At 61.1% G+C, this 57671-nt stretch carries 53 protein-coding genes and 1 tRNA gene (1 of these 54 cut by a window edge); 22 read left to right on the forward strand and 32 right to left on the reverse strand.

Annotation, left to right across the window (positions count from 1 at the left end; all coding sequences use genetic code 11):
• A protein-coding gene (gene rluD, locus NFI08_RS02400; RefSeq protein ID WP_349586912.1) for a 23S rRNA pseudouridine(1911/1915/1917) synthase RluD crosses the window boundary here: on the reverse strand, positions 1 to 87 show its start. Its footprint begins 873 nt before the window's first position; only the first 87 of its 960 coding nucleotides appear in the window; the start codon lies at positions 85 to 87; its stop codon lies off the left edge, out of view.
• A 165-nt stretch (positions 88 to 252) separates the two neighbouring features.
• Here rluD and NFI08_RS02405 point away from each other — a divergent pair, with 165 nt between their 5' ends.
• Positions 253 to 1071, forward strand: a complete 819-nt coding sequence (locus NFI08_RS02405) for an outer membrane protein assembly factor BamD (protein WP_045994250.1) — start codon at positions 253 to 255, stop codon at positions 1069 to 1071.
• Positions 1072 to 1319: 248 nt separating this feature from the next.
• Here the strand turns inward: NFI08_RS02405 and NFI08_RS02410 are convergent, their stop codons facing one another.
• The 3 genes from NFI08_RS02410 to NFI08_RS02420 form a co-directional block, all read right to left on the reverse strand.
• A complete protein-coding gene (locus tag NFI08_RS02410; RefSeq protein ID WP_108133538.1) occupies positions 1320 to 3086 on the reverse strand; it encodes a purine-cytosine permease family protein in 1767 nt (588 codons plus the stop codon).
• Between the two features lie 97 nt (positions 3087 to 3183).
• On the reverse strand, positions 3184 to 4509 hold the full coding sequence (locus NFI08_RS02415) for an ABC transporter substrate-binding protein (protein ID WP_349586917.1): 1326 nt from the start codon (positions 4507 to 4509) through the stop codon (positions 3184 to 3186).
• 572 nt (positions 4510 to 5081) lie between these two features.
• A complete protein-coding gene (locus tag NFI08_RS02420) occupies positions 5082 to 6713 on the reverse strand; it encodes an NAD+ synthase (protein ID WP_108449267.1) in 1632 nt (543 codons plus the stop codon).
• Positions 6714 to 6811: 98 nt separating this feature from the next.
• Between NFI08_RS02420 and NFI08_RS02425 the strand changes: the two genes are divergently transcribed.
• The 3 genes from NFI08_RS02425 to NFI08_RS02435 all read left to right on the forward strand — a co-directional run bounded on the left by NFI08_RS02425 (position 6812) and on the right by NFI08_RS02435 (position 12324).
• A complete protein-coding gene (locus NFI08_RS02425; protein ID WP_108133534.1) occupies positions 6812 to 7108 on the forward strand; it encodes a PP0621 family protein in 297 nt (98 codons plus the stop codon).
• 363 nt (positions 7109 to 7471) lie between these two features.
• The gene (locus NFI08_RS02430; protein ID WP_349586921.1) at positions 7472 to 11377 is read left to right on the forward strand and encodes a T6SS effector BTH_I2691 family protein; all 3906 of its coding nucleotides are present in this window, start codon (positions 7472 to 7474) and stop codon (positions 11375 to 11377) included.
• Between the two features lie 2 nt (positions 11378 to 11379).
• Positions 11380 to 12324: a tetratricopeptide repeat protein gene (locus NFI08_RS02435; RefSeq protein ID WP_349586924.1), complete on the forward strand. Its 945-nt coding sequence runs from the start codon at positions 11380 to 11382 to the stop codon at positions 12322 to 12324.
• Between the two features lie 177 nt (positions 12325 to 12501).
• Here NFI08_RS02435 and NFI08_RS02440 read toward each other — a convergent pair whose 3' ends face one another.
• Positions 12502 to 12729 (reverse strand): hypothetical protein, encoded by a 228-nt coding sequence (locus NFI08_RS02440; RefSeq protein WP_349586927.1) that lies wholly within the window; start codon positions 12727 to 12729, stop codon positions 12502 to 12504.
• 33 nt (positions 12730 to 12762) lie between these two features.
• On the opposite strand from NFI08_RS02440, the gene NFI08_RS02445 reads away from it, so the two are divergent.
• From NFI08_RS02445 to NFI08_RS02475, 7 genes are all read left to right on the forward strand, one after another.
• Positions 12763 to 13020, forward strand: a complete 258-nt coding sequence (locus NFI08_RS02445; RefSeq protein ID WP_349586930.1) for a hypothetical protein — start codon at positions 12763 to 12765, stop codon at positions 13018 to 13020.
• Positions 13021 to 13086: 66 nt separating this feature from the next.
• Entirely contained in the window at positions 13087 to 14073 is a 987-nt protein-coding gene (locus tag NFI08_RS02450) for an IS481 family transposase (protein WP_349586933.1), read from the forward strand.
• 92 nt (positions 14074 to 14165) lie between these two features.
• A complete protein-coding gene (locus NFI08_RS02455) occupies positions 14166 to 14762 on the forward strand; it encodes a tetratricopeptide repeat protein (RefSeq protein ID WP_349588746.1) in 597 nt (198 codons plus the stop codon).
• A gap of 238 nt (positions 14763 to 15000) precedes the next feature.
• The gene (locus NFI08_RS02460; protein ID WP_108450241.1) at positions 15001 to 15495 is read left to right on the forward strand and encodes a hypothetical protein; all 495 of its coding nucleotides are present in this window, start codon (positions 15001 to 15003) and stop codon (positions 15493 to 15495) included.
• Between the two features lie 2 nt (positions 15496 to 15497).
• The gene (locus NFI08_RS02465; RefSeq protein ID WP_349586936.1) at positions 15498 to 16445 is read left to right on the forward strand and encodes a tetratricopeptide repeat protein; all 948 of its coding nucleotides are present in this window, start codon (positions 15498 to 15500) and stop codon (positions 16443 to 16445) included.
• A gap of 230 nt (positions 16446 to 16675) precedes the next feature.
• Positions 16676 to 17170 (forward strand): hypothetical protein, encoded by a 495-nt coding sequence (locus tag NFI08_RS02470; RefSeq protein WP_108449265.1) that lies wholly within the window; start codon positions 16676 to 16678, stop codon positions 17168 to 17170.
• 2 nt (positions 17171 to 17172) lie between these two features.
• Positions 17173 to 18120, forward strand: a complete 948-nt coding sequence (locus NFI08_RS02475) for a tetratricopeptide repeat protein (RefSeq protein WP_108449264.1) — start codon at positions 17173 to 17175, stop codon at positions 18118 to 18120.
• Positions 18121 to 18206: 86 nt separating this feature from the next.
• Here the strand turns inward: NFI08_RS02475 and thiO are convergent, their stop codons facing one another.
• Positions 18207 to 19316, reverse strand: a complete 1110-nt coding sequence (gene thiO, locus NFI08_RS02480; RefSeq protein WP_108449263.1) for a glycine oxidase ThiO — start codon at positions 19314 to 19316, stop codon at positions 18207 to 18209.
• A gap of 87 nt (positions 19317 to 19403) precedes the next feature.
• Here thiO and NFI08_RS02485 point away from each other — a divergent pair, with 87 nt between their 5' ends.
• Complete coding sequence (locus NFI08_RS02485; protein ID WP_108449262.1) at positions 19404 to 20006, forward strand: GspH/FimT family pseudopilin; 603 nt, start codon at positions 19404 to 19406, stop codon at positions 20004 to 20006.
• A 16-nt stretch (positions 20007 to 20022) separates the two neighbouring features.
• On the opposite strand, the gene NFI08_RS02490 is transcribed toward NFI08_RS02485, so the two are convergent.
• From NFI08_RS02490 to rplU, 17 genes are all read right to left on the reverse strand, one after another.
• On the reverse strand, positions 20023 to 21045 hold the full coding sequence (locus tag NFI08_RS02490) for a pilus assembly PilX family protein (RefSeq protein WP_108449261.1): 1023 nt from the start codon (positions 21043 to 21045) through the stop codon (positions 20023 to 20025).
• A complete protein-coding gene (locus tag NFI08_RS02495; RefSeq protein WP_108449260.1) occupies positions 21042 to 21524 on the reverse strand; it encodes a PilW family protein in 483 nt (160 codons plus the stop codon). The genes NFI08_RS02490 and NFI08_RS02495 overlap by 4 nt, the downstream gene beginning before the upstream one ends.
• Positions 21521 to 21940 carry a type IV pilus modification protein PilV gene (pilV, locus tag NFI08_RS02500; RefSeq protein ID WP_108449259.1) on the reverse strand — a complete coding sequence of 140 codons (420 nt, stop codon included), beginning with the start codon at positions 21938 to 21940 and terminating at the stop codon, positions 21521 to 21523. The genes NFI08_RS02495 and pilV overlap by 4 nt, the downstream gene beginning before the upstream one ends.
• Entirely contained in the window at positions 21937 to 22446 is a 510-nt protein-coding gene (locus NFI08_RS02505; protein WP_108449287.1) for a GspH/FimT family pseudopilin, read from the reverse strand. Before NFI08_RS02505 ends, pilV begins: the two co-directional genes overlap by 4 nt.
• Positions 22433 to 22807, reverse strand: a complete 375-nt coding sequence (locus NFI08_RS02510; RefSeq protein ID WP_162816485.1) for a type IV pilin protein — start codon at positions 22805 to 22807, stop codon at positions 22433 to 22435. Before NFI08_RS02510 ends, NFI08_RS02505 begins: the two co-directional genes overlap by 14 nt.
• Before the next feature lie 339 nt (positions 22808 to 23146).
• Positions 23147 to 24100 carry a 4-hydroxy-3-methylbut-2-enyl diphosphate reductase gene (gene ispH / locus NFI08_RS02515; RefSeq protein WP_185696479.1) on the reverse strand — a complete coding sequence of 318 codons (954 nt, stop codon included), beginning with the start codon at positions 24098 to 24100 and terminating at the stop codon, positions 23147 to 23149.
• Positions 24101 to 24213: 113 nt separating this feature from the next.
• Positions 24214 to 24660 (reverse strand): FKBP-type peptidyl-prolyl cis-trans isomerase, encoded by a 447-nt coding sequence (gene fkpB, locus NFI08_RS02520; RefSeq protein ID WP_045994447.1) that lies wholly within the window; start codon positions 24658 to 24660, stop codon positions 24214 to 24216.
• A 62-nt stretch (positions 24661 to 24722) separates the two neighbouring features.
• Positions 24723 to 25229: a signal peptidase II gene (gene lspA / locus NFI08_RS02525; protein WP_231498700.1), complete on the reverse strand. Its 507-nt coding sequence runs from the start codon at positions 25227 to 25229 to the stop codon at positions 24723 to 24725.
• A gap of 37 nt (positions 25230 to 25266) precedes the next feature.
• On the reverse strand, positions 25267 to 28113 hold the full coding sequence (ileS, locus tag NFI08_RS02530) for an isoleucine--tRNA ligase (RefSeq protein ID WP_205254697.1): 2847 nt from the start codon (positions 28111 to 28113) through the stop codon (positions 25267 to 25269).
• A 10-nt stretch (positions 28114 to 28123) separates the two neighbouring features.
• A complete protein-coding gene (ribF, locus tag NFI08_RS02535; protein WP_349586950.1) occupies positions 28124 to 29176 on the reverse strand; it encodes a bifunctional riboflavin kinase/FAD synthetase in 1053 nt (350 codons plus the stop codon).
• A 117-nt stretch (positions 29177 to 29293) separates the two neighbouring features.
• Entirely contained in the window at positions 29294 to 30817 is a 1524-nt protein-coding gene (gene murJ, locus NFI08_RS02540) for a murein biosynthesis integral membrane protein MurJ (RefSeq protein WP_108449285.1), read from the reverse strand.
• A 346-nt stretch (positions 30818 to 31163) separates the two neighbouring features.
• Positions 31164 to 31430, reverse strand: coding sequence for a 30S ribosomal protein S20 (gene rpsT, locus NFI08_RS02545; protein ID WP_045994444.1), 267 nt, complete (start codon positions 31428 to 31430; stop codon positions 31164 to 31166).
• 344 nt (positions 31431 to 31774) lie between these two features.
• Complete coding sequence (locus tag NFI08_RS02550) at positions 31775 to 32548, reverse strand: SDR family NAD(P)-dependent oxidoreductase (protein ID WP_045994443.1); 774 nt, start codon at positions 32546 to 32548, stop codon at positions 31775 to 31777.
• 207 nt (positions 32549 to 32755) lie between these two features.
• Positions 32756 to 33898: a glutamate 5-kinase gene (gene proB, locus NFI08_RS02555; RefSeq protein WP_349586955.1), complete on the reverse strand. Its 1143-nt coding sequence runs from the start codon at positions 33896 to 33898 to the stop codon at positions 32756 to 32758.
• Between the two features lie 59 nt (positions 33899 to 33957).
• The gene (cgtA, locus tag NFI08_RS02560) at positions 33958 to 35145 is read right to left on the reverse strand and encodes an Obg family GTPase CgtA (RefSeq protein ID WP_108133520.1); all 1188 of its coding nucleotides are present in this window, start codon (positions 35143 to 35145) and stop codon (positions 33958 to 33960) included.
• A 123-nt stretch (positions 35146 to 35268) separates the two neighbouring features.
• Positions 35269 to 35526: a 50S ribosomal protein L27 gene (rpmA, locus tag NFI08_RS02565; protein ID WP_045994440.1), complete on the reverse strand. Its 258-nt coding sequence runs from the start codon at positions 35524 to 35526 to the stop codon at positions 35269 to 35271.
• 62 nt (positions 35527 to 35588) lie between these two features.
• Positions 35589 to 35900, reverse strand: coding sequence for a 50S ribosomal protein L21 (rplU, locus tag NFI08_RS02570; protein WP_045994439.1), 312 nt, complete (start codon positions 35898 to 35900; stop codon positions 35589 to 35591).
• A gap of 287 nt (positions 35901 to 36187) precedes the next feature.
• On the opposite strand from rplU, the gene ispB reads away from it, so the two are divergent.
• The 3 genes from ispB (at position 36188) to NFI08_RS02585 (ending at position 38224) form a co-directional block, all read left to right on the forward strand.
• Positions 36188 to 37186 (forward strand): octaprenyl diphosphate synthase, encoded by a 999-nt coding sequence (gene ispB, locus NFI08_RS02575; RefSeq protein ID WP_045994438.1) that lies wholly within the window; start codon positions 36188 to 36190, stop codon positions 37184 to 37186.
• A gap of 129 nt (positions 37187 to 37315) precedes the next feature.
• Positions 37316 to 37392 (forward strand) — tRNA-Pro (locus NFI08_RS02580).
• A 205-nt stretch (positions 37393 to 37597) separates the two neighbouring features.
• Complete coding sequence (locus NFI08_RS02585; RefSeq protein WP_108449249.1) at positions 37598 to 38224, forward strand: hypothetical protein; 627 nt, start codon at positions 37598 to 37600, stop codon at positions 38222 to 38224.
• A gap of 77 nt (positions 38225 to 38301) precedes the next feature.
• On the opposite strand, the gene NFI08_RS02590 is transcribed toward NFI08_RS02585, so the two are convergent.
• The 8 genes from NFI08_RS02590 to NFI08_RS02625 all read right to left on the reverse strand — a co-directional run bounded on the left by NFI08_RS02590 (position 38302) and on the right by NFI08_RS02625 (position 48882).
• On the reverse strand, positions 38302 to 39585 hold the full coding sequence (locus NFI08_RS02590) for a TRAP transporter large permease (protein ID WP_108449248.1): 1284 nt from the start codon (positions 39583 to 39585) through the stop codon (positions 38302 to 38304).
• Between the two features lies 1 nt (position 39586).
• The gene (locus NFI08_RS02595) at positions 39587 to 40081 is read right to left on the reverse strand and encodes a TRAP transporter small permease (protein ID WP_045993609.1); all 495 of its coding nucleotides are present in this window, start codon (positions 40079 to 40081) and stop codon (positions 39587 to 39589) included.
• A 92-nt stretch (positions 40082 to 40173) separates the two neighbouring features.
• Complete coding sequence (locus NFI08_RS02600; protein WP_071211131.1) at positions 40174 to 41157, reverse strand: DctP family TRAP transporter solute-binding subunit; 984 nt, start codon at positions 41155 to 41157, stop codon at positions 40174 to 40176.
• A 95-nt stretch (positions 41158 to 41252) separates the two neighbouring features.
• On the reverse strand, positions 41253 to 42212 hold the full coding sequence (locus NFI08_RS02605) for a C-terminal binding protein (protein WP_108449246.1): 960 nt from the start codon (positions 42210 to 42212) through the stop codon (positions 41253 to 41255).
• Between the two features lie 228 nt (positions 42213 to 42440).
• A complete protein-coding gene (locus NFI08_RS02610; RefSeq protein ID WP_071211132.1) occupies positions 42441 to 43226 on the reverse strand; it encodes an IclR family transcriptional regulator in 786 nt (261 codons plus the stop codon).
• A 554-nt stretch (positions 43227 to 43780) separates the two neighbouring features.
• Positions 43781 to 44944: a Fic family protein gene (locus NFI08_RS02615; protein ID WP_222517069.1), complete on the reverse strand. Its 1164-nt coding sequence runs from the start codon at positions 44942 to 44944 to the stop codon at positions 43781 to 43783.
• Between the two features lie 451 nt (positions 44945 to 45395).
• Positions 45396 to 47546: a catalase HPII gene (gene katE / locus NFI08_RS02620; RefSeq protein ID WP_349586965.1), complete on the reverse strand. Its 2151-nt coding sequence runs from the start codon at positions 47544 to 47546 to the stop codon at positions 45396 to 45398.
• A 388-nt stretch (positions 47547 to 47934) separates the two neighbouring features.
• Positions 47935 to 48882 (reverse strand): Rpn family recombination-promoting nuclease/putative transposase, encoded by a 948-nt coding sequence (locus NFI08_RS02625; RefSeq protein ID WP_240184254.1) that lies wholly within the window; start codon positions 48880 to 48882, stop codon positions 47935 to 47937.
• Between the two features lie 429 nt (positions 48883 to 49311).
• Here NFI08_RS02625 and NFI08_RS02630 point away from each other — a divergent pair, with 429 nt between their 5' ends.
• The 6 genes from NFI08_RS02630 (at position 49312) to NFI08_RS02655 (ending at position 54310) form a co-directional block, all read left to right on the forward strand.
• Complete coding sequence (locus NFI08_RS02630) at positions 49312 to 49683, forward strand: hypothetical protein (RefSeq protein WP_108449244.1); 372 nt, start codon at positions 49312 to 49314, stop codon at positions 49681 to 49683.
• 3 nt (positions 49684 to 49686) lie between these two features.
• The gene (locus NFI08_RS02635) at positions 49687 to 49908 is read left to right on the forward strand and encodes a hypothetical protein (protein WP_349586969.1); all 222 of its coding nucleotides are present in this window, start codon (positions 49687 to 49689) and stop codon (positions 49906 to 49908) included.
• Positions 49909 to 50396: 488 nt separating this feature from the next.
• On the forward strand, positions 50397 to 51212 hold the full coding sequence (locus NFI08_RS02640; protein ID WP_349586971.1) for a FadR/GntR family transcriptional regulator: 816 nt from the start codon (positions 50397 to 50399) through the stop codon (positions 51210 to 51212).
• 69 nt (positions 51213 to 51281) lie between these two features.
• The gene (gene dgoD, locus NFI08_RS02645; protein ID WP_045993632.1) at positions 51282 to 52430 is read left to right on the forward strand and encodes a galactonate dehydratase; all 1149 of its coding nucleotides are present in this window, start codon (positions 51282 to 51284) and stop codon (positions 52428 to 52430) included.
• 88 nt (positions 52431 to 52518) lie between these two features.
• Positions 52519 to 53481: an SMP-30/gluconolactonase/LRE family protein gene (locus tag NFI08_RS02650; RefSeq protein ID WP_108449240.1), complete on the forward strand. Its 963-nt coding sequence runs from the start codon at positions 52519 to 52521 to the stop codon at positions 53479 to 53481.
• Between the two features lie 85 nt (positions 53482 to 53566).
• Entirely contained in the window at positions 53567 to 54310 is a 744-nt protein-coding gene (locus NFI08_RS02655; RefSeq protein ID WP_108449239.1) for an SDR family oxidoreductase, read from the forward strand.
• Between the two features lie 17 nt (positions 54311 to 54327).
• Here NFI08_RS02655 and NFI08_RS02660 read toward each other — a convergent pair whose 3' ends face one another.
• Positions 54328 to 56580 (reverse strand): putative bifunctional diguanylate cyclase/phosphodiesterase, encoded by a 2253-nt coding sequence (locus NFI08_RS02660; RefSeq protein WP_162816478.1) that lies wholly within the window; start codon positions 56578 to 56580, stop codon positions 54328 to 54330.
• A 301-nt stretch (positions 56581 to 56881) separates the two neighbouring features.
• Between NFI08_RS02660 and NFI08_RS02665 the strand changes: the two genes are divergently transcribed.
• Complete coding sequence (locus tag NFI08_RS02665) at positions 56882 to 57631, forward strand: FadR/GntR family transcriptional regulator (protein ID WP_108133555.1); 750 nt, start codon at positions 56882 to 56884, stop codon at positions 57629 to 57631.
• Positions 57632 to 57671 lie beyond the last annotated feature (40 nt).

The raw sequence follows: 57671 nt of genomic DNA on the forward strand, positions 1-57671 counted from the left end.
GGCAAACAATTCCGCTGCGGCCTGGTCCAGGCGATAGCCTGCCATGTCGAGGGGAATGCGACTGTGGACGTCGAGGGTCTGTGACATGGTTCGGAACACTTCTCTGTGGGGATCGAAGATTGATGGCAACTCGCGCACAAAACACGTGGCCCGCAGCAGGAAGACTGCGTTTCCAGGCAAGGTGCTTTATAGTGGGCGGATCGCGGCCGATTCTACCACGGCCGACCCGGGTTGTTTGACACGAGGACCAAGATGCGCGTTTTCACTACTTCCGCCGCTCGCCTGGGCGCCCTGGTGTTGATGGGCGCGGTACTCGGCGGCTGCGCCAGCAACGACGTCGAGGAAGAGCGCTACGACGGCGCCACCGAACGCCAGCTCTACCAGGAAGGTCGCCAGGCCCTGGAGAACGGCAGCTTTACCACGGCCATGAACCGCCTGGAAGCCATCGACACCCGCTTCCCCTTCGGCGACTACGCCGAACAGGCCCAGCTCGAACTCATCTATACCTACTACGAGATGGATGACTGGGAAGCCGCCCGGGCCGCCGCCAGCCGCTTCATTCGCCTGCACCCCAACCATGCGCAGGTCGACTACGCCTACTACATGCGCGGGCTGGCCGCCTGGCAGGCCGGTCGTTTCAGCCTGGAGTCGCTCAAGGTCATCGATATCTCGGAGCGGGACCTCGGCGCTACCCGTGACGCCTACACCGACTTTACCGACCTGATCACCCGCTATCCGGACAGTCCGTACGCCCCGGACGCACAACAGCGCATCATCTACCTGCGCAACCTGCTGGCCCAGCAAGAGCTGCATGTGGCCGACTTCTACCTGCGCAAGAAGGCCTACATGGCCGCCGTGCAGCGGGGTCGCTGGGTGTTGGAGAACTACCCCCAGGCCGAGGCTACCCGCGACGCCCTGGCGGTGATGGTCGAAGGCTACCTCGGCATGGGCCTGCGTGATCGCGCCAGCGAGACACTGCAGGTGCTGATCGAGAACGACCCGGACAACGAGCGCCTCAACGGTCGTCGCTTCGAACCCAAGTACGTCGACGGCGCCCCACTGAGCGCCTGAACGACCGCAAGGCAGGCGGTGCCTTGAGGTTGCCGGCAGGCCAAAGAAAGGAGAAGGGGCCGCCCATGGGCGGCCCCTTCTTGTTGCAGCGCTTGCTGTCATTCGCTCTGCGCTTCGCTTCTTTTATCTTCGTTCAGCTCCCATCTTGACGCTCCAGGGCTGCGATCCACCATCCTTCCGCCGTCGCTGGCCTGTGGCTGCCCTTGGCGTCCACCGCAGGCCAGGCTCCGGCTATTTTCTGCTTCTACTCAACCTGTCGATGCCTGGGACGGAGTGCCCTCGGGCTCCCGACGCTTGAACTGCTTGGAGCGCTGCAGGCCCCAGTAGGCGAAGACGAAGTAGATAACCGTGCACCAGATGGTGATGTCGTAGAACAGCTCACGATTGACGTAGTACTGATACAGGTCGGGGCTTTCAAACATCACCCGCCAGGCCAGCACCGCTGGCACACCCAGTCCGACGATCCCCCACATCACCTTGATGCCCTTGGAAAGCAGTGTCTTGTCCTCCACGCCCTCGCGGTACTTTTCCGCCGCCTTGCGCCGGTGATGTTCGACCACCCGCTCGTTGAACTCCTGCTGGGCCTTTTCCTTCTCTGGATAGGCCTCACAGGCACCGGCCCTTCGCGCCAGCACCACGTAGACCAGGATCGACACAAACCAGGTCGGCAGGAACAGGTAGTAGAACGGCATCACGTCGAGGACATTGAGCCCAAAACCGAAGATCAGCGAGATACCCCAGCTGGCGATCGCCGGCCGGTTGTCGGCAAGGCCCTTGAAGTTGGCCCAGTAGCGGGTCATGCCGAGCCGCGGGAACAGCTGGTATTCGGCAAAGGCGATGCCGCCCACCGGCACCAGAATCAGGCCAGCGTAAGTCAGCAGTGGCAACATGCTGCGGTAGACGAAGGGGAAACAGCTCGCGCCCATCACCCCGAGCCCCACCAGCATGGTCACCTTCCAGCGCTTGACCTCGGGCATCAGCGCCTGGGCGGCCAGACCGGCGCGGTACAGGTTGGAATTCGCCGTGGTCCAGCCGGCCACGATCACGATCACGAAGCCGGACATTCCCAACGCGTAGAACGCCACATCGCCGGGGTCGACCACCAGGATACTGAGCTTCATGGTGGCGGCGGTGGCCGCCCCCATCAGGCCCGCCGAGATCCAGGCAACGTAGTGGCCGAACATCATGCCGGTACTGGTGGCCAGGGCGTAGCGCTTCTTGCGGGCATAGCGCAGAAGCGCCATGTCGATCAGTCCGAAGTGGGCGAAGGTATTGGCGGCCCAGGCGAAGCCAATGACCTCCCACAGCCCGATCCCCGGTTCGCCATCGGCGTTGATGCCGGTGAATACGCTGGCACTGGCGATGGCGACGAAATCCGAAAAACTCGTCAAGGTGGTAAAACCGGTCACCGACTCCGACAGCGCCGGTATCAATACCATGCCGCCGGCGGTGAACATCACCATCAGCCAGGGTGCACAGATGCTGGCGAACTCGCTCAGGGCGTTGAAGCCGAAGGCCGCGACCAGCACCACGATGGCCCCTACGGCAAAGGCGATGATGACGAAGGCCATGTCGGTGGGATAGGGCGCCACCTGAGGTGGCACATCGAAAAGCACCCGCACCGCGGTGGCAGAGACCGTGATCATGGCCGCCGAGATGGCAGCAAAGATCACCACATTGGCGCCGTTGTAGAGCTTCGCCATGACGTTGCCGGCGATGCGTTCCAGGTAGGCGAAAAGACTGAGCCGGGTGCCGACGGCGATCGGTGCGGTGATCAGGGTGAAACTCAGTATCGCCAGGGTGTTGCCGATGACCAGACCGATCAGAATGTCCCAGATGCCGGCACCGAGGCCGACGAAGGTGGCACCGATCACGAACTCGGTCGCGGCCACGTGTTCTGCGGCATACAGTCCGAGAAAGTGCTTGGCACCGTGCTGTTTATGGGGCGGAACCGGCAGCTGTTCATCGTCGACGCTGTCTAGAGATTGCTGCGGGTCAAATCCGGATGTCGCCATGGGCGCCTCCTTGTGTGTCACTCATCTCGCTTGCGGGTGAACGTCGCACCTGCGGGCTCACCCGTTCCGCCGGCTTCCTTCGAGGAGCCGATCGCCACTACTGCTGAGCAAAGCGTGCCTGCTCGGTCACCTTCTCGGTGACCCACTGAGCATCTTCGATGGCTTCCTCGGCGGAGATGTCTCCGGCCAACGCCTTGGCGAAGCGGTTACCCACCGCCGTACCGATACCCTGAAAAGCGGGGATCGCCACGTACTGAACGCCTCGATAGGGCACCGCCTGTACCGTCGGGTCATCCGGATTGGCGCTTCTCAACGATTCCAGCACCAGCTCACTGTAGGGCGCTGCCTCGCGGTAACTTGGATTGTCGTAAAGCGAAGCACGGGTCCCCGGCGGCACCTGGGACCAGCCCTCTCGCTCGGCCACCAGTTCCTGATAGCCCCTGGAGGTGGCCCAGGCGACAAAGCGCTTGGCCGCCTCGCTCTGCTCGGAACTGGTGGGAATTGCGAGCGCCCAGGCCCACAGCCAATTGCTGCGCTTGTCCAGTCCGTTATCAGGCGCCAGAGCGAACCCCACGCGATCGGCGACCTCGGAGGCCTCGGGATCGGTCACCGCGGATGCGGCCACGGTGGCATCCACCCAGATGCCGCACTTGCCCTGTTGAAACAGCGCGAGATTCTCGTTGTAGCCGTTGTCTTCCGGATTCGGCGGGCCATACTCTCCCAACAAGGTCAGATAGAGATCCAGCGCATCACGCCAGCCACCTCCCTCGAGCTGTGGCTGCCACTCTTCATCGAACCAGCGACCGCCGAAGGCGTTGGCCATGGCGGTCAACAGGGCCATGTTCTCGCCCCACCCCGGCTTGCCCCGCAGGCAGATGCCGTAGTGTTCATCGGAGCCCGAGAGCTTTTCTGCCGCCTGTGCCAGAAAGTCCCAGCTCGGCGCCCTGGGCATGCTCAGGCCCGCATCCTCGAACAGGTCCGTGCGGTACATGGTGAAGGCGGACTCCGCATAGAAGGGAGCCGCGTAGAGAACATCCTGATAGGACAGCGCCTGGCGCACGGTGGGCAGCAGATCCTCGGGCTGGTAGTCGCCAGGCATGTCGGCGATGGGTACAAGCCAGCCACGCTCCGCCCAGATGGGGGCTTCGTAGGTGCCGATGGTAACGATGTCGAAGCGCCCCCCGGAGGTGGCGATATCGGTGGTGACCTGCTGGCGCAGCGTACTCTCGTCCAACGTCACCCAGTTGAGCTGAATATCGGAATTCCCCGCGACAAAGTCCTCGCTCAGCTCTCGCATCCGCAGCATGTCCCGGTTATCCACCGTGGCAATGGTCAACTCGGCAGCCACGCCATGCTGGGCAAACACCGCCCCACCCCCTATCACCAGCGCACAAGCGGTTTTAACTCGAAAGGACGTCATCATTCGCGCTCCCTCTGCCGGCGTTATAGGTTCCTGTTCTAAAAAACCTTAGCACCATCGAGTCGCCCCAACATTGAAATGTCGCGCTTTATTTACCGGGACATTGGTCTAAACACACCCAGAAACCACTATTACAAATTAATTTAATTAGGCATATATGATTTCAAAAAACCCATGAAAAACAATGGCAAGGAATAAATCTGCGCCTATCCCCCTGAAAACAACCATACTAGTTCAGCAAGAACTGCGATATCGCCTACACCTCGCACCGCACTCTTCTTCATTACCTTTACGATGCCTATTGGCGCTTCAGTCATGAAGGCTTAAATCATCTCTTCCGACGAATATACAAAGTGACGTCGATCACCGTGTAAAAACGGCGTACGCATCAAAGCAAATACCATCTAATGGTCGCGGGGCTTTAGCGAGCGCAAGAGAAACCCCGGCCCGGGAAATCATGACCAACGACGGGAAGTGACGTCACAAACAGCGAAGGGTGAGCATAACATCGCCACCCGCCGAGCCGATCTGGCCCGACGGGTGGGGTACCGACAAGAGGAAAGAAGCAGGTCTCGTCAGAGGCCCGGTTGCCATCCATTGACGATAGGATAACGACGGTCACGGCCGAAGCCGCGCTGGGTCACGCGCACGCCTACCGGTGCCTGGCGGCGCTTGTACTCGCAGCGGTCCACCAGCTTGACCACCTTGTAGACGTCCTCGGCGCTGAAGCCAGCCTCGATGATCGCCTCGGCGCTCATGTCGCCTTCGATGTAGCGCACCAGAATGGCGTCCAGGGTGTCATAGTCCGGCAGCGAGTCGCTGTCCTGCTGGTCCGGCGCCAGTTCCGCCGAGGGCGGACGCTCGATGACACGCTCCGGGATCACCAGGTTCTCGGTATTGCGCCAGCGCGCCAGGCGATATACCCAAGTCTTGTAGACGTCCTTGATGGCGTTGTAACCGCCGACCATGTCACCGTAGAGGGTGGCGTAGCCCACCGCCATCTCGCTCTTGTTGCCGGTGGTCAGGACCATCAGGCCCTTCTTGTTGGACAGCGCCATCAGCAGCACACCGCGACAGCGCGACTGGAGATTCTCCTCGGTGGTATCGCGCTCGGTACCCTCGAAACTCTCGGCCAGGGTGTCCATGAAGGCTTCAACCATGGGCGCGATCGGCATCACTTCATAGCTGACCCCAAGCAGACGGGCCTGCTCGGCGGCGTCTTCCTTGGAAATGTCGGCGGTGTAGTGATACGGCATCATCACCGCATGGACCCGCTGGGGGCCGAGTGCATCCACCGCGATGGCTAGCGACAGGGCCGAATCGATGCCGCCAGACAGCCCCAGCACCACGCCCTTGAACCCACTTTTGTTGACGTAGTCACGCAGACCGGTGACCAAGGCGCTGTAAAGGTCTTCCTCCGGCGCCACGTCCAGATCCACCTCGCCCTGGCGCGGGGTCCACTTGCCCTGCTCCTCGACGAAGTGCACCGGGCTCAGCCAGATATCCCAGTGCGGCGCCTGCACCGCCAGCTTGCCTTCGGCGTCGACACAGCAGGAGCCACCGTCGAACACCAGCTCATCCTGACCGCCGATCTGATTGACATAGACCAGCGGCAGGCCGACGTCACTGGCACGCTGCTCGAGAAGCTCGAGCCGCTCGGCTGGCTTGTTCTGGTGGTAGGGCGAGGCATTGAGGGTGACCAAGATATCGGCACCGGCGTCGCGAGCCTGGCGGACCGGCGCTTCCTGCCAGATATCCTCGCAGATCAGAATCCCGAGCCTGGCGCCCTTGTGTTCCACCACCAGCGGCGTGTCTCCGGGCTGGAAGTAGCGCTGCTCATCGAATACCTGATAATTGGGCAGGGCCTGCTTGGCGTACTCATCCAGCCACTGGCCGTTGTAGAGCACGCCGGCCATGTTGTGCAGCGCGCCCTCGCGACGGCCGGGATAGCCCACGATGACCATGACGTCGCGGACCATCTTTTCCGCCATGCGGGTACGCGCCTCGCGCAGGCGGGTCTCCATCGACGGCCTCAGCAACAGGTCCTCGGGCGGATACCCGGTCAAGAACAGTTCCGGCAGAACAACCACGTCGGCGCCGTGCTCGAGGAAAGCCTCGCGTACGGTCTCGATGGCCCGGTCGGCGTTGCCGGGGATGTCGCCGACCAAGGGGTCGAGCTGCGCCATCACCAGAGTCAGGTCTTGCATGAGCGGAGAAATCTCTCGAGAATCGGGGGGATCAGCCCCCATTGTCCCGCAAGGGCCGCCAACAGGCAAAGGCCGCCTCCAATCCGTGTGGAGTAAGGATGAACCTCTTGATAATCCGCCTTCTGATCTTCGCCGTGGTGTTCTTTGCCGGGCTCAAGCTTTATCGCATGTACCGCGAGTGGAAGTTTGAGCAGCAGGATCAAGGCCCCACCTCCCATGAGGGTGGCAAAATGGTCCGCTGCACCTGGTGCAAGGTACACCTGCCAGAGCAGGACGCCCTGCGCGAAAAGGGCGAGTGGTTCTGCTGCGGTGACCATCGTGACAAGTTCATCACCGAAAGCCGCCAAGGCGACGATGCTGACGGCGATAACGGCGATGACACCCAGGGGCGTTAGACGCCCCTTTCTCAGAGCTTGACGCCCGCAGCATGGCGACGACCGGACGTCGAGCCTCGCCATGCCGCGCGCCTGCCGCACTCACTCGTTCTCGCCAAAGACTGCTCGTCTCCTCCCGCCTTTCTCGCACCTGCACGAACAAGCGATATTCGTAAGACATTGTTCATGTCGATGTTCTTATATTCTCAACTTCTAATCTTTAGCGCTTCCCCTATCTCTCTGCTCGTTTTCCCATCCGCCTGACTATGGCTTATTGACCATAGGCATCGAGTCGCTTCGTCATCTGGACAGGACGGTTCATCGCTCAACCCCGTCCGCGACTTGGCGCCGGTGCCGACGCCAAACACCGAGGAACCCGTCTTCGTGACGCCCTCGAGCGGCAGCGTGGCACCAGTGGCCGACGGACTGGCAAGGGAAGTGATTGGCATGGAGCAAGATGCAAAGGGCGATCTGTTGTCGCTGATGAACCCCACATTGAACCAGGGCGCCAACAACATGGGCACGTCTGTACTGCACGGTCTGCGTCCTGGCGACGACGCCATCCGGCACCCCATCAAACAGAACCTGCTGGTACTTACCGACCGGCAAGACAGGGACCTCACCCTGGCCCGAACACTCCCACCAGTGAATGGAGCACCATCTCAATCAAACCGAGGAGTGTCGCCTATGTACAGTGAGCACCTGCTAAAGCAGATTGATGATGCCTGTGTCGAATTGCCTGGTGTGCAGCAAGGCCAGTGCCCGCTGTGCGAACGAGTCGGCCTGCCGATTCTGCCGGTGCGCTACAGCGTTTGTCAGCGCAGCCTCGAAACCAGAGGATTCGCAGAACTGCCGACGAATCGGGTAGTAGAGTTCACCGATATCAGGCTGGATCAGTCCGTGTCCGACCAGGGGCCATCAGCCCGCACCCTGGGCAGCCACGTTCGGGATTATCTAGGCGATGCCACCGATAGCCAGGTCAGCAAGTACATCCTGCGACAGCTCAGACCTGGTTACTTCTACCTGCTTGACGACGAAAATGATCGCAATATCCACGATGGGACGACCTCGGGGGACCGCATCAACCACAACTGGTATGCCTACGTCGTTACCACCGATGGCATGTTCTACCAGTATTCCATCAGCGAAACACCACCCTCACCCGAGCAACCAGAGTTCACCTGTGGACTCAACGATGATGATCGACGCACCCGGATTGTCAGCGCCTCGGTGATCGCCCTCGATAGCGTCGATACCGCAAAAAATATCTACTATCTGTACACCGAACATCCGCTATCCTCCGACTTCCTCAATCACCTGCGCACCGGCAGGTACAGTGACGGACGCCGGATGCGCGACGTCGCCATGCAGTGCTTCGACGTCGAGCAATGGCGCAATAACACTGGCGAGATTCAGCAACCCTACGCCTTCACCTCCGAAGAACTCCACCACGTCGCCGAGTACAGCGACAATGCCGAGGGCATGGAGGCCTTTTTCTGGCCCGACCAGAGCAACCGACAGCTGTTCACCCGAAAGGAGCTGAGGCAGGCGCTAAGTCACCGATTACGCGCGGCGTCGTCCCAGTTGCAGGACAAGAGTCTGGTATTGGCGGTGCATGATGAAGTCGGCCTGATCAATGAACTTAACGCCTACCGTCAAGCACCGTTGGAGCTGCTCGAGGAGTTTCTCCATCAGTATGACGACCAGGGATATCCGAATCGACGCAACCTTCTGTGCTACAAAGCCATCGACATCTTCGAAAAAAACTACCGGGTACAGCGAAAGATTGCTCAGGAACCAACCAATCGAAGAATCGAAAAAACTAGCGAGCCCAAAATTACTAAACTTCAGGGACAAATAGATCAGCTAAATCGACAAATCGAAGAGATTCGATCCGATGGTGATATCAGCTGGCTAGATAAAACTCGGATAGACCGCTTGCGCAATGAAAGAAGCGATTTGCAGGATCAAATCGACTGCCTGAAAGAAGACAATGAAGATTCCACCGAGGAACCCTGGCGTTTGATCAATGCCTACAACAAGGAGTTGGCAGACTGCTACGCCTTACCGGACGCAGCCGTGGATCCGGAAACAAGCAAGCGCATCAACCCGGATCTCGAAGACTTCAAGGTGAGGTACGAGAGACTGATCGCGAAGATAAATAAGTTAGTGAGGGCATACGACGAAGACTACTCACTGTGGGTCGAGGCTCATCTTGACCGCGTCACACTACGCTATTCTGACGATACTTACTCACCCGGACTGAGAATGAGCGGCATGCTTTCCAACGCACTGCTTGGAGGCATCTTGAGCGATGCCAGCAAACGGCTGTGGGAGCGACTGGCGGGGAATCTTGATTCGCCTCAATCGACATTGATGAAGATCATGTTTTCCAACCAGCGTCGGCTGGTCGACGAGGCCATCACCATTCGTCACTCGCTTCCAGCACATATCTTCGTATCACCCCGTGTGCTTCTACACTGGAGAGAACAGTACCGTACACTCTTGCATGAGGAGCGTGAATTCCAGTACGACACCACCATGGCGGCAGTCATTTCAACCATTGGCAATAGCCTGTATAGCCTGACGGTATACGACATGGAAAGGGCTCTCCATGATGCCGCACGTTCTGCGGCATCTGAGCCTCCTTCAAACGTCCAAGCCATCTCAAACGGAAGCGGCCAAGAACAGCACTTCGACCTTGCCAGCTCCCCTTCCTTCAGAGCTCTGGACAGTTTCAATCGCTACCAGCAACTGATTATTACCGGTAGTCACGATGTTCAACAGGTACAGGCATCACAGGACAGTAGTGACAGTTCCCAGTTCCGGCTTCTACCGGTATTGGCGAGTGTAACGGTCGGACGAAAGGACTTTCATGACTGGCTGGACGAGCTGACACGCCAGCTTTACCCAAGAGGAAAGGCAAACCCCAACACCCCATCTCCAGAGGCGATGAAGTTCTATCAAGACAATGGCGTTGGCGGCAACTTCTCCGTATCCCATATTGAGAATGATTACCAGATCACCGTGGTCATTCCAGTCAACACTTCGGATCCGGACTTTCTCGAGCGCTACAACACGACGACTGATGACTACAACGAAGATGATATCACCACCAACGGGTGGAACGACCGCCAGAATGCGCGGGACCTCGGCAGCTATATTGCCGAAGGCATCAGGGTCGGTGCGCCCTCCTCTCACGCAGGACTGGAACGTGGAGCCGCAGGCCTCAACAGAGCGCTGGTCTTCTACAATAATATCGGCATTCTGAGCAAGGAATTCTCGTCCGATAGTCCCGACGCCATACAGATCACTACCGCTATGGCAAAACTCGGTCTGGTAGCAATCGATGGCGTGGAATTCACTACAACCTTCATGGCTAGCAGTAACGGAATGCTGGCATCACTGGCTCGCTACCTGCGGTACGCCAGGGGCCCACTCGATGCAGCGATCGGCACCCTCAGCATCATGGATGGACTGAACAAACTCGACAACGCCAACAGAGCCAGAAAACTCGGGATGCCGGAAAGCACGCAGAACAAGCACAAGTACGCGGGCAGTATCGATATCACCAGCGGCATTGTCGCCCTGAGCATTGTGGCAATCGGCGTGATCTACGGCGCACCGGTCTTGGGCGTCACCGCCGCCCTGGCCATTGGCAATGGACTCATCACTGCCGCGCTGAAACTCTTTCTCGGCTCCAGCTTGACCATCCTCGTTGCCCCTGCCGTCGCAAGCTGGGTCAACCGCTGTCGCTATGGCAATCACCAGGGACAGCTACTTCCCTATGAAGCCTTGGAAGAGGAAAAAAACGGCCTGGAACTGCTGTTCAAGGGTGTCACGGTGGAGATGACCTGGGAGAAATACGATGAAGCGTTTGAAAGCAGAGGTCCTGTCCCACTAGATGGACGTTGGGAAGATATCGCTACAATCGCTACTAACGATATAAAGATCAACATTTTGGTCACGGCGCCCGACCTCGAGGGGATTGAACTTGGGCTGAAGCTTGAGATCGGTGAGAAAAAAAACGACCAAAACGAAATTTTAGTTAATGAAAACTACATAAAAACTAGAGAAAGCGATACTCTTACAAGAAGAAATCGATCTGCATCTCAAATAGAAGAATCACCTCTTGCAATCATCTCAAAACACAATGGATTACATACTATTGCTATAGAAAAATTTACTAGGAAAAACAACCCACCCAAACCTCTGACCCTCTATATTGATTTTTGCAACTCTGAAACTCCCCGAGATGCCAAGACAGGGTCTTTCACGATGGAATTTTAGTCATGAAAAACAATAAATACAGGATTTTCACAACCTTAGCGGTCCTAGCTTCGCTTACTACCCTTTTCGGATGTGACGATACATATTTTTTCAACACCAGACAGACAAACAACACTTCTATTGAGATGGAAGCCGCACCACACTTTATCGCAAACTCCACCGACAATAGCCCTCTTTGGGACAACTTTGAAGGTATCACAGTAGAAGACCTTACAAATAAAGCTAAAGCTAGTGATGGCGAATCCACATTTCTGCTAGGGCTTGTTCAGTTCGGCCATATCACGGGATTCGAGCGAGAACCAGATACAAGTGAAGGTATACGACTGCTTCAAGAAGCATGGCGATTGGGAGTGATCGACGCGGGTCATTCTCTTTTCACCGTCTATTACAAGGGCATCGGCACCCGAATCAATAAACCCTTGGCGCTGGCCTACCTCCAGGCAAGCGCGGAAAAGGGCTATATCCTCTCCCAGAAAAGACTGGGCTTCGCCTACCGAGGTTCCGATCCTCGCGGACTGGTGGAGCAAGATATCCAGCAGGCGAGAATATGGTTCACCCGTGCAGCCGAACAGGGCGACGCCGAATCAGCCTCACAGCTTGCCGGCATCTATCGTAAAGGCCTCGGCGTGCCCAAGGATGAGCGAGCAGCCTTCCAGTGGTTAAAGCGTGCCGAAAATATGCCATTCGATGGACGTATTAGTCATGGCGGCCTTGCAGTGTACTACGAAGAAGGCATCGGTACCGAGGTCGATTTAGTCCAGGCCTACAAGTACTATGACCTCCGGGACCCTGCCGGAGCGCCTGATAAACGACGGCTTGCCGAGCAGATGACGCCGGATCAAATACGGCAAGCCATCGAGCTCTCTAGAGCCTGGCAGGAGGAGCATGGCATCTTTGTACCGAGCTACTACGGACTGGAATACCAACCGGACGGGAGTTTCAAATAATGCAACAAACACGTGATTTCTTTCTTGAGGAATCACTATACAATTCCAGCTTTCGACCTCAATCTCGAGCACCTGAATTCGAGCAAAAAGGCTAGCCTTCGGATCTATGGCTATTTCTTCCCATCACCTATAAACATCTTAAGCTCTCTCGTCTTGTGGCCGGCGGCGAAGACTGGGTCAACCGCTGTCGCTATGGCAATCACCAGGGACAGCGACTTCCCTATGAAGCCTTGGCATGGAAGCGCAACTTCTTGTAAAAGTTTCAAAGGTCAGCGGATACCATGCCGTTAAAATAGAAAATTTTTTACGTAGCAACAACCCTCTCATACCACTAAAACTTTCCGTCAGCTTCGTTTCTTCAGACACTTCATCAGACACTAAAGCTGATATATTCAGGATGAGCATCTGATCATGGACAGGAACAGAAAGATATTTAACATGCAAGCCTTTATACTAATTCACTTCTTCCTTTTAACAGGTTGTGACGGCACATCCCCTTTCAGCACCACTAGAGGACACAGCACTTCTACCATAGCGATGGAAGCGTCTCCATACTTTATCGCAAACTCCACCGACAACAGCCCTCTTTGGGACAGCTTTGAAGGTATCACAGTAGAAGACCTTACAAATAAAGCTAAAGCTAGTGATGGCGAAGCCACATTTCTGCTAGGTGTGGTGTCTCGGATGTTCAATTGACCAAAAGGAGCTATCCTTTGATAGCCGCCCGAGGGCTTCTCCGTCAGTTCATCCAGGAGCATTGCCATGGAGATCAAGCTTCATAAGCAAGCCACTACAACCCCGAAGATTCGCGCTGAGATCCAGGCGGCTCCTGCTCACATTACCGATACGGCGCTGGCGGAGCGTTTTGGTGTCAGTGACATGACGATACGTCGGTGGCGGCACCGCGATGACGTCTATGATCGCCCCCACACCCGTCACAACCTCAAGGCAACGCTCAACCACGAGCAGGAAGAGGTGCTGATTGCGGCACGCGAATTCCTTCGTCTCGGGCTCGACGACCTGCTCGTCGTCGCCCGGGAGTTCTTGCATCCCACGCTATCCAGAGCGGCGCTCCACCGGATGTTGAAACGCCGCCAGGTGCCCACCTTGGCCCAATTGGCTAAGAGGGATCAGGAGGGCAAGAAGGAAACGCCCAAGCCCTTTCGAGACTACGAACCGGGCTACCTCCATATCGATATCAAATATCTGCCGCAGATGCCTGATGAGACGCAGCGCCGCTATCTGTACGTTGCCATCGACCGAGCTACGCGCTGGGTCTATCTGGAGCTGCGCTCCAGCCAGGCGGCAAGCGATGCTGAAGCGTTTTTCCATCGGGTCGTTGAGAAGGCCCCGTTCAAGGTCCAAAAGGTGCTGACGGACAATGGCAAGAGCTTCACGGATCGCTTCACCTCTGGTGGAGAGCGCAAGCCCACCGGACAGCATCCGTTTGACCAGGCATGTGCAGAGCACCAAGTGGAGCACCGCCTGATTCGACCGGGCCACCCTCAAACCAACGGAATGGTCGAACGCTTCAATGGCCGTATCAGTGACGTCTTGGCGACGCGTCGCTATGTCTCCGGAGAAGACCTGGAGCAAACGCTAAAACGATACTGCTGGCTGTACAATCATCACATCCCGCAGAAGGCATTGAAGCACCAAGCCCCCATTTCTGCGATGAAAGACTGGCAGAACAGGCGTCCTGAGCTATTCACCAAGCGTGTAATTAATCATCCGGGACCTGACAGCTAGGGCTTATCCAGTTCGGCCATATCACGGGATTCGAGCGAGAACCAGATACAAGTGAAGGTATACGACTGCTTCAAGAAGCATGGCGATTGGGAGTGATCGACGCGGGTCATTCTCTTTTCACCGTCTACTACGAGGGCATCGGCACCCGAATCAGTAAACCCTTGGCGCTGGCCTATCTCCAGGCAAGCGCGGAAAAGGGCTATATCCTCTCCCAGAAAAGACTGGGCTTCGCCTACCGAGGTTCCGACCCTCGCGGACTGGTGGAGAAAGATATCCAGCAGGCAAGAATCTGGTTCACCCGCGCCGCCGAACAGGGCGACGCCGAATCAGCCTCACAGCTTGCCGCCATCTATCGTAAAGGCCTCGGCGTGCCCAAGGATGAACGAACAGCATTCGAGTGGTTAAAGCGTGCCGAAAATATGCCATTCGATGGAAGTATTAGTCATGGCGGCCTTGCAGTGTACTACGAAGAGGGCATCGGCACCGAGGTGGACCTGGTACAAGCCTACAAGTATTTCGACCTCCAAGGCACGGCCGGCGTCCCCGACAAGAAACGCCTGGAAGCACAAATGACACCGGAGCAGGTCCAGCAAGCCATCGCCCTGTCGCGAGCCTGGCAGGAAGAAAATCGTACATTCTTCCCGAGCTACTACGGCCTGGAACACCAATCGGATGGCAGCTATCGGTGAGGTAGCGTCCTAGGCGATCGCCAACCACTTCCTGGCCCAATCCGATCGCAAGGCTGGCTTTCTATCCCAATCTCAAGCACTTGAATTCGAGCAAAAAGGCTAGCCTTCGGATCTATAGCTATTTCTTCCCATCACCTATAGACATCTTAAGCTCTCTCGTCTTGTGGCCGGCGTCGAAGACTGGGTCAACCGCTGTCGCTATGGCAATCACCAGAGACAGTGACCTCCCTATGAAGCCTTGGAAGAGGAAAAAAACGGCCTGGAACTGCTGTTCAAGGGTGTCACGGTGGAGATGACCTGGGAGAAATACGATGAAGCGTTTGAAAGCAGAGGTCCTATCCCACTAGATGGATGTTGGGAAGATATCTCTACAATCGCCACCAACGATATAAAGATCGATATTTTGGTCACGGTGCCCGACCTTGAGGGGATGGAGCTGGGGTTGAAACTCGAGATCGGTGAAGCAAAAAACGACGACCACGCGGTTCTATTCAAAGGAAATTACATCAAGACAGTGGAATCTACAATCCTTGAGGAGCGCGACGGAGGAAACCTGTCCAATGAGGAGTCTCTTAACATAGAAGTTTTAAAAAATAATAGCTATCACTGCATTTCTATCGAAAAGTACATGCATAGCAATATACCACCTAAATCTCTGACGCTTCATGTTGGCTCTATCAACCAAAAAAGGCCAATCGATATGAAAACAGATGCATTCAAAGTGAGGATATAGCCATGCCCCACTACGTCAAGAAAATCTCGATCATCCTATTTCTTATATGTGCAGCACCGTGCTTAACAGCTTGCGACGAATCTTCCACTTTCAACTTTATGAATTCTCGAGAAACAACTTTTACGGAAATGGAGGGGACGCCATATTTTATTGCTAACAACCCGGACCGCTACGCGCTCGCCGACTTCTACGACAACACATCGGTCGAACAGTTGCTTCGTGGCAACCAGAATGGTGACACAACAGCCAAGTTCCTTCTCGGCCTGATCTATGCGGAGTTGATAACAGGGTATGAAGAGTACGTCGATAGGTCCCAAGGGCTACCACTCGTGAAGGAGTCGTGGAAGATGGGGGTAGTCGACGCAGGGTACTCGCTATTCACTGCTTATAACTGGGGCATCGGCACCCGAATCAATAAACCCCTAGCGCTGGCCTACCTCCGGGCAAGCGCGGAGAAAGGCTATATCCTCTCCCAGAAAAGACTGGGCTTTGCCTACCGAAGTTCCCGTCCTCACGGACTGGTGGAGCAAGATATCCAGCAGGCGAGAATATGGTTCACCCGTGCAGCCGAACAGGGCGACGCCGAATCAGCCTCACAGCTTGCCGGCATCTATCGTAAAGGCCTCGGCGTGCCCAAGGATGAGCGAGCAGCCTTCGAGTGGTTAAAGCGTGCCGAAAATATGCCATTCGATGGACGTATTAGTCATGGCGGCCTTGCAGTGTACTACGAAGAAGGCATCGGTACCGAGGTCGATTTAGTCCAGGCCTACAAGTACTATGACCTCCGGGACCCTGCCGGAGCGCCTGATAAACGACGGCTTGCCGAGCAGATGACGCCGGATCAAATACGGCAAGCCATCGAGCTCTCTAGAGCCTGGCAGGAGGAGCATGGCATTTTTGTACCGAGCTACTACGGACTGGAATACCAACCGGACGGCAGTTTCAAATAATGCAACAAACACGTGATTTCTTTTTTGATGAATCACTATACAATTCTAGCTTTCTATCCCAATCTCAAGCACCTGAATTCGAGCAAAAAGGCTAGCCTTCGGATCTATAGCTATTTCTTCCCATCACCTATAGACATCTTAAGCTCTCTCGTCTTGTGGCCGGCGTCGAAGACTGGGTCAACCGCTGTCGCTATGGCAATCACCAGAGACAGTGACCTCCCTATGAAGCCTTGGAAGAGGAAAAAAACGGCCTGGAACTGCTGTTCAAGGGTGTCACGGTGGAGATGACCTGGGAGAAATACGATGAAGCGTTTGAAAGCAGAGGTCCTATCCCACTAGATGGATGTTGGGAAGATATCTCTACAATCGCCACCAACGATATAAAGATCGATATTTTGGTCACGGTGCCCGACCTTGAGGGGATGGAGCTGGGGTTGAAACTCGAGATCGGTGAAGCAAAAAACGACGACCACGCGGTTCTATTCAAAGGAAATTACATCAAGACAGTGGAATCTACAATCCTTGAGGAGCGCGACGGAGGAAACCTGTCCAATGAGGAGTCTCTTAACATAGAAGTTTTAAAAAATAATAGCTATCACTGCATTTCTATCGAAAAGTACATGCATAGCAATATACCACCTAAATCTCTGACGCTTCATCTTGGTTCTATCAACCAAAAAAGGCCAATCGATATGAAAACAGATGCATTCAAAGTGAGGATATAGCCATGCCCCACTACGTCAAGAAAATCTCGATCATCCTATTTCTTACATGTGCAGCACCGTGCTTAACAGCTTGCGACGAATCTTCCACTTTCAACTTTATTAATTCTCGAGAAACAACTTTTACGGAAATGGAGGGGACGCCATATTTTATTGCTAACAACCCGGACCGCTACGCGCTCGCTGACTTCTACGACAACACATCGATCGAAAAGTTGATTCGTGAAAACGAGAATGGTGACATAACAGCCAAGTTCCTTCTCGGTTTGATCTATGCGGAGTTGATAACAGGGTATGAAGAGTACGTCGATAGGTCCCAAGGACTACCACTCGTGAAGGAGTCGTGGAAGATGGGGGTAGTCGATGCAGGATCTTCACTATTCACTGCTTATAACTGGGGTATCGGCACCCGAATCAATAAACCCCTAGCGCTGGCCTACCTCCAAGCAAGCGCGGAGAAAGGCTATATTCTCTCCCAGAAAAGACTGGGCTTCGCCTACCTGGGTTCCGATCCTCGCGGACTGGTGGAGCAAGATATCCAGCAGGCGAGAATCTGGTTCACCCGCGCAGCCGAACAGGGCGACGCCGAATCAGCCACCCAGCTTGCCGGCATCTATCAAGAAGGGATTGGCGTGCCCAAGGATGAGCGAGCAGCTTTCGAGTGGCTAAAGCGCGCCGAACATATGCCATTCAATGGGTTCTTGAGCCACCGAGGTCTTGCCAACTACTACGAGAAAGGCATTGGCACCGAGGTGGACCTGGTACAAGCCTACAAGTATTTCGACCTCCAAGGCACGGCCGGCGTCCCCGACAAGAAACGCCTGGAAGCACAAATGACACCGGAGCAGGTCCAGCAAGCCATCGCCCTGTCGCGAGCCTGGCAGGAAGAAAATCGTACATTTTTCCCGAGCTACTACGGCCTGGAACACCAATCGGATGGCAGCTATCGGTGAGGTAGCGCCCTGGTGCGATATTCAAGACTCGCTGACACAGTCCCTTTGCAAGGCCAGCCTGCAGATGTTGGGCGTTTCTGTTTCTCCTATCCCCTTGGGCGCTCTTCCACACGTCCTTGCAACCGATAGGGCGCGGGATCAATGATCGGCTCTCTTCCCAGCAGTTGATCCACCAGCAGGCGCGTCGAGGCCGGCGCCAGCACCAGCCCATTGCGGTAATGCCCGGCGTTGACGTGCAGGTTGTCCCAGCCGGGGGCCTGGCCAATATAAGGCATGCCGTCCGGTGATCCAGGCCTCAGCCCGGCCCAGTGGTGCTCGATCTCGCAGTCGGCCAATGCCGGAATGATGGCGGTAGCGCTATGCCATAGTGAGCTACGGGCGTCGTCGTCGGTGCCCTTGTCGAACCCGGCGTCTTCCAGGGTGGAGCCGGCCAGGATCCGCCCGTCGCCGCGAGGAATCACGTAGCGTCCATCCATCAGCACCACCCGCTCGACCAGTCCGGGTGGTGCCTTGAACAGAATCATCTGACCCTTGACCGGACGTACCGGCAGATCGAGCCCGGCCATGTCGGCAAGCCCCGCCGACCAGGCGCCGGCACAGATAACCACTTGATCGGCACTGAGGTTGCCCTGGTCGGTGTTCACCACCGCCACCCGCTCCCCTTGCCGCTCGAACCCGGTGACCGTGCATTGCTCGCGCAACGTCACCGACGTCATGTCTTCCAGTCGGGACCTCAGCGCGCGCATCAGACGGGGGTTACGAATGCTGCCCAGGGTCGGCATCCACAGCGCCTCGTCGATATCGCGGCGGGCGTTGGGCTCCTTTCGGCGGATCACTGCAGCGCCTACCCGCGACAGCGGCTTGCCAACCTCCCGCGCCCACTCGAGTGCGCGCGCTTCGTCTTCCACCCTCAGGTAGAGAAGCCCCTTCTGGCGATACTCCGGATCGATCCCGGTCTCCTCCAGCAGGCGCAGAGCCAGTTCGGGGTAGGCCCCCTCCGACCAGCTCGCCAGGCGCGATACCGGCGAGCTGTAGCGCCAGGGATAAAGTGGCGAGACGATCCCGCCCCCGGCCCAGGAGGCCTCGCTACCGCAGCCGCCTCGCTCTACCACCGTCACACTGTGACCGGCATCGGCCAGTTGCAGTGTCGTCATCAGCCCTATGACGCCGCCGCCAATCACCAGGAAATCACTCAAAGCGCTTCTCCAACGTCTGCTCTCCCTTCTCCGAGCTAGGCTCAAGGAACCCTGAATTCAAACAACAACCACAAGGAAGCGTTCGCCATGGACGACGACGCCCGACGCCCCCGTCATGTCTGCATGTCCCGAGCTTACTGGCACACACCTCACCACCCCGAACCTTACCGCCCCAAGTCTTGCCATCCCGAACCTCATCGAATCGCTTTCCGCCAGTCCGGAACTACCTTGCTGGAGCTGTTGCTGGTGGTGGCTATTGTAGGCCTTCTGACCAGCGTGGCCCTGTCGGGCTACCGGGCAATGGCCGCCCGACAGGATATCGCCAGCGAGCTTTCGCGACTAGAAGGCGCCCTGATGCTGGCCCGGGGCACGGCTATCACCCGGGCAAGACCCGTCACCCTTTGCCCGAGCGACGACGGCATTCACTGCGGCGAGGACTGGAGGGGAAAGCTGTTGATCAAGGCGGGAGCGCCGAGCTGGGAGGGAGCGACACTTCATGTCTTTGCGCCCAGCCGGCTCTCAAGCATCGGCTTTCGCGAGGATGCAAAGCCGGTGCGCTTTCTGGCCAATGGACGTGCCAGCGGCCATAACGGGACCTTTGTGATCTGCGCGAAAGATAACACCGGAGCCAGGCTGGTATTGAGCAACTTTGGCCGCTTGCGTCGCGAGTTAAAGGGTGGCTGTCACTAGACACCTAACGAGACATCTATGCTGATCGATCCAGCCAGAGGATGCTGTGGTGTTCATTGTCCGAAGGATCATCGGTTCCGTTGACCATGACATTGTAATTCAAGCCGATGGTACCGGATGAAACCAGGGCTCCATCGACGATGAAGGGCGAGCTCTCGTTGTCCCCGTTGATCACTATCCCCCCTGCCCAGATGTCTCCTGCCAGAGCTACTTCGCCTGAAGCATTGAGCACAATCTGGCCTGACGCCACCAGGTTGCACTCGTACTCGCCCTCCGAGACAAGAATATTGGCTGCTCCATCGACAACAATCAGTTCTGCCTCTGGCACATCAGCAAGCTCTAACTGACCTGAAAAGCCATAGCTTTGGTCGCAGAACAGGATGGTCCCATGCTTCGCGCAACCGGTTTCATCGAACTCATCTTGCTCAAACTCGGCTGCTACCTCTGTCACCTTGTCTTGTGGATCCAGCGATGGCGCTGGCTGTCCTGGAGCCGGAGCAGAATTCCAACACATTTCTACTGGATTGGGGCCATAGTTGACAAACGAACCAGCAGACACAGTGTCACAACCTTCCGGCAAGGCGGGCAGTCCACCGATTCCCGCGCCTTGATCATCGGCCGCCGCAACGATGACACCGTGCAAGGCCAGGTTGTGCTGTCCTCCGTCGACAAAACCAACCACCAGTCGAGCGGGAACACTGGCATAAGAGCAAGGCACCCAGCGATAGCCAATATTGGGCTGGTCCGGAATCACTCCGCCTTGGCGCCAATCACCGCTCCAGCTACCTTCCACCACTTTTTGCTCGAGGGTCTCGCAGGCTTCTCGCTCCCCGCTGGCAACCTGATCTGGCGCCATGAGAAGCTCGGTGGCCCCCCAATCCGCCGCCATCTGGGCCTGGGCCATGGCGCGCATATTGCCGGCCAGGCGTTCGTCCACCAGCGCCGACTTGACCCCGGCCATGGCCACCACCGAGGCGATCGCTACCAGCGACAGCACCACCAATAGCGCCGCGCCTCGCTGGCGGGCTTGAGGCTTCACCCGTCGGCCTCCGCCGCGGACACGGCCTGAAGACGATCCACCGCGTGCAGCCGGATCGGTGTCCTTGCGTGGGGCAGGTTCAGGGTGATGCGATAGAGTCCCCCACCCAGATCTTCCAGCACCTGATCGTCCTCGCAGGAACCATCGTAGGCCAGGCCATCGACCAGAGGCTCGCCGCTGTCGACCTCGTGCAGCGTACAGGACTCGCCATCTGGCGCCGGGCGCAGCACGTAATCGCCGGGGGAGGCGTCGCCCCGGCGCACCGCCGCGGTGATGGTATCGAGGGCGTAGCTCAGGACCGCCTGGCGATCGGCCAGGCGCAGCACCTCGCGCGCATTGGCGTTGACCTCCTGAAACAGCGAGCCCGCAGCCAGGATCACCAGGCTGCCGACGACCATGGCCACCATCAGCTCGACCAGGGAAACGCCGCGCTGGCGACGCAACGACTTGCCCGGGGAAAGGACGCGGTGCGGACTCATGACGCCTTCCGAGCGGGCAGCTTGACCCAGTACTGAAACAGGCTAGGTTCGGTGAAGCGCTCGTCCTTCCAGCCAATACGCAGCTCGAAGGCGCAGTCGTCCTGAGCGATCACCGCCTCATTCAGGGGAATGAGACCGGGAAGGAAATCGGCCCAGTGCTCGCGCCAGTGCTCTCGGGAAAGGCTCTCGGGCACACCTTCAGGACAGTACCCGCCATTGGCCACCAGGCTTGCCCAAAGCAGTTCCCGTGCATCCTGGGCGGCCAGGTCCGCCAGCGATCTCTGGATACTGGAATGGGCGCTTTGCAAGCTGCGCAACTGCATCCCCGCCACCCCCAAAAGTCCCACCGACAGCAGCACCAGCGCCACCAGTGCCTCGAGCAGGGAAAACCCGGCCTGGGATCGTAGGCTTCTCACGCGGCATCTTCCTCATCGCCGGAACGTACCACGCCGCTTGGCTCCACCGAGACCCAGCGACCCGCGCCTCCTGTCCCGCGAAGCTGCCAACGGCAGGGGCTACCGTAGCTGCACTCATCCAGGCGCCCCATCAGATCGAAGCTGACCCCACCGGGCGATACCCGGGTACCGTCAGTGTGCGCTGCTTCATCGACCATCAGTACATCACCATGCGCGGTTGGAGTGGACTGGCAGCCGCCGGCGTCCGCGTCTCCCGCCAGCACCTCGAGCCGCCAGCGTCCCCCGCAGTCGACCACCAGTACCCTGACCTCCTGGCGTCGGGTCAAGGCGGTGGTGCGTGCCAGGGTCAGTGCGCCGACCAGGCGATTGGTATCCGCCACCAGACGCTCGCCGGCCAGCCAATGGTGCAGGCCAGGCACCGCCACCGCAGCCATCAGGCCGATCACCGCGACACAGACGACCAGCTCCAGCAGGGTGACCCCGCGCTGGCGGCTACCAGCAGTCATCTGGTGCCCGTTCGCCGGTCTGGTCCATGGTCAGGCTATCGCAGCCTTCCTTCACCGACTGGGCGTCGAGGGCCCTGGCCTCGAGAAAATAGCGCCCTGGGTGGCGTTCCACCGACAGTTGGTAGAAACCGGACTCCGACGGTCGCTCAAGGCCGTCACAGGCGGCGATATCATAGGCCTGGTCACGGCTGTAGCAGCGCTCCAGCGACGAGGCGGTCGTCATCAGTAGAGCGCGGCCATCGGCGACACGGGTCTCGCGTAGATGCTCGGTGTACATGGGGTAGGCCACCGACGCCAGCAGACCGATGATGGCGATGCACAGCAACAGTTCGATCAGGGTGAAACCGCCCTGACGCTCCATCGGGCCTGGTGACGAAGCCCGTGTCGAAGCGGCACTGACTTTCTGGTCCAGCTCACTGAATCCATGCTCATCCCAGCGCGTCTCTGCGTAAATTGAGCCTCGCGTTTTTCGTATTCCCTGCATCGGGCTTCTCCGGCTCGTTTTCCCTTCGAGTATGTCGCACGTCCGCCATGGGCGGCAGGCGCTGGATCAAGGTTGTGTCGCGACACCACGCTTAAGCACAGACTTGAGGCTTTCTCCTACGCCTGAAAACAAGGACGCCGCCCTTGGGGGCGGCGTCGAGATGCTGCACTGGAAAAACGAACGGTGGAATGCCTTCACGGCAATCCTCTGGTGGCATCAGTCGCTGACGATGACCCGCTCGCGCAGTTCACGCGGCATCGAGAAGGTGATGGTTTCCTCTCGGCCGGCCAGTTCCTCGGGGGCCTCGGCGCCCAGCTCGGTCAGGCGGTCGATGACCCCCTTGACCAGTACCTCCGGGGCGCTGGCCCCGGCGGTCACGCCGACTGCACCGATATTCGCAAGCCAAGCCGGATCGATCTGCTCGGCACTGTCGATCAGGTAGGCCGGGGTGCCCACTCGCTCGGACAGCTCGCGCAGGCGATTGGAGTTGGAGCTGTTGGGGCTTCCCACTACCAGTACCAGATCGGAGCCCGCCGCCAGTTCGCGCACCGCGTCCTGGCGGTTCTGGGTGGCGTAGCAGATATCGTCCTTGCGCGGCCCCTGGATGTCGGGGAAGGTGGCGCGCAGGGCATCGATCACCCGAGCGGTATCGTCCATGGACAAGGTGGTCTGGGTGACAAAAGCCAGCCGACTGGGGTCCTTGACCTCCAGACGGGCCACGTCCTTTTCGTCCTCGACCAGGTAGATCTGGCCGCCGTGGGAGGTGTCGTAACGCCCCATGGTGCCTTCGACCTCGGGATGCCCTTCATGGCCGATCAGGATGCACTCCTGGCCACGGCGAGCGTAGCGCAGCACTTCCATATGCACCTTGGTCACCAGCGGGCAGGTGGCGTCGAAGACCTTGAGCCCGCGCCGCTCGGCCTCCTCCTGCACCGCCCGGGACACCCCGTGGGCAGAGAAGATCACGATGACGTCATCGGGAACCTCGTGGAGTTCCTCGACGAAGATCGCCCCACGCTCGCGCAGGCTATCCACCACGAAGCGGTTGTGGACCACCTCGTGACGCACGTAAATGGGCGGCCCGAACACGTCCAGCGCGCTGTTGACGATGTCGATGGCCCGGTCGACGCCGGCGCAGAAGCCGCGCGGGTTGGCCAGCTTGATTTGCATGGTTTGCCTTGCCTCGGTGCCGTCTTGGCACCTGGTTGAGCGGATGATTCGCGTGGTCATTGCGTGGTTGTCACGTACTGCGCCTTACCGGCACACCGGGAGACGTGAATCGCCTAGTGGGTGGTGGCGGGCTTGACGCCCAGTACCTCGACCTCAAAGGTCAGGGTGCGCCCGGCCAGCGGATGATTGAAATCCACCTCCACCATGTCGCCGTCGATCTCGGTGACCACCCCGGGCAATTCGTCGCCGTTGGCGTCGGCAAAGGACATCACGGTGCCGACCTCGGGCTCGTCGCCGTTGAACACCTCACGCTTCATGCGCTGGATGTTCTGCGGGTTGTGCTGACCGAAGGCGTGCTCGGGACTGACCTCGAAGCTGCCGCTATCGCCGTCGGTCATACCCTTCAACGGCTGCTCGAACCCGGGCGGCAGGTTGCCATCGCCCAGTTGAAAGGTCGCCGGGGCCTTGTCCCGGGTGGAGTCCACCACGGTGCCATCTTCCAGCTTGAGGGTGAAGTGAAGGGTGACTTCCATGCCCTCGTCGATACGGTAGTCGCTCATTGGGATCTCCGAAAGAGTGACGGACCGGCAGGGACCGATACGTCGCTGCCGGCAACAGATAATTAGCCGCGCCGGGCGCGGCGGCGCTCGCCGAAGATCGACTCCCAGATCAGGCCGATGGCGCCCAGGGTAATGCCGATATCCGCCACGTTGAACGCCGGGTAGTACCAGCCCGCCGCGTGAAAGGACAGAAAGTCCACCACGTAGCCGTGCACCAGGCGGTCATAGAGGTTGCCCAGGGCGCCGCCGATGATCAGCGCGAGACACGCCCCCAGCAGCTTTTCGTCACGCCGCAGGCGACGCATCCAGATCGTCAGGCCGACGGTGGCCGCCACCGCGATGGCGGCGAACAGCCAGCGCTGCCAACCGGGGTGATCGGCCAGGAAACTGAAGGCCGCCCCGGTATTGTGCAGAAGCGTCAGATTGAAGAACGGCAGCACCTCCACCGGCGTGGCGTAGGTCAGCGTCTGGCTCATCAGTGCCTTGGTGCCCAGATCGAGCACGACCCAGGCCAGCGCCAGCCACCACCAGCGCAGCGGCTGGCGCATCGGTTCCACCTGTGAACTCATGTGCCCGTCACCCTCCTTGGTCGTGGAATCCGTGGCGTCAGGCATAGTGACGCACCTCGCCCGGACCGTCTGGCAGGTTGCTGACGCAGCGCGAACACAGGTCCGGGTGCTCGGGCAGTGAGCCCACCTCGGGGCGATGGTGCCAGCAGCGCTCGCACTTGGCGTTGTCGCTGGCGCGCACCGCCACCTTGAGCCCTTCGACGTCGGTCTCGGCGGCATCGCCTCCTTGGTCGAGCGGCGCCAGGTGGACCTCGCTGGTCAGCATCACGAAGCGCAGCTCGTCGCCCAGGCGCGAGAGCAGTTCGTCAAGCTCGTCGCTGACGTGCAGGGTCACCTCGGCGGCCAGGCTGCCCTTGATGGTCTTGGCGTTGCGGGCGTCTTCCAGGCACTTGTTGACCGCCTGCTTGACCGTCAGCACCCGCTCCCAGAAGTCACGGCCCATGCTGGCGTCGTCGCTGAGGGTGGACAGGCCAGTGTAGTAGGTCTCCAGTAGCACGCTGCGGCCTTCGGCCAGGCCTTTCTCGCCGGGGATGTTCTCGAAGATCTCCTCGGCGGTGAACGACAGGATCGGTGCGATCCAGCGCACCAGCGCCTGGACCACGTGATAGAGCGCGGTCTGGGCGCTGCGACGAGCCTGGGAGTCGGACTGGGTGGTGTACTGGCGATCCTTGATCACGTCCAGGTAGAAGCCACCCAGTTCCCGCGCGCAGAAGCCGTGCACCTGCTGGTAGACGTCGAGGAAGCGGTACTCGTCGTAGGCCGTCTCGATGCGTGCCTGAAGCTGCGCGGCACGGTCCACCACCCACTGGTCCAGCGCCAGCATGTCGTCGAAGGCCAGGGCGTCACGCTCGGGGTCGAAGCCGTTGAGGTTCGCCAGCAGGAAGCGCGCGGTGTTGCGGATACGCCGGTAAACGTCGGCGGTGCGCTTGAGGATCTCGTCGGACACCGCCATCTCGCCGGAATAGTCGGTGGAGGCCACCCATAGACGCAGGATATCGGCGCCGAGCTTGTCCATTACCTCCTGCGGGGCCACCACGTTGCCCATGGACTTGGACATCTTGCGGCCCTGGGCGTCGACGGTGAAGCCGTGGGTCAACAGGCCCCGGTACGGCGGGTGACCGTCGATGGCGCAGCCGGTCAGCAGCGACGAGTGGAACCAGCCGCGGTGCTGGTCCGAGCCCTCCAGGTACAGATCGGCACGCGGGCCGCTCTGATGGCCGTGGGGGTGCGAGCCGCGCAGCACGTGGCGGTGGGTGGTGCCGGAGTCGAACCACACGTCCAGAGTATCCGTGACCTTGTCGTACTGACTGGCCTCTTCGCCCAGAAGCTCGGCCGGGTCCAGGCGGAACCAGGCGTCGATGCCGTCACGGTCGACCAGGTCGGCGACCTTCTCGGTCAGCTCCACGGTCTGCGGGTGCAGCTCGCCGCTTTCCTTGTGCAGGAAGAACGGGATCGGCACGCCCCAGTTGCGCTGACGCGAGATGCACCAGTCCGGGCGGTTGGCGATCATGCTGTGCAGCCGCGCCTTGCCCCAGCCCGGAGTGAACTCGGTCGCCTCGATCCCTTCGAGCGCACTTTCGCGCAGGGTGCGACCGTCATGGCCAGGGATGTCCATGCCGACGAACCACTGGGCGGTGGCCCGGTAGATCACCGGGGTCTTGTGACGCCAGCAGTGCATGTAGCTGTGGGTGATGGTCTTGTGAGCCATCAGCGCGCCGGCCTCGGACAGTGCTTCGACGATCTTGGGGTTGGCCTTCCAGATCAGCATGCCACCGAACAGCGGCAGGTCGTCGACGTAGACGCCGTCGCCCTTGACCACGCTGATGAAGTCGCTGAAGTCCATGCCGTAGCGACGGCAGGAGTCGAAGTCATCGACGCCATGAACCGGCGCCGAGTGGACGATGCCGGTGCTGCCCTCGTCGCTGGTCACGTAGTCGGCGAGATACATCGGCGCGGTACGCTCATACAGCGGATGATGGAACTCGATCAGCTCCAGCCGTTCGCCACGCGCCGTGGCGATGACCTCACCGCTCAGGCCGAAGCGCTCGAGGCAGCTCTCGACCAGTTCCTCGGCCAGCAGCAACAGCCGCTCGCCGGTGTCGACCAGGGCATAGTTGAACTCCGGATGGACATTCAGCGCCTGGTTGGCCGGGATGGTCCAGGGGGTGGTGGTCCAGATGACCACCGCCGCGGGCTTGGGCAGGCTGTCCAGCCCGAAGGCGGCGGCCAGCTTGGCGTCGTCTGCGCAGGTGAAGGCTACATCGATGGCGTCGGACTTCTTGTCGGCGTACTCGACCTCGGCCTCGGCCAGGGCCGAACCACAGTCGAAGCACCAGTTGACCGGCTTGAGTCCCTTGAACACGTAGCCGCCCTTGACCATGTCGGCCAGGGCGCGGATCTCGCCGCCCTCGTTGGCGTACTCCATGGAGCGGTAGGGATTGTCCCAGTCGCCGACCACGCCCAGACGCACGAAGTCCTGAAGCTGGCCCTTGACCTGCTCGTCGGCGTACTCGCGACACAGCGCCCGGGCCTTTTCAGGCTCCAGGTGCTTGCCATGAGTGGTCTCCACCTTGTGCTCGATGGGCAGCCCGTGGCAGTCCCAGCCCGGCACGTAGGGTGCATCGAAGCCCGCCAGGTTCTTCGACTTGACGATGATGTCCTTGAGGATCTTGTTGACGGCGTGACCGATGTGAATGCTGCCGTTGGCGTAGGGAGGGCCATCGTGCAGCACGAAGACCTCCTGGCCCTGGCGTGCTTCGCGCAAGCGCTGGTAAATGTCCAGCTTCTGCCACTGCTCGACCCGCGCCGGCTCGCGCTTGGGGAGCATGCCGCGCATGGGGAATTCGGTTTCTGGCAGATTCAGAGTGTGCTTGTAGTCGCTCATAGTCCTGGGGTCAGCCGTCGTAATGATCGGCGGGGGCCTGCCCCGCCGGGGAATCCTGGGTTGCGGCCTCGCGCGCACGTGGCGCCGATGCCAGAGGATAAGGTCGTGGGCCGTCAGGGTCCCGGGCAAACACTGCTCGCGCCCGGTCGATGTCGGCATATATCTGGGTCTTCAGCGCGGCGAAGTCCGCGAAGGTCTCTTCACCGCGCAGCTTGGCGCAGGGCACTACCGTCAGGCGTTTGCCATACAGATCCGCCTGCATGTCCAGCAGATGCGCCTCCAGCACCGGACGCGGCGACCCTACCGTGGGCCGCCAGCCGATGTTGACCACCGCGGGATGACGCTGGGACGCCTCGCCATCGCTGCCGCCGTGGATCTCCACCGTCGCCGCATAGACACCGCGCAGCACCAGCGGACCCGGCAGCAGCGGCAGGTTGGCGGTGGGCACACCGATGGTGCGCCCGCGCTGCTGGTCACGCACCACCCGGCCGCTGACGCGGTAAGGCCGGCCCAGCAGGCGCGCCGCCGCCTCGAAGTTGCCACAGGCCAGCAGGGTGCGCACCCGTGTGCTCGACACCCGGTCATCGTCGATGCGAAAGGTCAGGGTGTGTTCGACGCTGAAACCACTGCTGCGGCCGGCTTCGGTCAGCAGCGCAAAATCACCGCGACGATCGCAGCCGAAGCGGAAGTCGTCGCCCACCACCAGATGGCGTACGCCGAGCCCTTCCAGCAACACCCGTTCGATGAATTCTGCCGCCGTCAGCTGGCGCAGCGATTCATTGAACGGCAGACACAGCACCCGATCGACGCCGCACTCCTTGAGCAGGCCGACCTTGTCGCGCAACCGCGTCAGGCGCGGTGGCGCCTGGTCGCCGGCAAAGTACTCGCGCGGCTGGGGTTCGAACACCACCACGGTCACCGGCAGTCCGCTGCGCGCCGCCTCGGCGTGGCACTGCTCAAGGATCGCCCGATGGCCCAGGTGCACCCCATCGAAGTTGCCGATGGTCGCCACCGTGCCACGGTGCTCCTCGCGCAGATTGTGCAGGCCTCGAATTACTTCCATGAGTCGGGTCACACCGAACCTAAAGGGAGTCGATTATAGCGAAGTGCGGGGCGCCGCGTCTTCCCACCGTCTGAAGGCGTCTGGGTGGGCAGCGCCGGTGCCCTCGCAAACCCAGCCCTAACCCTTGAGCCGGAACTGGCGGACTCTGACTCCTGTCAGCCCCAGCCAGGCGAAGTACGCAAGCCCGCCGGCCGCCACTAGTGCTGCCATCCAAAGTGCCCGAGGCATGAGCCCCCAGCCGAGCCACTGGTGCCACTCCGGCGCAAGCAACACAAGCACCAGGCCCATGGCCACACAGCCGCCTCCAAGCTGCACAGCAAAGCGCCCCCAGCCGGGCTGGAAGCGCAGCACGCCCTGCCTGCGCAGCAGCCAGGCCAGCATCCCGGCATTGAGGAAGGCCGACAGTGCGGTGGCCAACGCCAGCCCGGCGTGGGCCAGTGGCCAGATCAGGATCAGGTTGAACACCATATTGGCGACCATCGCGATGATACCGACCTTGACCGGCGTCTTGGTGTCCTGGCGGGCAAAGAAACCCGGCGCCAGCACCTTGATCAGCATGAAGGCGACCAGGCCGAGGGCATAGGCACGCAGGCTCATTGCCGCCATCACGATATCGTTGTCGGTCATGGCGCCGTAGTGGAACAGCGTGATCAACAGCGGCTCGGCCAGCAGCGCCAGCGCCAGCGCCGCTGGCAGCCCCAGCAGCAGCACCGCTCGCAGCGCCCAGTCCAGCATCTGGCTGAAGTGCTCGGTGGACGCCTCGGCGTGGCGCCGCGACAGCGCCGGCAGGATCACCGTACCGATGGCCACGCCGAACACCCCCAGTGGCAGCTCCACCAGGCGGTCGGAATAGTAGAGCCAGGACACGCTGCCCGCCGCCAGCAGCGAGGCCAGGATGGTATCCAGCAGCAGATTGATCTGCGACACCGAGACTCCGAACAACGCCGGCGCCATCAGTCGAAGGATGCGCCGCACGCCCTCGTGGGCGAAGTTGGGCCAGGGCCGGGGCATCAGCCCGAGCCTCACCAGAAAGGGCACCTGAAACAGCAGCTGCGCGGCGCCGGCGATCAGCACGCCCCAGGCCAACGCCATGGCCGGCTCGCTCATCATCGGCGTCAGCACCAGCGCCGCACCGATCAGCGACAGGTTCAGCAGCACCGGGGTGAAGGCCGGTACCGCGAAGCGATTCCAGGTATTGAGCACGCTGCCGGCGAAGGCGGTCAGCGAGATCAACAGCAGATACGGGAACGTCAGCCGAAGCATGTCGGTGGTCAGCGCGAGCTTGTCGGGATCCCGCGCAAAGCCAGGAGCAAACACCCAGGTCAACCAGGGCGCGGCGACGATAGCCAGGGCGGTGATCAGCGCCAGCACCGCCGCCAGGCTACCGCACACCGCATTGAGCAGTTCGCGTATCTCTTCGCGGGTACGGGTGGTCGAGTACTCCGACAGCACCGGCACGAAGGCCTGATTGAAGGCGCCCTCCGCGAACAGCCGACGCATGAAGTTGGGGATCTTGAAGGCCACGAAGAAGGCGTCGGCGCCCTGTCCTGCACCCAGCAGGGTGGCGATCACCACGTCGCGCACCAGCCCCAGCACCCGGGACAGCATGGTCATGCTGCTGACCACCAGCCCAGAGCGCATCAGGCCCCGACGCACGGGCGCCTTGGCGCCCCCCACCGAGGTGCCCGCTCCCTGCTCCAGGGCCTGATCAATGTCCTCATCCGAGGCCTGCTGTCGACGCTCGTCGGTCACATCACTGATTCCTTGCTTGCGGGCTCCCTGCTCAATTCCCGGCTCGTTTGTCCGGCCCTCTTGCCACGCTGACAGTCTCCGCCCTGTGGCTCGCCATCGCCCGGAGAAGGGCGACGAATGGGCACCGGGGCGCCGCGGGTCATCAATTGGCAGGCACAAAAAAAACCGGCCGTAGCCGGTTTTTCGCGTGCGCGACACGGACGCATCCGCGTCACGCCGAAAGCGCGGGACCGGCTTACGCAGCCAGCGCCTTGATGCGCTTGTTCAGACGGCTCTTGATGCGAGCGGCCTTCTTCTTGGACAGGGTGTCCTTGTCGGCGATGCGGTCGATGACCGGCTGTGCCGCCTTGAAGGCGTCCATTGCCTGAGCGTGGTCACCGCTGTTGATCGCCTTGATCACGCGCTTGACGTAAGTGCGGACCATGCTGCGCTGGCCTGCCTTCAGGACACGACGAGATTCTGCCTGACGGGCGCGCTTACGGGCTTGCTTGCTGTTAGCCACTGACTGTCTCCTTGGAGAAAGTTGTCGTCACCGTCGCACGATGACTTGATAACGTATTGATCCAACAGGGAAATAAAAAAATCCCCGTCGGCCTGGCCATCTGGCCGACCGCCATCGCAAGCACTGTCGCGAGGCAATCGTTACGGGCCGTGTCTGAGAGGATGGCGCATCCTATCATGTCAAGGTACTGCGCGCCAGCCTTTTACGGCCTGGCGCGCCTGGCTCACTCCACCGACCCTGTGCCCGGCCAGCGGCGGCCACCGCAGCGGTCATCGCGCCACTTGTCCCAACGCCACGGGCGCCTCAGGTCACCGCAGACGTCGCCGCCGCCATCGCCACTCGAATCACTTCAGCTTCGACTGGATCATCTGCTTGACGAAGCGCTGACGCTCCTGCAGCCGCAGCCCCTGGATCGCCTCCGCCAGATCATGAGCCTCTTCGCCCACGTGCCAGTAGAGCTGACGGCGAGTGCTGATCGCCTGGTAGGCGGCCTCCGCCACTTCCTTCGGGCCCAGCGTGATCTGCTGCTCCGTGCACACCATGGAGTCAGGATTGTTCGAGTTCATCGGTGTATTGATCAGGCCGGGTTCGATGATCCCTACATAGATGCCATCGGACTCCAGCTCGATACTCAGCGACTCGCCCAGCGACGTCACGAACGACTTGGTCGCACCGTACACGCTGAACATCGGCAGCCCGGTGATCGCCGACGCCGACGACGTCAGCAGGATGGCGCCTGCCTCGGACGCCATCACGTAGGGCAGCGCCTCCTTGATGATGTAGATCGTGCCCATGGCATTGATCAGGTTCATCATCTCGTACTTTTCGAGCTCGACGTCCTTGAACAGGCCACTCGCCTGAATCCCAGCATTGGAGTGGACGACATCGATCACTCCACCGCAGACGGTGGCGAACTGCTCGATGGCGTCATGCACACCAGCACGACAGGAGACATCGCACTTGTAGGCAAACAGGTTCGCCTGCCCTTGCGCCTGCAGCTCGTTCAGCGCCTTGACGTTGATATCCAGGCCACCGACCTTGAAGCCCTTCTCCAAAAACAGTTTGACGACCTCAAAGCCGACGCCGGAACCAGCACCCGTTACCAGAATAGACTTCATCGACAACGCTCCCTCTTCTCCAAAGACCGCTGAGACCACGCACCGGGGCACGCTTCAGCTTCAAGGCTCACGCGACAGGACAGATGTCGCGCATGCGCCGCCGACAGCGGCTGCCGTCGGCGGCGCATAAGAGCACGGAGAAAAGACGGGAACCATATCCCTAAAGAGAGGCGCCGGGGGCAACAAGGCGCCTGATACCGACCTGGATCAAGCCAGCACCACAAGATTGTCGCGGTGAATCAGCTCCGGCGCTTCCATATAGCCGAGCAACTCACAGATGCGCCCGCTGGGTTGGCCGAGAATCTTGCGTGCGTCCTCGGCGTTGTAGTTGACCAGTCCCTTGGCGATCCGCTCGCCCTGCTCGTCGACGCACAGCACCATGTCGCCACGCGCGAAGTCACCCGAGGCGGCCTTCACGCCCACCGGCAACAGCGACGAGCCGCTGCTACGCAGCACCCGTACCGCGCCGGCGTCCAGGGTCAGGGTACCGCGCACCTGCAGCTGGCCGGCGAGCCAGCGCTTGCGCGCAGCGATGGGGGCCCGGTCCGGGGTCAACAGGGTGCCCAGCCGCTCGCCATCGGCCAGCCGCTCCAGTACCCGGGGCTGGCGACCGCTGGCGATCACCGTGACCGCCCCGCTGCGCGCGGCCAGGCGCGCCGCGCGCACCTTGGTGGTCATGCCACCGCGCCCCAGGGCGCCGCCGCCGCCGGCCACCGCCGCCAGGCGCGCATCGTCGGCGCGCCCCTCCTCGATCAGCCGGGCGCTGGGGTCATGACGCGGGTCGGCGTCGAACAAGCCCTCCTGATCGGTCAGGATGACCAGCGCATCGGCCTCGAGCAGGTTGGCTACCAGGGCGCCAAGGGTATCGTTGTCGCCAAAGCGGATCTCGTCGGTGACCACGGTGTCGTTTTCATTGATCACCGGCACCACCTTGAGGTCCACCAGCGTGCTCAGCGCCGAGCGCGCGTTGAGGTAACGCTTGCGATTGGACAGATCGTCGTGGGTCAGCAGAATCTGCGCGGTCACCAGGCCATGGCGCCCGAAGTGATTCTCGTAGGTTTCGGTCAGCACGTTCTGCCCCACCGCCGCAGCGGCCTGGAGCTCTCGCACCGATGACGGGCGAGCCCGCCAGCCGAGACGCACCATGCCTGCCGCCACGGCCCCGGAAGACACCAGCACCACCTCGATGCCGCGACTCGCCAGGGCGGCGATCTGATCCACCCAGCCACCGATGGCGGGGTCATCGAGGCCACGCCCGTCGTTGGTCAACAGGGCGCTGCCAATCTTCACCACCACCCGTCGCGCGCTGGACAGGGCGTCACGCCCCGGGACCCGCTCTCCGCTGTGCATCCTTTTCTCGCCCCGCTGCTCTGGCCGAACGGGGAGGCTGTCGACTCCCCTGACGACCGCTATTGAACGTATTCGACCTCGACGTCGTAGTCGTCGTCATCGAGATCGTCATCGTCGTCTTCGTCACGCTTGCGACGACGACCCAGGCGCGCCTCTGTCCTGGCCACCGCCTCATCTTCCATGCGCCGGCGCATCTCCTGCTCGCGCTCCATGGCCTCTTCATCCTCGTTCTCGAGGGTGCGCTGCTCGGTCAGCCAGCGATGGGCCGCCTGCACCAGTGCCTCGGTGCCGACGTTGGAGATCGCCGAGATACGAAAGACCGGGCCTTCCCAGCCGAGTCGACGCACGATCTCGTCGGCGGCAGCCTCGCGCTCGTCCTCGGGCAGCAGGTCGAGCTTGTTGAGCACCAGCCAGCGCGGGCGCTCGGCCAGGGTCGGCGAGAACTCGCCCAGCTCATGGATGATCGCCTCGGCGGCTTCCACCGGATCGGACTCATCGAACGGCGCCACATCCACCACGTGGAACAGCAGGCGGGTGCGCGTCAGGTGCTTGAGAAAGCGCAGCCCCAGGCCGGCACCGTCGGAGGCACCCTCGATCAGCCCCGGCACGTCGGCCATGACGAAGTGCTCGTGCATGCCGAGCTTCACCACTCCCAGGTTCGGCACCAGGGTGGTGAAGGGGTAGTTGGCCACCTTGGGCTTGGCCGCCGACACCGAGCGGATCAGCGTCGACTTGCCGGCGTTGGGCAGCCCCAGCAGACCGACATCGGCCATCACCTTCATCTCCAGGCGCAGGTTGCGCCGCTCACCTTCGGTGCCCGGCGTGGTACGCCGCGGTGCCCGATTGGTGGAGGACTTGAAGTGAATGTTGCCGAGCCCACGGCGACCGCCCTGGGCCACCTGCACCACCTGGCCGATCTCGGTCACGTCGGCGATCACCTCGAGGGTATCCTCGTCGATCACCGTGGTACCCACGGGCACCTTGACGTGGAGATCCTCACCGGCGCGGCCGCTCATCTGGCGACCCTGGCCGGGCTGGCCGTTCTGCGCCTTGTAGAAGCGCTGATACTTGAAATCGATCAGCGTATTGAGGGCATCGTCACCAATCAGGTAGACGCTGCCACCATGGCCGCCATCGCCGCCATCCGGGCCGCCCTTGGGCACGTACTTCTCGCGCCGGAAGCTCAGGCAACCGTTACCTCCGTTGCCTGCCTCCACGATGATCGAGGCTTCGTCGACGAACTGCATCTATCACTCTCCTGGCGGATGCTTTCCACCATGATACAAGAAGGCCCCGCGCTTGGCGGGGCCTTCCGGGGCCTGTCGGCAAGCGAGTCACGCTCGCCGGCGGCCCATGGCGTTCGGGCGGTCTCAGGCAGAGACGACGCTGACGAACTTACGGTTCTTCGGACCCTTGGTCTCGAACTTGACCACGCCTTCGTCCAGAGCGAACAGGGTGTGGTCCTTGCCGATGCCAACACCGGTGCCGGCGTGGAAACGGGTGCCACGCTGACGCACGATGATGTTACCCGGGGTCACGGCCTGGCCGCCGAACAGCTTGACGCCAAGGCGTTTGCTTTCACTGTCGCGACCGTTACGTGTGGAGCCGGCTGCCTTCTTATGAGCCATTGCAAAGTCCTCGCTCGTTGAGGGAATAGTCCGCTACGCATTCGCCCGAGGGCGAGGCGTATTTAGGCAGAAATTCCGGTGATTTTAACTTCGGTGAACCACTGACGGTGGCCCTGACGCTTCATGCTGTGCTTGCGGCGACGGAACTTGATGATAGTCACCTTCTCGCCACGGCCGTGGGCGACGATTTCGGCGCTGACCTTGGCACCCTCGACCAGCGGGGCACCAACGGTGACGTCGTCATCGTTGCCGACCAGCAGAACCTCGTCGAACTCGACGGTATCGCCGGTGGGGATTTCCAGTTTCTCGAGCTTGAGAGTCTGGCCTTCCTGAACGCGGTACTGCTTGCCACCGCTCTTGATCACTGCGTACATGCTGTTTCTCCAGAAACTCATCGGGGTTGGCTCTTGATCGACCTGCTTCGAGTGGCGCCCCTTTTGGCAGCCATCTGACAGGGAGCATGGATGAGTGGGCCGCGTATTATAGCGACACCCTCGCGTGGGCACAACCCGACAACCAGCGTCAAGTGGCGAGACCGGAAAAAACCCCGCGCGAGGCCGCCGCCGGGCGCTAATCGTCTTGACGCCCCCATGGGCGGCCCATAGCATGACCGGCAACCCAAGGCCCACGGCCTCCCTCACCTCCAGTCGAAGCCGCCTTCATGTCAGTCAACGCCACCCCGTCACCATCAGCAGCTCCTTCGCCGATTCACGCGGTGGTCGCCGACGACTTCGCCGCCGTCAACCAGACCATCCTCGACCAGCTCGCCTCGCGCATCCCGCTGGTGGAGACCATCGGCCAGTACATCATCGAAAGCGGCGGCAAGCGTCTGCGCCCTCTGCTGGTGCTGCTGGCGGCACGCGCGCTAGAGTATCAGGGCGATCGTCATATCACCCTGGCGACGCTGATCGAGTTCATGCACACCTCGACGCTGTTGCATGACGACGTGGTCGACGAGTCGCACATGCGTCGCGGCAAGGCCACCGCCAATGATGCCTGGGGCAACGCGCCCTCGGTGCTGGTCGGCGACTTTCTGTATTCGCGCTCGTTTCAGATGATGGTCGAGGTCGGCTCCATGCGCATCATGGAGGTGCTGTCCGCCGCCACCTGCACCATCGCCGAGGGCGAGGTTCAGCAGCTGACCAATGTGGGCAACCCCGACACCGACGAGGCCGCCTACTTCGACACCATCCTCGGCAAGACCGCGATGCTGTTCGAGGCCGCCTCCCACAGCGGCGCCATCCTGGCCGGCGCCGACGAACGCCAGGAACAGGCGCTGGCGCTGTACGGACGCTACCTGGGTCTGGCGTTCCAACTGGTCGACGACCTGCTCGACTACGAGGGCGACGCCAAGGCCATGGGCAAGAACGTCGGCGACGACCTGGCCGAAGGCAAGCCCACCCTGCCGCTGATCCAGGCCATGGCCGCCGGCACCCCCGACCAGACCCGCCTGGTGCGTCGCGCCATCCGCAAGGGGGGACTCGACCACCTCGACGAGGTGCTGGCCATCGTCAAGTCCACCGGCGCACTGGACTACACCCGCCAGAAGGCCGAAGAGATGGCCGCCAAGGCCCTGGCCGAACTCGACCATCTGCCGCCCTCGCCCTACCGCGACAGCATGGCCGAACTGGCCCGCCTGGCGGTGGAACGCAAGACCTGAAAATCACCGGGCAAGTGCCCTCAAGTGACGGGGAAGCAGGAAAAAAGTGGCTGACTTGGGCTCGCGAGGGTTGCATCATCCACACGGATCCGTATACTACGCATCCGTTGAGGGACACACCTCAAACATCGGAGTATAGCTCAGCTTGGTAGAGCGCTGCCTTCGGGAGGCAGAGGTCGTAGGTTCGAATCCTGCTACTCCGACCAAGAATTTAGTAAAGACGGCCACTTAGCTCACACGAGCGGTGGCCGTTTTTCGTTGCACGCCCCCCTTCACCTCCCCACGTCTTGCAAGTCCGTCACCGCTGACCCACTCTTTCTAGATGCTCGGCCCTGCACAATAAAGGCAGCGTCGTACGTGGAGATCATGGACTCGATCTCACTCCCCCTCTTTGCCACAAGGACCTCTCCCATGGAATGGATCTCCAGCCACGGTACCTTTCTGCAATTCATGACCAGCCTCGGCACCTTGGCGGTCTGGATCTTCTACGCTCAGTTGCTCTACGCCGGCTTCCGTCGCCAGCGGCGCCCCAAGGTGGTCATCAATCAGGTGATGGGCTTGTCCACCCAGGGCCGCTGCCTGATCAGCAACATGAGCGCTGAGGGCATCCATATCGAGACCGTCCAGGTGTGGCTGCACGAGAAGTGCGGAATACGCCGCTGCACCGTGTCGGAGGTGGATACCGACGAAAACGGCAACACCCCCACCTCCATCTCCAGGGGTACGCTGCAGGGTCCGCTGCCATCTAACGCCCACCTGGATGCCGGCGAAATCGATAGTCTGGTGCGCCGGGCACGCGCCGCCGACATCGAGGACGAAGACAATACCCTGTGTCAGGGCGAAGACAGCGACTACGTGCTCGAGTTGCTGGTGCTGTACATCTATAGCTCCGCCCCCGGCATCATGGGGGCCAGCCGCTCCTTTGTGTTCGATGACGACGGCCAGGCGCGTCCCCACCATCTGGAAACGCAACAACTCAGGGGCTACCGCGACCGCAAGCGCATGGCGCGCATCTATCGCAACTATCTGGACCGCTGAGGTTCCAGGAAGCACCTTGCCCTGGGCCTGACGATGGCCCAGGGCAAGGCTGCTCCTTCGCCTCCCCCAAGCGGCGGCTAGCCGCTGAACACCGACAGCAATACCAGCGACAGCTGCGGTACGTAGGCGATCACCAGCAAGGTCAGGATCATCACGATCACGAAGGGCACAATGCCCTTGATCACGGTGCCAAGCGAGGCATTGCCGATGCGCGAGGCCACGAACAGGTTGATCCCCAGCGGCGGCGTAATGAAGCCGATGGCCAGGCTGACCACCATGACGATGCCGAAGTGCACTGGATCGATACCCATGGAGGTCGCCACCGGATAGAGAATCGGTGACAGCACCAGAATCGCCGGTGTGGTATCCATGACGCAGCCCACCAGCAGCAGCATTACCAGGATGACCAGCAGCAACACCGCAGGGCTCGACGAGAACTGCAGCATGAAGTCGGCGATTGCCACCGGGATCTGCTCGATGGTCAGGATACGGGCAAAAGTCGAGGCGCAGCCCAGGATCACCATCACCGTGCCGGTGGTGGCGCAGGACCCTGCGATGGTCTTGAAGATATCCCGGGGCGACAGCTCGCGATGGATGAACACCCCACAGACAAAGGCGTACACCGCCGCCACTGCCGCCGCCTCGGTGGGAGTGAAGATGCCCGCGTAGATGCCCCCCAGGATGATCACCGGATTGAGCAGCGCCCACTTGGCCTCCCACACCAGGCACAGGGTCCTGCGCCCATCGAAGGGGGTATCATCGCCCTTCCAGCCCATCTTGCGGGAATAGAAGTAGGCGTAGGTGATCAGCACCAGACCAATCAACAGCCCCGGCAGGACACCGCCAAGGAACATGTTGGAGATCGAGGTGCCGGTGGAGACCCCGTACAGCACCATCGGGATTGAAGGCGGAATGATCACGCCGATACTGCCGGCCGCCGCCACCAGCGCCAGCACGAAGGACTTCGAGTAGCCGGCCTCGAGCATGGTCGGCACCACCATGGACCCCACCGCTGCAACCGTGGCCGGGCCCGAGCCCGATACCGCGGCAAAGAACATGCACACCACCACGGTGACGATGGCAAGCCCCCCGGTGAAGCGACCAAAGAAGGCCGAGGCCACCCCGAGAATCCGCCGCGACACACCGCCGGCCCCCATCAGGTCGCCGGCCAGAATAAATAGCGGTATGGCCATGATCGGAAAGCTATCGGTGGCCGACACCAGGGTCTGGGCCACATAGAGCTCGGACAGGGTGCCGAAGGACAGGATGGTCACCACACAGGACAGACCGATGGCGATGCCCACAGGGACGTTCAGGATCAACAATACGACCAGGCTCACGAACAATACCGTCGCGGTCATCTCACACCTCCTTGTCGTGTACGGCGTCGGGATGCGCAAGCCGCCAGCGAATGCTCTGGACCTGGCGCAGAGTGGTCAGCGCAAAGCCGACGAAAGGCGCCGCGTAGACCACCCACATGGGAACACCGATGGCCGGGGAGGCCTGGCCGAGCATCAGCTGACGCTCAATGACCGCCCAGCTGGTCCAGACCACATAAAGCGCGAAGGCCAGAAACAGCAGATCCCCCAGGATGACCACCCAATGACGCGCCGAGCGCGGGAACAGCTTGAGTGCCGCGTCGATCTTGATATGCCGCATTTCCCGGGCGCCGTAGCTGATCCCAAGATAAATCAACCAGATAAAGAAGTAGCGCGCGAGCTCCTCGGACCAGGACAGCGACGCGCCCATGATGTATCGCATGAACACCTGCACCGCGAGCAATAACGTCATCGCGGACATCAGCGCCACGCAGATCGAGATCTCCGCGTATTCATCGAGCCATCTCACAAGTTTCATCCGCTCTCTCCCTGGCAGCGGGGTGATGACAGAAGTCGGCAAGGCTACAGCGAAGCGCCCGCGTGCGGCGGGCGCCTTCTGGCCTCATCGGGTCATGGCTTCAACAGCTCGTCGAGGTACTCGGGATGCTCCATCTTCGATTTGACCAGCGAATAGATGTCGGCCTCGACGGCGGCATCACGCCACAGCTCCTTCTGCTCCGGGGTAATCTCGGTCACCGTCACCCCCTGATCGGCAAACTTGTCGAGGATCTCGCCTTCCAGCTGCTGGGAGCGCTCGCGCTGGTACGTCGTCATCTCATCGATGGTGGCGTCGAGTGCCTCACGCAGGGAGTCGTCGAGGGCGTTGTACCTGTCGAGGTTCATGAACACCAGGTAGGGCGTATAGACGTGCTGGGTCAGCGACACATGGTCCTGCACTTCCTGGAAGCGATTGCCGTCGATGATGCCCAGCGGGTTTTCCTGGGCGTCCACGGTCCCCTGCTGCAGCGCGGTAAACAGCTCGGTGAAGGCCATCGGTGTCGGATTCGCACCGTAGGCGCGCCAGGCCGCCAGATGGACCTCATTCTCCATGGTCCGCACCTTCATGCCGTCCAGATCTGCCGGCTCGGCCACCACCTTGCCGCTGTCGGTGAAGTTGCGAAAGCCGTTCTCCCAGAACGCCAGCCCCTTGAGGCCCTTGCTTTCCAGCGACTCGAGGAGCTTGTCGCCGACCTCGCCGTCCAGGGCGCTGTAGGTGGCCTCCGTCGACAGGAACAGGAAGGGAGCATCGAACACGTACAGGTCCGCAAACAGCGTGGCCATCGGGCTGGTCGAGGAGATACCGATGTCGATATCACCGAAGATGGTGCTTTCCACCACCACCCTGTCATCGCCTAGCTGGTTATCCGGGAACAGCGTGATCTCGAGCTCGCCGTCGGTCCGCTCTTCAACCAGGCGCTTGAACTCGACACTGGCGTCCTTGGCCGAGGTCGAGGTCACGCTGGACATGCGCAGCGTTTCGGCCTGAGACAGCGCCGGGGTCATCGCCAGTGCCGCGGCGATCAGGGACAGCTTCATTCTGGAGAGTCTTGGCATGAGGTCTTCCTTTATTGGCGTTGTTGGCATTGAAGAGCACGGGCACCAAGGCGCCCGTCGTCACAGCGATCCTGCATCCGCTTCTCGAGGGTTCGTCACGCGAGCCGATTGACGGCCCAGTACACCGCCTCCCCTCTGGCAAAACGCACCGCCTCCTCGGCCACCTTGCGCTTGAGCTCGGCAGCCGCGTCCTCGGAATACCAGGCCATGTGCGGTGTGATCAGACAGCGTGGCTGGGCCCACAACGGGCTATCGGGTTCCAGCGGCTCCCGTTCGGTGGTGTCGAGTCCTGCCCCGGCGACGTGACCGGAGGCGAGCGCCTCGGCCAGTGCCACCTCGTCGATGATCCCGCCTCGTGAGGTGTTGACCAGAAAGCCCCCGGGCTTCATCGCGGCCAGTGCCCCTGCGTCGATCAGGTGACGGATATCCTCCGTCAGCGGGCAGAACACCGCCACCACGTCGGCCCGGCCGTAGAGCGAATCAAGTTCGACGGCTTCGATATAGTCGGTGCCATCCTCGGCACTGGGGCGGTAGAAGGCGTCGTAGCCGATGACGCGGAAACCGAGGGCGTTGACTTTCCGAGCGTACAGTCGACCAATCCGCCCCAGGCCGATCAGACCCACCGTCTGAGTCGACTGCCGCCGCAATGGAATGGCCTCGACGTAGTCCCAGCGACCCTGGTGACAGGCAAGGTTCATCGGCACCAGCTTGCGCGTGAGCGCCAGCGTCAGCGCCAGGGCATGGTCGGAGACCTCGTTCATGCCGTAGTCAGGTACGTTGCATACCTGCACCCCGGCGTCGGTAGCCGCCTCGAGGTCCACGTTATTGACGCCGACACCGTAGCGCACGATCAGCTTGAGTCGTGGCAGTGCCTCGAGCACCCGACGGGTGAAGGGGGCGTACTGGTTGAGCGCGATGTCCACGTCAGTAAGCTGATCGACCAGATCCTGCTCGCTGCGACAGGCCAGCATCGGTGCGTCGAATCCGGCGGAAGCCAGGATGTCCTGCTCGATGTCATGATCGGCGTGATCCAGATCGGAGAAGACAATGTTCATGGCAGGTGTCCTTTTCAAGATCCCAGGCAACCACTGTCCGCAGGCGGAACGGCCTCTCTGACATCGTCAGAGACAGGTGATGCCAGCATCATCGGTGGTCCATTCATGTCATCCCCGGCGCTGCAGGGGCCGGTATCGACCAATACGTCCATCTCACGCTCCAGCGTGGGCGGTGGCTGCCAGGTACAGAGCGCCACGCGCGACCGCGCATGGACGCGATGCTGCTTGCTAACTTTCACCACGAAGGGCCCGCGAGATGGTGTCGGCGGTGCGTTTGACCTGGGGGCCCAAGGCTGCCATGCGGTCTCTCGGCATAAAGCTGATGACACTGGTGACACTGACGGCGGCCACGGCGTTATCGACATGATTCTTGACCGGTGCCGAGACACAGCGGATGCCGTACTCGTTTTCTTCCCAGTCGAAGCTCCAGCCGCGCACGTCGGCTTCCTTCAGATCGCGACGGACCTCCGCGAATGACTTGAGTGCAGGAGCATCCTCGCGAGGCCTGGCTACCCGCTGCACGGCGGCATAGTAGGCGGGCCAGCTGGAGGGATCCTTCGATGCCAGCATTGCCTTGCCCAGGGCAGTGGCCAGCGCCGGCATGCGCCCTCCGGTGCGCGAGCGCATCTCAAGAGTCCGCTTGCCCGGCAACTTGCACAGGTAGAGCACATCACCACCGTCGAGCACCCCGAAGTGCACGGTATCCCGCGTCTGTTCGGCCAGCGCCTCCAGGTACGGCCTGGCAATATCGACCAGGGGCTGCTGCTCCGCCGCCCGTTCACCCAGCTCGATCAACTTCGCCCCGAGGTAGTAACCCTTGTAGGGCACCTTGTGCAGGTAGCCGTCTCTGACCAGGCAGGACAGGGAACGGGCCACCGTACTGCGGGGGAGCTGCATCGCCTGGGACAGCGCCTTGATCGTGGAAATACCACGCCCGACGCACTGCAGCACTTCGAGCCCTCGACTCAGGGTCTGGGTGCCGGAGCGGTCTTTTGGGGGAATCAGTTCATCCATGGCGCCTCCTTGATTCATCCCATTCAAGGCAAGGCCCCATACACGGTCAAATAGTCAACCAATCCACCACATAGTGAGTCACTTGAATAAGTAACTAACGGAAACAGCAACAAAAAACCGCCAACTTCGTGAAAGTGGCGGTAGCAGAAAAAACAACGTCTCACCGATCAGTACGAAATCGCCGACATCTCTTGCAAGACATCTCCTGATGACTCAACCAAGGTCGATATCAGCTCGGGCAATGATGCGCACTTCAGGCAATTTATTTAGCTTGAGGGAACCGTCTTTACTCCTACACCTTTCATCCAGGTGACGCTTACACCGGCTGATGCTTGAACTCAGGGTCACCAGTGGTGCGCTTGAGCGGAGTCGAAGAAAAAAAATGTGGCGGTCTCAACGAGTTACTATCGCTATTGGGGAAAGGCCAAGCTAGCTGTCGGCAACGTGCCTTACCGAGGTCGAGAGGGCGGCACCCCGTCCTACCGTTACCCGCAACCGCGGGGCTCAGCAGTATGGCTCGGCACTCCTTCTCCTCGTGTCATTACAGCGGACACCTACTCCCCGCTGTCCTGATGAAACCGTTCCGGTACCTGATAGCGCGTGCTGCGGCCACCTCCTGGAAGCTTCACCAAGCAACCCTTCTCGACCAGCCCAGCGAGATGACGGGTGGCAGTTGCCTTACTGACCTTGGCGACTTTCTGGTACTGCGACGCACTGATGCCGTGCTCGAAGCCTCTCTCACCGCCATCCAGCAGGCGGTTCAACACCTTCACCTGCTCAGGCAACAGGCCGGCCGCCCTGAAGTGCTGCCAGAAACGGGCCTTGGCCAACGTCCGATCGACCTTCCCCAGGACATCCAACAAGGTGGCATCCAGCGTCTCCAGGAACCAGACAAGCCAGGCCGTCAGGTCAGGCGTGCCACACTGGTTCGCTTCCAGGCGCCGATAATAGTCAGCGCGGCGCTCCAGGATGGCAGCCGACATGGCATACAGGCGGATACTCTGCTGATCCGCCTGCGCCAAGGCGCGATCAGCGATAGCCCGGGCAATTCGACCATTGCCGTCTTCAAATGGATGCAGTGTTACAAACCAGAAGTGTGCCAGGCCCGCTCGAACCAGGGGATCCAACTCGGGGTCATGACGGCTGGACGCGAACCAAGTGAGGAACTGATCAACCTCATGTTCCAACCCCTCTCGCGGCGGCGCTTCGAAATGCACCTTGGGTCGATCGAGGCGACCCGAGACCACCTGCATGGGCTCCACTCCGCGCCACTGCCCGGGCCTTAACGTCGTAAGCCCCGCGTCAGCATCAGGGAACAACCACCGATGCCACTGAAACAGCCTGGTGGTGTCCAGCGGCGTGTCAGGCTTGAAGGTGGCATCCAGCATCAACTCCGCCAGGCCTTCAGCACGTGGTGAGGTAGCCCCCTCCGGCTCCTCCACACCAAGGCGTCGGGCCAAGGAAGAGCGAACTGACACCACGTTCAGACGCTCTCCCTCGATGGCCGAAGAGGTAACGATGCTCTGCAGTAGCGTATCCAGGGCGGCTCTTGCCTCAGCGTCCTGGTCATCCGCGGATGTCAGAGCCCACGAGCGTCCCAGCAAGATGCCGAGATCCCTCCAGCATGCCTGGACCCGCGGCTGAATCTCGGCCGCGTGCCAGGTGAAGTTCGGCCAGTCAGGATGCTGCCAGATCCATGTCGAGGCGTGATCGGTCATGCCAGGCCTCCAAGAAGGCGGAGGAGCCGAATGACAACGGTATTCGACTCGCATTGTGAGCCGAATAATGATTGGTTTCGGCTCAGCTGGCAAGTCTGGGAGTCATAAGGCCTCGGCGACCATGAGGACAGGTTTCAGATCAGGCCACCCAATCCAAAGGTGGTCAAAGGTGGCCCTCATGGCGGCCCGGGGAGCGATGCCCCGCTGCATGAGGCGGCGTGCCGTCCACGAATACAGGGCATGGGTAAGACCGGCCAATAGCCCCAACAGCAAGCCGTGGATCAGGTCCGATCGGCGGATGGCCTATGGATAACGCGACACGGCGTACTTCTTCCTGAAGATCCGCGCCGCATTTCCCGGCAAAATGCGATGAACCCAAAAAAAGCCCCCGAGTCTCCTCGGGGGCTGCTGTGCTGACCGCCTGTTCAAAGGGGTCTGCCATCGCCGGACCTCAGGCCGGCATGTCGTTGGCCTTGGCGTCGCGCGACCAGACCCGGTGACCACGAATCGCCTCCTGGAAATCGGCGTAGAGATCGTCCACGGTCTGCGCCGAGAACACACCGTCTTCCGGCACCTCGATGCCAGCCGCCTGCAGCACATTGGCACCGTCGCCGAGTGCAGCGATCGGCTTGAGGTGCTTGTAGGCCTCCTGCACGTAGTAAAGCCCCAGGCCGGAACCCGCCAGCGCCTTGACACTGTCATCGCCAGGGGCCACCGCCACGGCGTCCAGAGTCACCGACGGCAGACCGTTAAGCATGGCATCCGGGGTCAGGGTGCCGCCTTGAACGGTCGCCACCGGCGCCATCGACGGCGCGATGATGAGCCCCTGGGCCCCCTCGGCTTCAAGGCGCTTCTGCAGTGCTTCCACCTGATCACCGTCGACCCCGTCGGCGGCCAGGATCGCCACCTTGCGATAGCGAATATCCGGCTGACCGCGATGCATCAAACTAAGCGCCGAGGAGGCGTCCAGCGACGTGGTGCCCAACTCTTCCGAGGGTGCCGGTGGATGCTCCGGCGGCTTGACACCATGCACCTCGCCTACTCGGCGCGCGAGCTCCATGTCGATATTGGGCAGGATCTCCTTGATCACCCGCTCACGGATCCACGGACGCTCGACCTTGGACAACTCGAAGGCGTAAGCGGCGATGATGTGCTCTTTCTCGACGTCACTCTGGCTATGCCAGAACAACCTGGCCTGGGAGTAGTGGTCGCCGAAGGACTCACTGCGCGCCCTGACCTTGTGAGCATCGATGCGCTCCTGATAGCTCTCGAAACCGCCGTTTTCTTCCGCCGGCGGGGTCTCTCGGGGCCAGCCATCCTCGATCGAGTTGGGCTCGTAGGAAACCTGGCCCTTGTTGATGGTCTGACGGTGCGGGGCGTCGCGCTGGTGATTGTGGAACGGGCACACCGGCTGGTTGATCGGGATCTCATGGAAGTTCGGGCCACCCAGGCGCAGCATCTGGGTATCCAGATACGAGAACAGGCGCCCCTGAAGCAGCGGATCGTTGCTGAAGTCGATGCCGGGTACCACATTGCCGGGGTTGAAGGCGACCTGCTCGGTCTCGGCAAAATAGTTGTCCGGGTTGCGATCCAGCACCATCTTGCCGATGGGAGTCACCGGCACCTGCTCCTCGGGAATCAGCTTGGTCGGATCGAGGATATCGAAGTCGAAGGCATGCTCGTCTTCTTCCTCGACCACCTGAATGCCGAGCTCCCATTCCAGGGCATCGCCATTCTCGATGTCGCCCCACATCTCGCGGCGGTTGAAGTCTGGATCACGCCCCCACAGCTTCTGGGCCTCGTCCCAGATCAGCGAGTAGGTGCCCGCCAGCGGCTTCCAGTGGAACTTGACGAAGCGGGCCTTGCCTTGTCGATCGATCAGCCGGAAGGTGTGGACGCCAAAGCCTTCCATATAGCGGTAGTGCCGCGGGAAGGCCCGGTCGGACATGGTCCACAGCACCATATGGGCGCTCTCGGGCATCAGCGAGACGAAATCCCAGAAGGTGTCGTGGGCCGACTGCCCCTGGGGAATCTCGTTGTGGGGCTCGGGCTTCACCGCGTGCACGAGGTCGGGAAACTTCATCGCGTCCTGAATGAAGAACACCGGCATGTTGTTGCCCACCAGGTCCCAGTTACCCTCATCGGTGTAGAACTTGGTGGCAAAGCCGCGCACGTCGCGCACGGTGTCATTGGAGCCGCGGCCGCCCTGCACGGTGGAAAAGCGCACGAATACCGGCGTCTTCTTGCCGGTATCCTGAAACAGTCCCGCCTTTGAGTACCTTGCCGCCGCCTCATAGGGCTGAAAGTAGCCGTGAGCCGCCGCACCGCGGGCATGGACGATACGCTCGGGAATGCGCTCGTGATCGAAGTGATTCATCTTCTCGCGGAAGATGAAGTCTTCCATCAGCGTCGGGCCGCGCTCGCCGGCCTTCAGCGAATTGTGGTTGTCCGCGATCCGGGTGCCCTGGTTGGTACGCAGGTCATGCCCGGTCGCATCACTGCGGTAGGTCTCGAGATTGTCGGACTTGCTGTTGGCGTCGGTACAACGCTCAGTGTCATGAGCCTCGTCTCGATTCGGTTGGGTGTACGGATTCTTCGCCATGACAAACACTCCGTTGTTTGCTCGGGAAATGAGCCTTCCACGCCACCAGGCGTGGGCCGTCATCGGTCCGGTCGGCGCCAACTACCAGTCACACCGCCAAACAAGCCATTCCCTTATAGGCAAGAGATCTACAACTCTCAAACCTCCATCGAAGCACCCTCTTATGCAAAGAAACGAAACACCTCTTCTATATCAGCAAGTTAAACCTTATACATAGAGTTAACAAAAGTTAGACTCTTACATACGCACACCTGCATTACATTGCCTTACGTGATGCGCAACCCTAAATCGAGAAGGCGTCTCGCGCTCGGCCGCACCGCCACCCGGGCCATCGAGCGATGCGGCAGCTTGGCACACACATCCATCTTGCGAGTCGGGCCGACTCAGCTCACTCCTTTCTTCTCAGCTCCGCCACCTGCTCAAGGTCGAGTCCGCAGATCTCTGCGATTTCGCGGTCATCCATGGCGGTGCGCGCAAGCAGGTTACGCGCGGTTTCCAGACGCCCTTCCAGGCGCCCTTCGTCGAGTCCCTTCTGCTTCCACTGTTCAGGCCATCGTTTGGCACGTTCCGACAGCATGGTGTGTACCTCCTCAAGGTCATTGAGCGCCTGCCACTGCTCGTGGTCGTCCTTCCCGCCCGGCACCCAGTTGGGCAGCAGGACGCGCTTGATCCATGTCGCGAAGTGGCGCCGCAGCCGAGCCTGCCCGGGTGATTTCAACCACTCCACCAACTGGCCGATGGTGTCGATCACGTCCTGTTGGCTGTGGTGATACTCCAGCCGAAAGATAGCGGCAACCAGGTTGCGGGTGTCCGTAGGCCAGCGCTCGTCGGCGACGATTGCACCTTCATCCAGCAGCAGATAGGACTGCGAGGGTTGGTAGCGAGCCAGCTCCGTCGCTGCGGGATGAACCAGTTCGGACAGTTCCTGCGCTGCGCTCCAGCGCCTTTCTCCATTGTAGAGGACGATAGGCAGTACCGGCGGCAAGCTGCGCTCGCTGGCCAACTTTCTCTGCTTCACCAGGTCCTGATACAGCAGCCCCACGTAGGTCATGATGCGCAGCGCCATGAAGGGATCGACGCTGCTCTGAAACTCGATCAGCAGATAAAGGTACAGCCAATCATCACCAGAATGCACCCGCCAGATCACGTCACCTTCGCGGTCGCGAAGATCATCCGTCACGAAACCGCCGCTGACCTTCTCCAGGCTGTCCAGGTCCAGCCGCTCGACCCACTCCCCTTCGACGAACCCCGTCAAGAGGTCACGTATCACCTTGGGCTCACTGAACAGCAGCTTGTAGCTCTGATCGTGTCTATCACGCATGGCAGGCTGGTCCATTTATGCATCCTGAACCAGACAATGACGTGGGCCCCTCGAGAGCTCCAGCGCACGAGAAGATCTCGGCAAAGACCAGCCAAAAAAGTGATACGTACGGAGCAATCTAAGTGGAGTTGTCAAAATACATGCTGAAAGGAAACGGCTTTAAGGCTCCTTTCCCTGGCATTTCAGAAAGTCTTGTGGCAAATGGCGTTAACACCCTTCAGGCATCGGTCACCCCATCTAACGATCCTCGTCAAACTCAGGTCAAATCGCTCAACGCAGGGATATCGTTCTGGATAGACTGCAACCAAAGGCACTCCCTCTCTGAATGCCACCAGGGTATCGATACACCATTTCCTGCCGGCACCGCGCCCGCGTATCCGCGTAGAAATCCTGGCAGTCATGGTCCAGCCAACATTTAATGAGAAGAAAAGGGACTACAAGACCATGGATACACCACTGGAAAGGGCTAAACGCACACTTCGACTTGCCTTTATCGAACACAAGGTACAAGGGGGCCTCGCCGGCAGGGACCGGTCGATCAACTATTTCCTGGATGTCATGGGGGATGTGCTCACGCCCTGGGCCATCGATAACCTGCCCCCTCGTTTACTGAGTGACCTGTTCATCAACCTGCTTCAAAGCTACCAAGCAGGTCTGCCGAGAAAGGACATGGGGCAGGCTCTGCTCGAGGATATGACCCCGACGGGAGTAGCCTTCACGCTCTACCATGACCAAGGCTCCAGGTACCCTTACAACGAGCCTGAGCCGCTCGAGGGTGAGGCAACGGATAAAGTCGTTTCACTATTCTCGAGGTGACATATGCAGGAGATGGTTGAGCAGATCCACAGCTACATGTGGTCGTTCTGTCAGAAGGCTCGGATCGATGTTGACCCTGTCATGCTCAAGCGGAGCATCGGTCAGCAAGTGTCTGGCGCCCTGCTTGTCGTCTCGCCGGAAGCCCTCAAGCGCATCGGCCATACTCGCCTGGCCGTCATGATCGATGTGGCCAACCGCCACGACCTCTCCCTGGCTGAAGGCTGAACTGTTGAACGAGGCACTGGTGGCTGGTGCTGACGATGCTGCATCCGTTTGCCGATCACTTCAAACCAGGAAGGAGCACATTCAGAAAATCAAAGCGCGCTCGAGGCTGACACTCGTCAGGCCCACAGGACCTCCTCTCGCCTAGGCAACAACCGCCAGACGATGCTCCCCACCATTGCATCGACGAGGAAGCCGACCTGGCGGGCACTGACTGGCCCGATGTTTCTCAGCTTCAATCCATTCTCCAGCACTTTTGTCACACCACGTCGCCCACCAGATCTACTGCAGAACTTCGCCCAAGACGACGGCGATGTTGCATGGCTCGACATGTTCACGAATCAGCGAGCTACGACGCCAACGAGCGCGAGACGGGACGCTGCACCTCGTTATCGATTCTTCCACCAAGGTCTACCCCATTCGAGGCATTCCTGCCTTGCCTAAAATGTCAGACATTAACTATAGTAACATCGAACATTATGGAGGCATGGATGGACGCTCTCGCTTCACTCCCGAGGCCCGCCGAGGGTCGCGGAGCCGCGGCGCTGGCCGAGGTACTGGCACGGGCGATTCTGTCGGGGCACTGGCAGCCGGGGGATCTGTTTCCTCGGGAGCTGGATCTGTGCCAGCACTTCGAGGCCAGCCGCAATCGGGTGCGTAACGCCCTGGGCGAACTCAGCGCGGCGGGTCTGATCGAGCGCACCGCAGGTCGCGGCACCGTGGTGCGCGATATCGTCGACTGGCATCTGCTGGATCCGCAGATGAGCGGCTGGATGGCCAGCCTGGACGCGCCCCACCCACAACTGGTCGAGGCGGTGTTCGCCTTTCGCCTGGCAGCGGAACCCTATATCGGTGAGCTGGCGGCGCTTAACGCCTCCGGCGAAGACCTGGCACGCATCGAACGCGCCTTCGTCGGCATGCGGGAAACCGCCGATGCGCCCTCGCAACGACTGGCCCACGCCGAACACGATGTGGCCTTTCACGACGCCATCTATCGCGCCAGCCACAACCTGGTCTGGCGCCAGATGGGGCTGCTGTTGAAGCCCTCCATCGTGGCACTGATCCAGCGCTCGCAGCGCCATGCCGGGAGTTCCTCTGACGACTACACGGACGGCGCAGCAGGTGGCCATGCGCGTGGACTCGGCGACAGCCTGGAGCGCCACCGCCAGCTACTCGAGGCGATTCGCCTGAGGCAGCCAGAGCAGGCCCGCCGCGCCACCGAGCTGCTGCTCGAGCGCACCGCCCGAGACCTGGACAAGACACTCCCGGCCAGTGGCATCACGACACCTGCGTCGCGACACCATTAAGCCCGTCCGCTCGCTTCACCCAACCCCATCGACATCGGGCCAAGCAGGCCCCCACAAGAGGCATCGACCATGAAGATCACCCGACTCAAGACCTGGCAGGTTCCGCCGCGCTGGTGCTTTCTGAAGATCGAGACCGACGAGGGCGTCTACGGTTGGGGCGAGCCGGTCATCGAGGGCCGGGCCGCCACCGTGGAAGCCGCAGTGCACGAGCTGTCGGACTACCTGATCGGCCAGGATCCGCGCAATATCGAGCACCTGTGGAACGTCATGTACCGGGCCGGCTTCTATCGCGGCGGCCCGATTCTGATGTCCGCCATCGCCGGCATCGACCAGGCGCTGTGGGATCTCAAGGGCCGCGAACTCGGCGTGCCGGTGCATCAACTGCTGGGCGGCAAGGTGCGTGATCGCATGCGTATGTACGCCTGGACCGGCGGCGATCGTCCCGCCGACGTGGGTGCCGGCGCCAAGGCACTGACCGATCAGGGATTTACCGCCTTCAAGATGAACGGCACGCCGGAAATGCAAATCGTCGACAGCCATCGCAAGATCGACGAGGCGGTCGCCCGCGTCGCCGAGGCTCGCGACGCCGTCGGTCCCGACGTGGGCATCGCGGTGGACTTCCACGGCCGTGTCCATCGGCCCATGGCCAAGACGCTGATGCGCGAGCTCGAGCCCTATCACCTGATGTTCATCGAGGAGCCGGTGGCACCCGAGCACCTGCCGGTGCTCAAGACCATCGCCCAGGATCTGGCTACCCCGATCGCCACCGGCGAACGCCTGCACACCCGTTTCGCCTTCCGTGACCTGCTCGCCGACAACATGGTCGATATCGTCCAGCCGGACCTGTCTCACTGCGGCGGCATCAGTGAAGGCTTGAAGATCGCCACCCTGGCCTCGGCCTACGACGTGGCCCTGGCGCCCCACTGCCCGTTGGGCCCGCTGACCCTGGCGGCGTCGCTGCAGCTGGATGCGGTATGTCACAATGCCTTTATCCAGGAACAGAGCATGGGCATCCACTACAACAAGGACAACGACGTGCTCGACTATCTGGTCGACAAGAACGCGCTGGCGATCGAGGACGGCTTCTGTGCCATTCCCGAAGGGCCAGGCCTGGGCGTCGAGATCAACGAGGCGTTCGTCGAGGAACGCGCCAAGGTCGGACACCGCTGGCGCAACCCGGTATGGCAGCACGATGACGGCTCCGTCGCCGAGTGGTGAGCGACGGCTGATCGCGTTGCCGAACAATGACAACAGTACTGGTGGATGCGCGCCCCAAGGAGCCATCCGCCAAGTTCGAGGAGACGTCATGTCCCGTTCCGCATCCCCCTGCCTTGGCGAGGCTCACGCCATCGTCGAGGCCCCCTGCGAACTCGGCGAGGGCCCCAGCTGGGACGCCCGGCGTGGCGAGTTTCGCTGGCTCGATATCCTCGGGCGCCGCTTACATCGCTACCGCCTCGAAGACGGCGATCATCAGTCCCAGGCGCTGGATGAGCTGGTGTCCTTCGCCGCCCCCTTGACCAGCGGTGATGATCTGCTGGTCACCGAACACGGCCTCAAGGAACGCGACCACGCCCACGGCGGCGTGTCACCCTGGCGCGAGGTGGAGGCTGACAACCCGGTGACGCGCAGCAACGATGCGCGCATCGATCGCCACGGCGGGCTGTGGTTCTCGACCATGGGCAAGGCCGCCGAAGCCGCAGCCGGAAGCCTCTATCGCCTGTACCGCGGCGAGATCTTCTGCCTGAAGCAAGACATTACCATCCCCAATGCCCTGTGCTTCTCGCCGGATGGTCGCCTTGGCTACTTCACCGACACCGCCACCGGGGTAGTCATGCGCTGGGCGCTCGACGCCGAGGGCTTCCCGTTGCGCCAGGATGGCGGCGCCTTCCTTCAGGACGGGGTAGCAGCAAGGCCCGAGCAATTGGCCGAGCCCGAACCCTGGGCGGACTTCAACGACGACCCGGGAAACCCGGACGGCGCAGTGATCGATGCCGATGGCTACATGTGGCTGGCGCTATGGGGTTCAGGGCGGGTTGCCCGGCTGACGCCGGATGGCGAGGAGGTCGGTCATGTCAGGGTCAACGCCGACCAGCCCTCCTGCCCGGCCTTCGGCGGGCGTGAGCTGACCACCCTGCTGATCACCACCGCCACCGAAGGACAGCGAGAACACAAGGAAGGCCGCCAGGACGGCGCCACCTTCCTGTTCGACCTGAGCGAAGCGCTTCCCGGCGTACGTGGGCTCGATGATCCACCGATCGCACTGCGCTGAATCGCTGCTCACATGCCTCCGCTTTAGGCTTGTCCATCGGCGGCGGCGCCCCCAGGTTTACGACGCACCCCCAGAGGCCTGAAGCATGAGCGAATCCGACTCTCCCAAGGCCGCCATCATCACCGGTGGCTCACGCGGTATCGGGGCCGACATCAGTCGGCGTCTGGCCAACGATGGCTATGCAGTGATCATCAACTACGCCCATCACCGCGAAGTCGCCGACGGCCTGGTCGAGGAGATCCTGGCCCAGGGCGGCGCGGCGCTGGCCGTTCAGGCAGACATCTCACGCACCGACGAAGTGGCGCAGCTTTTCGACACTGCCATGCAGCACTTCGGTCGCGTCGATGCGCTGGTGAACAACGCCGGCGTGCTCAAGGCGGTGCCCATCGCCGAGGCGGCGGACGACGACTACGACACGCACTTCGAGACCAACACGCGCGGCACCTTCAACACCCTGAGGGAAGCCGCCTCGCGACTGGAAGATGGCGGCCGAATCGTCAACCTGTCGAGCAGCGCGCTGGCGCTGAATCTGCCTGGTTACGGGCTCTACAACGCCACCAAGGCTGCGGTGGAGTCGCTGACCCGGGTGTTTGCCGGCGAGTTGCGCGGCAGGCGGATCACCGTCAACGCGGTAGCGCCGGGACCGGTGGATACCGAACTGTTCCGCTCGGGCAAGACCGAGGAACAGATCGAAAGGTTCACCCATATGCCACCACTGGAGCGACTGGGCCAACCGCGAGACATCGCCGCGGTGATCGCCTTCCTGCTAAGCCCCGAGGCCGAGTGGATCAATGGCCAGGTCATCCGCGCCAACGGCGGCTTCGCCTGAAACAGCGTCGTCAAGGCTCAGCGCAGTTCTTCGTTGGCGGCGTCGCGGATGCCGTCCCCGACGCGACTGCGCAGCCACTCGGTGGCGGCCTCGTCGGTCATTGGTCGTGAAATCAGGAAGCCCTGCAGCATATGGCAGCCTTGCTCCGCCAGGTGGTCAGCCACCGTCTGGTCTTCCACCCCCTCGGCGACCACGCTGAGCCCCAGGTGGTGAGCAAGCTCGATCGTGGAGGACACGATGACGTCGTCCTCGGACCCCTTCACCAGCTGCATGACGAAAGACTTGTCGATCTTCAGCTCCTGGACCGGCATACGCTTGAGCTGGGCCAGCGACGAATAGCCTGTTCCATAGTCATCGATGGCCAGCTCCACCCCCATGGCGCGCAATGACTGCAGCTTGCGCGCCCCCATCTCCGGCGACTCCATCAGCGCGCTCTCGGTGAGCTCGATGCACAGACGCTCACCGCGCAGGCCATGGCGGTCCAGCGCCCGCTCGACCCGCTTGATCAACCCTGGCTGCTGCAGGTCCATGGCCGAGATATTCACCCCGAGGCGCATATTGAGCCCTGCCTCGCTCCACCTGGCCAGCTGCTGGCAGCCGGTGTCGATGACCCACTGGGTCAGCTGGTGGATCAGCCCCGAGCGTTCGGCCAGGGCAATGAATTCATCCGGAGGGATGCGCCCGAGCCTGGGGTGATCCCAACGCAGTAGTGCCTCCATGCCGAGGGCCCGGCCTGTCAGGGCCGACACCTGGGGTTGATAACGCAGCGAGAATTCACCGTTGCTGGCGGCGTGCTGGAGATCGCGCACCAGAGACAGATGGCGCAGATGGCGTTCGTCCTGGCCGTGCAGGTAACACTGGTAGGACTGGCGTAGCTGACGTGCTCGATCCAGTGCGATTTCGGCCCGCCGCAGCAGCAGGTTGGCCTCGCCGCCATGCTCCGGATAGCGCGCCTCGCCCATGGCGCAATCGAGTGTCACCGGCGACCCATCCAGACGGATCGCCCGGGTCAGTCGACGATGCGTATCCTCAAGCCACAGCGGGTCGAGATGAGACACCGACAGCAGCAGCAGGAATTCGTCGCCACTGAGACGGTAAGCCCCTGCCTTGGGTGCCGGCAGATCCGCCAGGCGTCCGGCCAGCGTACTCAGTACCTGATCACCGAAGTCATGGCCGAAGGTGTCGTTGATCCGGCGCATATGGTTGATGGTCAGGCGCAGCAGGGTAAAGGGACGCCCGGTGGCGATGGCAGCCTCGATATCCTCGTTGGCGCATTGGCGATTGCCTAGCCCGGTCAACTGGTCCTGGCGTGAGCGCTTGCGAATGTCGGCTTCCCGGCGCACCAGGTCGTTCTGCATCTTCAGCATGGTCGAGGACAGCAGCCCAAATTCTCCCTGGCGGGGAAGCCGATCGAGATCCAGAGGTTCCCCTCGCCCCACACTCTTGGCCGCCCCTACCAGCCGCAACAGCGGCAGACTCACGCCTCGAGCGATCAGGATGGCGGCCACCAGCATCAGCGCCAGGCTGATCGCCAGGATGATCGCCAGCTGGCGCTTTATCGCCTGATAGTCGGCCAGCAGAGTCTCGTAGGAACGTTCTACCACGAGCTGGATACGCCCCTCTGCATCCTCGAACAGCGTCGAGGCTTGGCGCAGACCCTCGCTCCCCACAAGGCCTACGTCCTCACCTTCACCCACCTGTACCTCGAAATGGGTGTCGCTGCGAATCAGCGCCGACAGCGCCGTTGCCATGTCCTCGTCGAGGCGAAACCCCATGACCAGCCAGCCCGCGGACGTCGTCCCCCGCACCGGATGCAGCACAAGCTGAAAGGCCTCGCCATCATGAATGAACAGGGTGATGGTCCCATCGGTGCGTCTCGCCTGATCCCGGAGGTCAGGGAAAGCATCCGTAGCCCCGGTATCATGATGACTCGACACCATCACACGGCCCTCATCATCGAGCAGGCTCACCATATTGGCACCCATGCGCTCCGCGTACTCGCCAAGCACGTCCACTCGCACCGCGCTGTCGAGCGGGTCGATGGCCTCGCGGAAACGCGGATCTTCCACCAGCAGATCCACACTGTCCAGCAATTGCTGGCCCCAGCCATCGAGCAGGGCTTGCGCCACGCCGGAGGCCACGCCCAGTTCCTTCTCGCCCTGCTCCATGGCGGTCGTCTTGAGCGCACTGAGTACCGCCCATGACACGACCAGCTGGATCCCGATGGTCAGGACCAGCATCACCAGCAGTAGCCGAGCACGAAAGGACATCGAAAGGCCTCCACAGATTGTCGATGGCGCCACCACCACACAAACGCTGTACATAGAGTGGCAGATAAAGTCACCCGTAACCCCCTCACGGGCACTGCGGCCTGGCCGGCTTAGGCCACTTCAGGGACAGACTTCACCCTTCGGCTTCTAGAATAGCCATACTGTTACTAAATGTAACTAATATTCACAAAATCTTTGCCGTCTTGCCCCGCGCAGTCGCGGCAAGTCTGGCCGACGAGGTGGCGGCCAGTCCGTCATGAGCTCTGATATGCTGGGGTTTCATCACCGACGAGAGACCCACATGACCGGATCGACACCTCGCAGACGACCCTATCAATTGGCAGAGACCATCAAGGGCTGGATCGTTGAGCGCGAGCTGTCACCGGGTGATCGCCTGCCCGGTGAGGCGGAGTTGATGGAGATCCTCGGCGCCTCCAAGGGCACCGTTCGTGAAAGCACCCGGGTGCTGGAAGCCCAGGGGCTGGTCGAGACGCGTACCGGCCCCGGCGGCGGCGTATTTATCCGGGAAATGAGCGAATCCCGCGCCATCTCGCTGCTCAGCCACTATCTCTATTTCAAGGACATCTCGATCCGCGACATCTACCAGATCCGCCTGGCGCTGGAGCCGGAGCTGGTAGCCTCGCTGGCGGGGCAGGTCGAGGCTTCAGAGATCGCCAGGCTGCGCCAGTCACTTGCGAGCTACGCCGAGCCCGCCTGTGACCTGGACGCCGAGCGCCAGCAGCACATCGACTCGCTGGACTTCCATGAACAACTGGCGCAGCTTTCCGGCGGCAACCCCTTGCTGTCCTTCATCATCCGCTTCACCGCCCAAGTGCTGTCAGACCTTACCGTCTATCGGCGGCTGTACGAGCCCGGCGACCATCACATCGGTCCCGCCGGCTGCCAATATCACGCCTGGCTGCTCGACGCCATCGAGGCCGGCGACGGAGAACGCGCCCGCACCCTGATGCGCGAGCATCTGCTGGAAGCCCAGGCGGTGATGCACGACAACGAAGCGCAGGTGCGGCGCGGTTTTCTCAACGAAGGTTAACGACCATCAGAGGCGGAGGTGCGAGTGCCTTGCCCACCTC

This window comes from Halomonas sp. EF61 (assembly GCF_040147045.1).
Classification (GTDB): domain Bacteria; phylum Pseudomonadota; class Gammaproteobacteria; order Pseudomonadales; family Halomonadaceae; genus Halomonas; species Halomonas litopenaei.

Excerpts from the sequence above, each read along its gene's own strand:
- NFI08_RS02405 (WP_045994250.1), top strand. The coding sequence starts at position 253 with ATGCGCGTTTTCACTACTTCCGCCGCTCGCCTGGGCGCCCTGGTGTTG.
- NFI08_RS02410 (WP_108133538.1), bottom strand. The coding sequence starts at position 3,086 with ATGGCGACATCCGGATTTGACCCGCAGCAATCTCTAGACAGCGTCGAC.
- NFI08_RS02415 (WP_349586917.1), bottom strand. The coding sequence starts at position 4,509 with ATGATGACGTCCTTTCGAGTTAAAACCGCTTGTGCGCTGGTGATAGGG.
- NFI08_RS02420 (WP_108449267.1), bottom strand. The coding sequence starts at position 6,713 with ATGCAAGACCTGACTCTGGTGATGGCGCAGCTCGACCCCTTGGTCGGC.
- NFI08_RS02425 (WP_108133534.1), top strand. The coding sequence starts at position 6,812 with ATGAACCTCTTGATAATCCGCCTTCTGATCTTCGCCGTGGTGTTCTTT.
- NFI08_RS02435 (WP_349586924.1), top strand. The coding sequence starts at position 11,380 with ATGAAAAACAATAAATACAGGATTTTCACAACCTTAGCGGTCCTAGCT.
- NFI08_RS02440 (WP_349586927.1), bottom strand. The coding sequence starts at position 12,729 with ATGCTCATCCTGAATATATCAGCTTTAGTGTCTGATGAAGTGTCTGAA.
- NFI08_RS02445 (WP_349586930.1), top strand. The coding sequence starts at position 12,763 with ATGCAAGCCTTTATACTAATTCACTTCTTCCTTTTAACAGGTTGTGAC.
- NFI08_RS02450 (WP_349586933.1), top strand. The coding sequence starts at position 13,087 with ATGGAGATCAAGCTTCATAAGCAAGCCACTACAACCCCGAAGATTCGC.
- NFI08_RS02465 (WP_349586936.1), top strand. The coding sequence starts at position 15,498 with ATGCCCCACTACGTCAAGAAAATCTCGATCATCCTATTTCTTATATGT.
- NFI08_RS02475 (WP_108449264.1), top strand. The coding sequence starts at position 17,173 with ATGCCCCACTACGTCAAGAAAATCTCGATCATCCTATTTCTTACATGT.
- NFI08_RS02485 (WP_108449262.1), top strand. The coding sequence starts at position 19,404 with ATGGACGACGACGCCCGACGCCCCCGTCATGTCTGCATGTCCCGAGCT.
- NFI08_RS02495 (WP_108449260.1), bottom strand. The coding sequence starts at position 21,524 with ATGAGTCCGCACCGCGTCCTTTCCCCGGGCAAGTCGTTGCGTCGCCAG.
- NFI08_RS02505 (WP_108449287.1), bottom strand. The coding sequence starts at position 22,446 with ATGACTGCTGGTAGCCGCCAGCGCGGGGTCACCCTGCTGGAGCTGGTC.
- NFI08_RS02510 (WP_162816485.1), bottom strand. The coding sequence starts at position 22,807 with ATGGAGCGTCAGGGCGGTTTCACCCTGATCGAACTGTTGCTGTGCATC.
- ispH (WP_185696479.1), bottom strand. The coding sequence starts at position 24,100 with ATGCAAATCAAGCTGGCCAACCCGCGCGGCTTCTGCGCCGGCGTCGAC.
- fkpB (WP_045994447.1), bottom strand. The coding sequence starts at position 24,660 with ATGAGCGACTACCGTATCGACGAGGGCATGGAAGTCACCCTTCACTTC.
- lspA (WP_231498700.1), bottom strand. The coding sequence starts at position 25,229 with ATGAGTTCACAGGTGGAACCGATGCGCCAGCCGCTGCGCTGGTGGTGG.
- ileS (WP_205254697.1), bottom strand. The coding sequence starts at position 28,113 with ATGAGCGACTACAAGCACACTCTGAATCTGCCAGAAACCGAATTCCCC.
- ribF (WP_349586950.1), bottom strand. The coding sequence starts at position 29,176 with ATGGAAGTAATTCGAGGCCTGCACAATCTGCGCGAGGAGCACCGTGGC.
- murJ (WP_108449285.1), bottom strand. The coding sequence starts at position 30,817 with ATGCGCTCTGGGCTGGTGGTCAGCAGCATGACCATGCTGTCCCGGGTG.
- NFI08_RS02550 (WP_045994443.1), bottom strand. The coding sequence starts at position 32,548 with ATGAAGTCTATTCTGGTAACGGGTGCTGGTTCCGGCGTCGGCTTTGAG.
- proB (WP_349586955.1), bottom strand. The coding sequence starts at position 33,898 with ATGCACAGCGGAGAGCGGGTCCCGGGGCGTGACGCCCTGTCCAGCGCG.
- cgtA (WP_108133520.1), bottom strand. The coding sequence starts at position 35,145 with ATGCAGTTCGTCGACGAAGCCTCGATCATCGTGGAGGCAGGCAACGGA.
- rpmA (WP_045994440.1), bottom strand. The coding sequence starts at position 35,526 with ATGGCTCATAAGAAGGCAGCCGGCTCCACACGTAACGGTCGCGACAGT.
- rplU (WP_045994439.1), bottom strand. The coding sequence starts at position 35,900 with ATGTACGCAGTGATCAAGAGCGGTGGCAAGCAGTACCGCGTTCAGGAA.
- ispB (WP_045994438.1), top strand. The coding sequence starts at position 36,188 with ATGTCAGTCAACGCCACCCCGTCACCATCAGCAGCTCCTTCGCCGATT.
- NFI08_RS02585 (WP_108449249.1), top strand. The coding sequence starts at position 37,598 with ATGGAATGGATCTCCAGCCACGGTACCTTTCTGCAATTCATGACCAGC.
- NFI08_RS02590 (WP_108449248.1), bottom strand. The coding sequence starts at position 39,585 with ATGACCGCGACGGTATTGTTCGTGAGCCTGGTCGTATTGTTGATCCTG.
- NFI08_RS02595 (WP_045993609.1), bottom strand. The coding sequence starts at position 40,081 with ATGAAACTTGTGAGATGGCTCGATGAATACGCGGAGATCTCGATCTGC.
- NFI08_RS02600 (WP_071211131.1), bottom strand. The coding sequence starts at position 41,157 with ATGCCAAGACTCTCCAGAATGAAGCTGTCCCTGATCGCCGCGGCACTG.
- NFI08_RS02605 (WP_108449246.1), bottom strand. The coding sequence starts at position 42,212 with ATGAACATTGTCTTCTCCGATCTGGATCACGCCGATCATGACATCGAG.
- NFI08_RS02610 (WP_071211132.1), bottom strand. The coding sequence starts at position 43,226 with ATGGATGAACTGATTCCCCCAAAAGACCGCTCCGGCACCCAGACCCTG.
- NFI08_RS02615 (WP_222517069.1), bottom strand. The coding sequence starts at position 44,944 with ATGACCGATCACGCCTCGACATGGATCTGGCAGCATCCTGACTGGCCG.
- katE (WP_349586965.1), bottom strand. The coding sequence starts at position 47,546 with ATGGCGAAGAATCCGTACACCCAACCGAATCGAGACGAGGCTCATGAC.
- NFI08_RS02625 (WP_240184254.1), bottom strand. The coding sequence starts at position 48,882 with ATGGACCAGCCTGCCATGCGTGATAGACACGATCAGAGCTACAAGCTG.
- NFI08_RS02630 (WP_108449244.1), top strand. The coding sequence starts at position 49,312 with ATGGATACACCACTGGAAAGGGCTAAACGCACACTTCGACTTGCCTTT.
- NFI08_RS02635 (WP_349586969.1), top strand. The coding sequence starts at position 49,687 with ATGCAGGAGATGGTTGAGCAGATCCACAGCTACATGTGGTCGTTCTGT.
- NFI08_RS02640 (WP_349586971.1), top strand. The coding sequence starts at position 50,397 with ATGGACGCTCTCGCTTCACTCCCGAGGCCCGCCGAGGGTCGCGGAGCC.
- dgoD (WP_045993632.1), top strand. The coding sequence starts at position 51,282 with ATGAAGATCACCCGACTCAAGACCTGGCAGGTTCCGCCGCGCTGGTGC.
- NFI08_RS02650 (WP_108449240.1), top strand. The coding sequence starts at position 52,519 with ATGTCCCGTTCCGCATCCCCCTGCCTTGGCGAGGCTCACGCCATCGTC.
- NFI08_RS02655 (WP_108449239.1), top strand. The coding sequence starts at position 53,567 with ATGAGCGAATCCGACTCTCCCAAGGCCGCCATCATCACCGGTGGCTCA.
- NFI08_RS02660 (WP_162816478.1), bottom strand. The coding sequence starts at position 56,580 with ATGTCCTTTCGTGCTCGGCTACTGCTGGTGATGCTGGTCCTGACCATC.
- NFI08_RS02665 (WP_108133555.1), top strand. The coding sequence starts at position 56,882 with ATGACCGGATCGACACCTCGCAGACGACCCTATCAATTGGCAGAGACC.